We start from the raw sequence: 56,856 nt of genomic DNA on the forward strand, positions 1-56,856 counted from the left end.
CACATCTTGAATGTTTCCCAACAACTGCGCCGCGCTCACCACTAACTCTGCATTCTTGAAACCAGCCTCAATAGGCTCAATCCTCTCCGCACCGAGCAAGTCAATCTGCTGTGGTGCCACCGGCGCGAAAGACTTAGCTCCAGGGTCAACGCGATAGCTTACACCCGAGGATTTTGGCTGGCCAATAAAGCAGTCGGCTAAGGCGTCTACCGCATAAGTCTGGTAGGGCTGGACTTTAAACTTCAGTTTCATACGCATCAGCCCCTTATAGCGTCTTGATTTCGGTAGCTGGCGAAAGCAATTTAAACATCTGCCCGACATTAATTTTTACGCTATCACTGGCGAAGCCAGCGTCGCGGAAAACCACACGTAGCGGCTTATGCCCAACGAGCTGTTTGATGAAGTCTTCGTCGATACCGATATCGAAGCAGGCGACCAGTGCATTGCCGTCAACGAAGTACACGGTCTTACCAGCGATAATTTGCTGGGTGATAGGAAGGGCTAGATCTACCCCCCAGTCCAGCAACACCTGAAAAAGTAGGTCTTCAGCAGTGCGGTCTTCGCGGATATTATCAACTTGATCGGATAGCAAATCCTGGCGAACTGCATCCGGGATGTAGTAAACCTCGTTCATATTTGAGGTATCAATTTTGAAATACCTAAATCCGACATCGAGTTTTAAACCATCACTACTACCTTCTTGGGAATTTGAATCAGACTCAACCTTAGCAGAAAAATTTCTGAGCCTTGACTTAGCGAGATCAGCAATCGTTTCAAACCCGTCTTCTGGAGCAGGAAGCACCTCTGGAATTTGGACCAGAATATATCGGCGATTACCACCATCTTCCATATTTAGAGCAACAACCGCTTGCCCAGCGGGAGCACTACCAGCAAAAAAGTCCATAACTATATCGTCCGAGTTAGCGGACGTAGCTATTTTGATGGCCCTCTTTAACAATTTAGTAGGCTTAACCGAATTCAGCACATTCTCTGTATTTTTGAATGAAACATAATCGAGCAGTTCTCGCTTTGCCTCTTGGGTGTGCCCTACTTCTTTATAAGACCACAATGTCTGCGGAACCCGCCCCCCAGAGACCTCAGACAAGAAACGTTTCAAACGAGGCATGTTATTTCCGTCAGCCCCCCACCAAATTCGATTATCAGCAATAAGCTTTTCGAAGTTCGCCTTGGAATGCCGCCAGTATAGGCCCCTACCAGGAACAAATACCTTACCGGTGGGCCCCTCCACTTCATACTGGCCATCTGCATATGCATTTCGAGCGGTAAGATTGTCTGACATCCAGGGCCCACGCGTGTCTTGGTCCGGATTTTTATACAACGCATCCTGCTCAGCTGTTCGATCTAACAGTGTAGGAGTCCAAGAGGCTGCATTTTTTGCATAAATCACTATGTAATCATGGTCCTCTGAAAAGTGTTTCGCGCTATTCTTTGGGGCATATACTTTTTGCCAAATAACAGTCGCCACGAAATTTTGAGCACCAAAAATTTCGTCACAAATCTTCTTCAAGCTATCAACTTCATTATCGTCAATCGAAATAAATAGAGAGCCATCATCTTTGAGAAGATTCCAGGCAAGCTTTATTCTCGGATACATCATCGAAAGCCAATCAGAGTGAAACCTACCATTAGCCTCAGTATTTGCTACAAGTCGTCGACCAGTTGCATCTTGTTGATTTGATCGTTCAAAATAGGCTTCGCTATTTTCGGAAAAATCATCATCATAGATAAAATCGTTCCCCGTATTGTAGGGTGGATCTATGTAAATCATCTTTACTCGATTTAAATAAACCTCCTGCAAAAGCTTTAGGGCTTCAAGATTATCCCCTTCAATAAATAAATTTCTTGTCGAATCGAAATCAATACTTTCATCCCGGAAAGGTCGGAGAGTCTTCGCAATTGGTGCATTAGCCATCAACAACGCTTCGCGCTTACCCGGCCAATTCAGCTGATAGCGCTCCTGTGGTCCGTCAACGATAGAAGAAGACAATTCCTGACGCAGCAGGTCGAAGTCAATGGCCTTCTTCAGCTCACCCGCTGCATCCCGAGCCTCGGTAACGCAATTGGGAAACAACGCGGCCAGCTTATCGATATTGGCTTCGGTCAGGTTTTGAGAGTGCATCTTCAGCTTGTCCATGGGACGTCCTGTAATTCTTAAATTCTTGGGTGCGAACTGGCGCTTACGCGCTCAGCTGATCAATTTTGGTATTCAGTTCCCGCAATTGAGCGTTGAGCTCCACTTTGCGGTTGAACTGTATTTCTTTGTGCAAACGCGCCTCCAGCTTGCGTTGCTCGCCTTGCAAGCTGCGCAGTCGGGTCAGTCGCTGCAGCTGCTCTGAAAGACTTTCACCAAGCCTCGCTGGTTTGGGTAGCAAGCTACGCAGCAGTTGTTCGTAAAGGCCATACAGATCCAGCGCCACCGGCAGTAGCTGCCGCTCGGTATCAGCAGCTAACCAGGCTCCCGAGAAGTAGCCATCAATGACCCACTTGCTGGGATCGGCTTCGCTCGGGCGCTTAAAGGTCGCCACCATGCGGGTGCATTGCTCATGGTGCAACTGGAAGATGATCGGCAACGGGATAGCGCGGTCGATAGCGCGCAGCACATCTTCATCCAACTCAGCTGATTTCAGTACGATGTCGAAAATCTGAATTTCTACGACACCGCCCCGCGCCGGGAGGTTAATAGTTTCCGGGGCCAGTTTGTACTGCCAGGTGATTTGCTCGACCTGGGCAACAAACTTTTCGCGCAGCGTCGAGCCGACAGAGCCGCGCTCGTAGATTTTGTTCTTCGCCACCACGCGGCCAACCTTGGCCTGTGAAGGAAAACTAAACAGCGCGGGCGTGACTGGTGGTGTAACTGGGGCCTGGCTCATGCCGTGCCCTGAATGACGATGAAAGTAATAAGCTCGAAATCATCCAGCCCAGAGATGGTGTCGACCAACGCGGTGGTCTTACCGCCGCTGAACAGACTATCGATGTCCTTCTCTTCCTTCAAATCGATCATCGAGCGAATCGCTTGGTCGAGCAGATTGGAGTAGGCGCGCATGTTACGCCCGTCTTCAGTTGCTTGATTGAACAACTGATAGGCGTCACGAATCGGCTGACTGTGGCCCTTACAAGCGCTACGCGCCAGATCCAGCAGGCGCTTGGCTTCTGTCTGATCACTGATGATCTGCCCTTCAAGACTGATATAGATCAGGTAAAAGGGATGCAGTCGATTCTGTTGATTAAGGCTGAAACCGTGCTTGCGATTGCGCAAAGTGAAAATTACGCCGGGCACTAATCCAAGCTCTTGCTCAGCCGGCACGACGGTGTGCAAACCATTGGGAATGTTATCAAGGTCACCATTTGCCTTGATGTAATTGAGCAAGTCCATGCGAAAATCGTTGAGGCCGAGGTCGGTGATGGAGACGCCGGTCTTTATGTCTTCCATCTCAATCACTTCATCCTGCAAGCGTCGCAGCTGCTCTTTGCGATAGGCCACGTCGTTGGCCTGGGCGTTGAGCACGTTGTCGTCACCGGTGGCGGTAACGTCAGCAATCATCATGCGATTTTCAACCCGCTCTTTGAGGTTGATGTACTCGTCAAGGCTTATGTCTGGCCAGTAGTTGACCAACTGAATACTGGTATTCTGCGAACCAATACGATCTACCCGACCGAAGCGCTGGATGATGCGCACCGGATTCCAGTGAATGTCATAGTTGATCAAGTAGTCGCAGTCTTGCAGGTTCTGGCCTTCGGAGATGCAGTCGGTGCCGATGAGAATGTCGATTTCACGGGCCTCATCTGGATAAATCACTGCTTTTTCTTTCGAACGCGGCGAGAACAGCGTCAGCAAACCCTGGAAGTCGTAAGTCTGGCGACTGCCCGGCATAGTGCCAAGGGTGGACTTGGGCACATCGCTGCCGGTGACCTTGCCAGAATGTACCTTGTGAGTGCTCAGCAGGTACTCAGCCAGGTTGTCGTAAAGGTAATTGGCGGTATCGGCGAAGGCGGTAAAAATCAGCACCTTGCGATTTCCAGGATTGATCGGTGATGCCAGCTTGCTGGTGATCTGGGTTTTCAGGTGCTGCAGTTTGGCGTCGTCGGCTGGTGTGACTTTGGCCATTTCAGCCAACAACTCTTCAATGAAGATCAGGTCACCTTGCAGGTCTTGCTCCCAAGACGGCACGTCCATGTCTTCCAAGCTGATCTGAATCTTCTTACCGATGGTAATGTCGCCGGGCAAAGGTAAATTATCGTCGTCAAAATCGGTATCTTCAAAGGCCGCGGTAACGTCGGCGAAGTCACTGGCAAGGCCGGTTTTCTTGAAAGTGGCGATTTTATCCAGCGCGCTCCGATGCGTGTTTTGCAGATTTTTCAGGGTCAGACGGAAAGACTCGACCGAGCTCTCGAGCCGCTTTAGCAGGTTGGTAGTCATCAGCGCTTGCAGGCTTCTCTCACGGTCAACCTGTTTGAGCTTGCCTTTACCTCCCTCCACTTCGGTGTCGTACATCTCTTCGTATTTTTTCAACCGACTGGGCAGGATATAGCTAACCGGTGCGTACACGGCGAGCTTAAGCAGCGACAACCGGTTGAAGATTTCGTTGAAGCCGATGACGTCACCACGCGGAGTCAACGGGCAATGAAACGATAGGGGCTTGCGGCGCTCAGGAAAACTGCCGATGTCGGCGGTGTTGTAGAAGGTCTCGATATGCCGGCGCGATCGGGCAATGGTGACGCTGTCGAGCAGTTCGAAGAAGTCGAAATCAAGGGTATTGAGAATCGCAGCTGCAGTACGTTTTTCGGGTGGCAGACCGGTCCACACATTAAAGGCTGCCTGGGCGCGACGGAAAATACCGTCGATGTCCTTTTCAGTGCGAAGCTTCTTACTAAGGTTGTCGCTCTCGCCCTCGTAGGCCAAGGCCAACTGGTTTCGCAAGTCACTAAAACGGTTGTTGACCGGGGTGGCCGAAAGCATCAGCACTTTGGTTTTCACACCTTGACGAATGACCTGATTCATCAGCCGCTGGTAACGGGTCTCTTTGTCTTTATAGACGTCGTTGTTACGGAAATTGTGCGACTCATCGATCACAACTAGGTCGTAGTTACCCCAATTGACGCGATCCAGCGGAATGCCCAGTGACTCACCACGGGTACGAGTCAGATCGGTGTGACAGAGCACGTCGTAGTTGAAGCGATCCTTGGCAAAAATGTTGGTCTTAAGGTTCTGGTTGTAGTTGCGCCAGTTGTCGGAGAGCTTCTTAGGGCAGAGCACCAAAACCGACTTGTTGCGCAGCTCGTAATACTTGATCACCGCCAATGCGGTGAAGGTTTTACCCAGGCCCACGCTGTCCGCCAGGATGCAGCCGCTGTAGGTTTCCAGTTTATTGATCAGTCCGGTGGCCGCGTCGCGCTGAAAGTTGAACAGCTTTTGCCAAATCAGACTGTCCTGATAGCCGGTGCGGTCATTGGGTAGGACGTCCTCATTTACGTCTTCCAGAAACTCGCGGAAGATGTTGTAGAGCATTAGAAAATAGATTCGCTCTGGGGGGTTCTCCTGGTAGACCGATGCGATGTGGTCGCAGAGTCGACCAGTCACATCTTCAAGTTTTTCCGAGTCGCTCCAAATTTGCTCGAACAAGTTGAGGAACATGCCCGTGTGGGCTGGTTCATCGAAACGGGAAACGATGTTTGAGAGCGCATCACCTTTCTGGTAGCCCAGATCGACAGCTGTAAATCCCTGAACGGGCATAAATACGGCGTCGCCCGCCTCAGCCTGTGCACCGATAAAGGGCTGCATCGGAGCCTGAGCACGGTTGGAACGGAAGGTAGCCTTACGGCGTATCCAGTCTGCACACTCCCTGGCGATGGCTTTTTGAGTAAGTTGATTCTTCAACTGGATCTCAAACTCACTACCAGTCAGGCTGCGCTCGCGCTCCGCCTTGGGGATATAGAACTCGCGCTGCTCCTTCTTGATCTTGTCGCTGACCTCATTGGGGACGAAGGTCGGCGAGGTGAAGATGAACTCCAAGGAGTCTATGCTCTCCAGCTCCTTCTTCAGCGCCACGTAGGCGTAGATCGAAAAGCACGAAGCAGCGATCTTCAGCTTCGAACCCGGCTTAATCGTACCTTTTAGGCTTTCACCAAGCAGGGTATTGATGTTGTCGATCAGTTCCATATGAAGGATTCCCTTTATGCGAGCTGAGGGGATTATCATGGAGCTTGCAACGAATATCACGGATTACTAGCCGGCAGATTGCCACGTACACAAATTCCAGCCTAATGAGCGCCATAATGATCCCAACCTTGAGTCTGATGGTTGGGTGCACGAACGGACACAGTGGGGGGACAAATGGGGGGACAGAAATCTCTAAAGCCACAAACACCAACAAAACAAGGTAAATACCCAAAAATAACGCCGCCCACAAGCCGGCTTTTTAATGCCTGACAGAAAGCAGACCCGTCGTCTAAAACTCTGAACAAGAGGTTGTGAAGCAGGGAAGCAATTGCTACCGTAACGACAAACGTCATTACAGGTATCTCACCATGGCTTCTATCAACATTCGCATTGACGATGACCTGAAGCAGCGTTCATTTGCCGAGCTGGAAAAACTCGGCGTAACGCCCTCCGAGCTTCTGCGCCAAACACTCCAATACGTCGCCGAACGAGGCAAATTGCCTTTCAAGGCAGCATTACTTAGCGAAGAGGATGAAGCCCTCATTGCAGTGGTCACCGAGCGCCTTGCCGCCCCTCAGCGAGTCAAGGTTAGCCTGGATGACCTATAGCCTCGAATTTGATCGTCGCGCATTGAAAGAGTGGAACAAACTGGGCGGCACCTTGCGCCAGCAGTTCAAAAAGAAGCTTGTTGAGGTGTTGAAAAACCCTCGCGTTGAAGCCAACCGACTTCGTAATTTGCCAGATTGCTACAAGATAAAGCTACGCAGTGCCGGCTATCGGCTGATCTATCAAGTGATTGATCAAGAGGTTGTGGTGTTTGTGATCGCCATTGGAAAGCGAGAAGGTGAAGCCGCTTATCAAGATGCTCAGGACCGAATCAGTCAGCAACCTGCTGACTGATTCGAAGGGTTTTCCTTACGCAACCTCAAGTACATGCGCGCTTTTGCCGAAGCGTGGTCGGACGTGGAATTTGTGCAACAAGCTGCTGCACAATTGCTATAAACCCCTGTAATGGAATGGCAAGTAGCTCAAGCTGGTGAGTCCATGTAAGCAATGCTGCGTTCGCTGTAGCTGAGCCTCACGGATAACTAAACCCCTTAACCAACGTCAACTCCCCCACCGCCCGCATCGGCACCAGGAACGTCTCCATCTTCTCGTCCGGCGTCCCCTCCTCCGTAATCACCGTCACCTGCGCCGTCGTCAGCGGTTGAACCGCCTCCTCCTGCCCCTGTTCATCACTCCGGTACCCGCCCCCGAAATAGTTCACGTAAACGAGGTACTGACCTTTGATCGGCGCCGGCATGGCAAAGATTTCCGGGCCGTAGCCTGTCGTCACGTCGACATCGAGCGCCGCACCGTTGGGGACGACGCGATCGCCGTACCAGATGTGCGCGCCATCCGGGGTTATCAGGTGCAGATCCAGATCCGTGCCATCGCTGTCCCATGCCAGCAGCACCCGCAATTTGGCCGCGGTGGCGCCGCCGCTGGTGTTGAGGAACTGCGTGCGGTGGCGTTGCTGGCCATCGGCGCTGCGCACTTCGACGCTGTTGCTGCCGTTGGGGAATGAGAACGGTCGATCAAAGCGGCCAGCGGGATCGATTTTCAGCGGCATGCTGACGCCATTGACAATCAACCGGCCGGGCTCATCGGGCTTGGGCGTGGCCTTGATCTGGCCGGTGATGCGTGCGGTGTTGGCCTGCCCGACCGGGGTGTTCACCGAGGACGCGGGGTAGTTGACGACCTGGCGGAAATTTTCGCCTTCACCTTCAGGTGCTCCGGTACGCCAGCCACCCACCGGAGTGTCGAGTTTGACTGCGCTATCGGCGGCGATCGTCATCGGCAATACGCAACAGGCGAAAAGGAACAGCAAGCCCTGTGGATAACGGAGTTTCATGGTCTATTCCAGCAAGAGGTGGCGGGCGAGCCCTTCGATGTAGGCTTCATTCTGGCCGTTGGGGTGTGCTTCGAAGGCCAGGTGCAGGTACTCGTGGGTCAGGTCTAGACGGTCTTGCAGTGACAGCACGCCGCGCACGTAGATGCGCTGGCGTTCGCGGTCGACATGGGGCCGGCCGAAGGTGAGGCGACAGACGGCGAAGGTGCTGACTTCGTTGTAGCCGGTTTCGCTTTCCAGGCGTTGGCGCCAGCCGCGGCGCTGTTTTTGTAGCCAGTCCTGGGCGGCGGAGAGTGCTTCGCAGGAGGCCACGGGATTGTCCCAGCGACTGAGGCTGGCACGTGGATAGGCGTGCAGCAGGATGGCGTCGTAGCGTTGGCCGGTACTGGCTTGTTCGACGGCTTGTTGCCAGGAGAGTTGGTTCGGGCCGGGTTGGTCGGAGTGGTAGGTGACGGTGCTGCCGGCGAGGACCAGGTCGCTGGTCCAGGCGGCGATATTGCGCGACTCGGCGGTGGCCGGGCGCGGGGCGACACGCTGGCGATTGCTGCTGTCGTCGATGCTCAGGCAGTCGCCGTTGCGGCTGGCGTTTTGCAGGAGGTAGGTGCGGATGGCGACGGCCAGGGCTTTAGCGGCTTCGGCGGGTTCGGCCCTGGCTTCGCGCTGCAGGACGCGAGCGACGTATTCTTCGCGGTCCAGGCGGGCAACCAGCTTGTCGCCCGTTAAAAACAGTTCGCCGTCGCTGTGGATATCGAGTTGGTTGCCGTTGGCGAATTCGACCCGATAATCGCCCTGCATGTGACCGGGCGCAACAACACGATCCCCCGCCAGGACGCGTCCAACCGGATAGCGCGAAAACAGCCCGACTTCGACGCAACGCCCGGCGTCTGCTGGCCACTCAACCGGCAGCACGGTTGACAAGGCTGCACCATAATTTCGCAAGATCATCTGACTGGTCCCCCGGCCACCTGCCCAGACCGGCGTTCCATCCGCCAACCACCCGGCAAACCCACCCTGGCGCGACGCAGGGTCCTGGTCGTCCAGCCAACTCCAGGTTTTCACCCGCAGCCGGCCGCCAAGTTCACCCACGACATTGCCATCAGCGGCATTCAAGACCACGTCCAACAACACCCGGCGTGCCTGATCCTGTCCCGGTATCATGCTCAGCGCCCGCAACAATTCAGTCACTGGGACCCGAGTGGCAGGCTGCAACGACGGCAAGTCCAGCAACCACTCAGGCGCTTGGCGCGCCTGCCAATACTGGCGCCACTCAACGCCAGAAATGCCCAAGCGCCCAGGCTCGAAATACAACCCGCACGAGTTGACCAGTGCCTGATCGCGCTCGATCTTGCTGCCCGCCGTGCAGCAATAAACTTCCTCTTTCGACTGCCCGCGACATTCATAAGCCGGTTCACGCGCGCCGGTATCCACCAGCCAGCCGTAGACGAATAACTTCCACACACTGCCCAGCGGGGTCTCCAGCCCGGAAGACAATGGCTCGCGCGCGATCACCCGAGTCCGGCTCAAGGAGAGCAATTCACCTTTGAAGCCCAGGCGTAGCGGCTCGTCCTGCGCAGTCGCCAGTACAGGAATCAAGCACAGCAGCATCCAGACCAGGGACCGGGTCATGTCAGTGGACCGTGACCTGGCCCAGTGCCGGCTTTTGTTCCTGGGCCTGATGCTGCGGCGCATAGACCTGGGTGAAGCGAACCGGCGGCAGGTTGAACTGACCTTTTTGCGAGAAGCGCACCAAGTGACGCAGGCGCAATTCGCCGCTCAAGGCGTCGACTGGAATGGCGTAGGCCATTTGCCCCGGCTCGAAACGTGCTTTTTCCAACGCCGTCGGCTCGGTGCCGGCCTTGTCCATGAGTTTGATGCCCCAGGTGGTGCGCTCGACGTCCGCACCCGGTGGCAGCGGCACTTCGAGCATGCCATAGCGCAGCGGTTGCGCGGCTTTGCTGGTGATGATCACTTCGTCCAGGTAGAGGCTGTCGCTGGCCAACGGCTTGTTGCCGACCGCTTCCAGTTTGAAGGTAAAGGCTTCGTCACCCGGTACCAGACGGGACAGGCGACGGGTGATGGTCACGGCCATCGGCTCGACTGCAGGTTGCCGGGTCTGATAACTCAATGCGGCCCGCAGCGGACGCTCTTGCGCGCCAGCCAGGGACAGAGCCCCAGGCACGGCCGAAGCCCCCTGCCACGCCCAGTAAACTTCACCGGTCGCCCCCTGCGCCTGCTTCCAGCCTTCACCCGGCGTCAGTGCGACGGCGGGCGATGCCTGTTCGATGCTGCGTTGCAGCCAGACCAGCGCCAACGCACGCTCCAGTGTCGATTGCTGTGGCAGCAAACGCTGCAGCAGTGCTTGAGCGTGAGCCTGATCGAAGCCTTGCAGCGACAGATTCAACGCTTCAGCAAACGGCTGGGAACTGACTTCCACGCGCTGCTGCGCATCCGCCAGTTGCCGAGTGAAAGCCTCTGGCGCATCGACCTTCGCCTGGCGAGCCAAAGACGCGGTCAACACGCGAGCACTGGCCAACCCCAACGCAGAATCCGGATCGCTCATGACGATGCTGTCTTCGCCATCGTCCATCTGGTTTGCGGCATTACCCTCGCCGGCGTTCGCCAGGTCATCCATCAAGCCACTGAGCAAGGTGTTCACCGGCAATTGCATCTGTTTGGCGAACGACACAATCAGCGCCCGCTGCAACAGCGGCGTGTTCTTCGCCTGTTTCGCATAGACCTCCAGCACCCGCTGCCAATGCTCCGGTGGCAGGCTCAACCCCAACGCCTTGCTGGCGTGCCAGTCGGCGTAGTAGGCGTAAGCGGTAAGAAACGCATCCGGCTCACCCTCCATGCCCCACCAGGTGAAGCTCGCCGACGGCCCGGCCATTTGCACCAGGCGCAGGCGGCTGTTCTGCATGATCAGGCGCAAGCGATCGCGGATCCGCGGGTTAGACGACAGGGTCGGATAGGCGATGCTCAATGGCAGCAATCGGCTGGCGGTCTGTTCCACGCCGCCGTAGGGGTAACTCAGCAGATCATCCAGTGCCGAACGGAACAGCGCTTGCGCACTGTCATCCAGGCGCAGGCGAATATCCGTCGCGTCCGCCGGCAAGGTCAGCGGCGTATCACCGCTGGCTACGTCCAGGCTCTGGCTTTGAGTGACCTGCCAACCTTCACCGGTCGCGGTCAGGCGCACGCTCAAGGCATCAGCGGTTTTGCCGTCTTGCACCAACTCGGCGGTCCACTCACCGTTGGCCAATGCGAATGTGGGCAGCGGGATGTAATTGATGCCGTTATTCAACGTCACCGGAACACGCTGTTCAGTGCCGCCGTCATGGATCACCAGCTCAGCCGCTACCGGTTTCTTGGCCTGGCTGAAGGCGAACACACCGAGCTCCGGTTTGTCGCCACTGCGGAATCGAGTTGGCCCGCTCCACTTCAGGTACAGCGGTTTTTCCGAATGGACGAACTGTTTCTTCTGCCCGACCCGACCATCATCGGCGATGGCCCGGGCGGTGATGCGCCAGCGGGTCAAGGAGTCCGGCATCTTGAAGGTGAAGCGGGTCTTGCCATTGGCATCGGTCATCAATTCCGGCTGCCAGGCGGCGGTGTCGACGTCTTCGCGACGCGGTCGCTCCAGCACTTTCACCCCACGCTCGCTGCGGTTGGCTTTGCCCGGTGCTCCCGGGCTGCCCGGCAGTGCCACGTCATAGCTGATGAACGACAGACTGGCACTGGTTCGCACGTTATTGCGGCGCGGGTGATAGAAGAACTGGTCGATGCTCGGTGCAACTTCCGGTTGCAATGCGTAGACCATTTCATCCACCACGCTGACCGTCAGGTGCGCCGGGATCGGCTTGCCGGCGAATTGAGTCGTGAGGTCGATAGACACCGTGTCGCCAGGTTGATACGACTCTTTGTCGGTGGCGATCGCTACGTCGATTTGCGGCGCAACAACCTTGATGCCGGCGTTCTGAAAACTGTACTGACCGCCCTTGGTGTAGAGCACAGAGAAAGTCAGGTTTGGCGCGAAACTGTCTTTCACCGGGATCCGCGCGCGGTATTGCGTCTCGCTGAGTTTTTCCAACTGCAGCCAGTCGCCGCCCTTTGACAGCAGCGCGGTGGCCTCGACATTGTCCCGCTCCAGCGACAGCAATGCATCGCTGACCGGCTCGGGGAAAGTGATCAGAGCCAGCGCTCCATCGCCGGCCTTGTACTCCGGTTTATCGAGGACGATTTCTACGGTGCCCGGCACGGCCTTGACGCCATCGCCGGTGACCGAATGACCGGTCGCGCCAACGACACGGCCATGGTCATCCTTCAAGGTCAGGTTGTAAGTGCCCGGTCGCTCAAACGCCAGGGTGAAACCTTTATCGGCGGCGGCCAGTTTGCCCTCGCCGGCGCTCTGGTCTTCCAGCCGCACCCACCCATAACTGCTCGGTATGACGGCCTTGCTCTGTTCGCTGCCACCTTCATTCAGATAACTGAACGCAACCTTCTCGCCCACCGCGCTGAATCGCTGGGGAGCGCGCAAACTGAAATTCGCGGCGCCGCGGTCGATGAGGATTTCCTTGGTGGTCTTGACCCGGTACGCCGCGCCATCGCTGGCAAACACGGTGAGCATATAGCGGCTCGGCTTCTCGGCGGCCGGCAGGTCGAGGGTCGCGTTGCCTTTGGCATCGGTGGTCAGTTCGGTACTGGTCAACTCCACCGGGAATTGCCCGAGATACTGCAGCTCGTTGTCGACCATCGACAGTTGCTGGGCGCGCAGGCTCAGGCTCAATTTGGCATTGGCCACGGGTTTACCGTCCGGGTACAGCAACACCAGACTACCCTTGACCGGTTCGCCGGTGCGGTAATCCTGCTTGGCCAGATTCAAGGAAATTTCGAAGTGTGGCTTGATGTATTCGGCAACGCGGAAGGCGCTGCTGTAGGCCTGATCCTTGTAGCTGAAACGCAATTCATAACCGCCCGCCACGGCGTTGTCCGGCAACTGGAAGCGCCCTTGGGTCCCAGCCTTGGAATCGAGTTTCAGCGCCAGGTTTTGCAGTGCTGTACCGGTGGCATCGAGCACGGTGAGGTTGACGTCGGCGGCACTCGGCTGCACCGAGTCGCGAGCATTCTTGAATTCGCGACCGACGATTTTCAGCGACACCCAATCCCCCGGCCGATACAGCGGCCGGTCAGTGAACGCATAGAGTTTGGTGTCATAGATTTCGCTGTCGTAGTAGAAGTTTTCAGCGACGAACACCCCACCCTCCTCGTCCTCGCCAATCACGAACGAGCGTTCCGGGCTGACGTGTTTCAACCGCAGCAAACCATCGGCATCGGTGGCGCCACTGCTCATCACGCCCAGGCCATCGGTCCACAGCACATTGACCTTCGGTACTGAACTGCCTTGGTGTTTGTGCGCAGCCCAGACCACCAGTTCATCACCGGCTATCTTGCTCACCGCCACGGTGTTGGAGACGAAGACCATGGTGGTCGCGCGGTACTTGCCGATCAGGGCTTCCACCAGATACAGACCCGGCTTCAGGTTGCCCAACGGGATGTACACGTTTCCCGGTGCCACACTGACGAACTCGCTGGAAGAACCGGCCAGGTTCACCCCGGCAGGGGGCTGGATCGATTTGGCTTGCCACAGTGGATAACGAAATTGGCTAATCACCGGTAAACCCGGAATCAGCGCAAATTGCGGCTGCGCATCGTAGGGCGTTGGCGAGGCGATGGCAGTACCCATCTTCAATTCCGGCACTTCTTCGGTGACTTGTTTACGCGACTCGTAGGAAAACGCCCGTTGCATCACCCGACGGGATTTGCGGTACCAGTTGTCCCACAGGTACGCGAGGGTATTCGACAGGCCTTCGCCCTTGAACTGGCCGTCACTGACCACCCGGTGGAGGTTCTTCTGGCGCTTGAGGAAATCCAGCGGCTTGTCGATCCGATACACGCGAATGTCGGCGCCGCCGTAAGGCTCCATGCGGAACCGGCGATAGTCACGGCCCGGCGCTTCGAGGCGCACCATCACCTGTTCATCGCTGGCGAAGCTGCTGTCGGCCAGCAGGAAAAAACTTTCACCGGCCACTGGCGTATAGCCGCTCGGCTCGACGGTGTCTTCGGCATACACCGTCGAAAACGGCAGCACCAATACCAACAGCAGAGGCAAAAAACGCAGCATGCGGATACCGATCATTGGGAGAGAAAGTTCAGTCGATAGACGCCGATGAAGTTGGGGTTGGCTGCGTCGGGGATCCATCGGGTGTCCTTCCATGTCATGAGTTGCTGCAGGCTTGCGGAACGCATGCCGTTGTCTGTGGGGCTGGTGGTGCCGGTGTGATAGGCGATGTAGCGGCCCATCCAGATCATCAGGTGCTGGTCGTCGCCCTGATCGAAAAACATCAGGTCGCCGGGCCGGGCTTGCGCTATATCGCGGCCGACCAAATGGCTGTTGAACTGGATCAGCTTGATCGCGTTCACGTACGGCCCGACTTTGCCGCCGCCCTGCTGCCATTGCCGGGCGAGGCTTCGTTGCGTATCGCTCAGTTGCAGTTCCGGTGGCAGGTAGCGGTTGGACAGGCCATTGCTGCGCAGCCATTTATCGTCATGGACTTTCAACGCTTCGTTGGCGGCGAACCGCACCAGGCCGGCGCAGTCCTGTTGGTACCAGCGCGGGCTCGGGCCCTGGGTCAGCTGTTCCTGGGCGATGCGCACGAACCAGGCGCGGAATACCTGGGATTGCTGCGGGTCGAGCGCTGCGGCTTCGCTGGCAAAGACGCGACTGCCCAGCAGCAGCGCCAGCAGGCCAAGACCTCGGATGAGTGTGCTCACAGGGCTTTCCACTCTAGCGGCAACCATTGCCAGTGACCGTCGGGTTCGCTGCCTTCAGGCAAGGTCAGGGCATATTTCCCGTAGCCGCCGAGCTTGCGCAGTTTCGGGATCAGATAGGTTTGCGCGGCGTTGTAGAACACCGGTTCCATATCCTGCGGCAGGCTGTCGAGGGTTTCCTGCTGCATCAGTTGCGCCATGGAGTCCGGGCCGAAGTAGACCGGCATCAGCAGGTCTTTCGGCACGACGTCAGCCATCGGCGGGAAGCGTTTATCGAGGGTGCCGAGGGCTTTATCCACTAACTTGTCGTCGAGGGAAAACAGCAGCGTCGAACCGTGGCGCGCCAGACTCACGCGCATGAAGGCCTTGCCGGTGATCGCGTCCGGGTTCTCCGCATCCTTGGCCTTGTAGGGGCCGAAGTTGGTACTGACCTGGCGTTGCCATTGGTGAGTCATGCCTTCCTGCTTCTCGAGCACCGGGAACGCATGCTCTGCGACCTTGCCTTCGTAGGCACCGACCATCGCGCCGAACAGGTTGCCCAGATCGCCGTCGAGCTTAGCGCTGTCATCGTCGTTCAGGCTGGCCACCAACAATGGCGTATACAGCCGCGAGTCGGCATACCAGCACAGGCCGGCGGCACCCGCCATGTGTTCGGTCAGGGCCTGGGCAACCGTATCGTCAGCGCCGAGTTTCACCAGCAGCGGTTGCTGTTGTTCAGCGGCCAACGGCAAGGCCACGCAAGCGCTGGCCCCCATGGGCATGGCTTGCCAGATTGGTTTGAAATCGAATTCCGGCTGATTTTCCAGCTCATCCATGGCAAGGAAGCTGTGCCAGCCCTTGTCGTCCATGTCGAAGCGCAGGCCGGCGAAATTCGGGATGAAGCGCTGATACCCCATGGCCAGGACACTGGCATTGACCGACAACCGTTGTTTCACCTCTGCGGCACGGGGTTGCAGACCGAAGGCTTCGGGGAACAGTTTGTCGCCATTGAGCAACGCGGCAATGGCCTGGGTCGAGACGCTGCCCGGCGCTTCAGGCATGCCACTGTCCGGATCGTAGAGTTTGGCCGGATTGGACAGCACCACCAGTTTGTCGCCATGGGAGGCGAACACCAACGCCTTGCTGGCGTTGTAGTTGAGTTGATAAAGCGCCACCTCGTCGGCACCGACGTTCACCTCGCCGAGCCTCGTCAGCTGCGTATCGTCCAGCGCCACTTTGGCCAGCGGTTCCAGCACCTTGGCCAGGCCACCGCGATCCATCACCAACAGGAAATCCTTGAGCCGGCCATCCGCCCCGCGCCACAGCGCCACGTCCGCCGGCTGATCGAACAGCTGCTCGATCAGGCTGTCCTGCAGTTTCAGGTCATGCTCGTAAATGATCCGCCGCAGACTGCCGATCAGGCCGAGACGATCGGCATGGGTTTGGTAATAGAAGACGAAATCTTCGGTGAGGGTTTCCTTGAGAAACGGCACCGCCAGCAAGTCCTTGGGCAATTGGCTCAAGGAATGGGTTTCGAGCAGACCGTCCGGACGGCTCATGCCAAGTTTGTCGCTGGCCAATTGCGCCGGCGGTGCCTTGGGCTGATGCATGAACCAGCCAAAGCCGGCCGCCACACCTGCCACCAGGCACAATCCGCCCAGGAGCACCGGCCAGCGCCGGGAAGGTTTGGCGGCGGGCGCGGCGGCCGGAGTCACAGTGTTATCGCTCATTTAACAAAACCCAATCCGTGGTACGGGATGTTCAATAGTTGAAAGTCTTGACCAGCAGCAGGTCGCCGATCGCGCGCAGGGGCACGATGAAGGTCTCGCGTTTCTCGTCGACAGTGTTTTCGTTCAATACCAGGTTGATTTGCGAGGTGATCACCTCGTTCTGGTTGCCGCGCTCATCGAAGTTATAGCCGCCGCTGCCGAAGTTGCCCCAATAGTTCACGTAAACCAGATAGGTGCCCTGCATCGGCGCGGTCATGGTGAACATTTCCGGACCGGGGCCATCGACGCCATCCGGGTCCAGGCCGCCGCCGTTGCTCATCGCCGGGCGCGCCCAGAACGCATGCTGGCCGTCCGGGGTAACGATGTGCAGGTCGAGCTCGGCTTTCGGATCGTCCCAACCCAGCACCACGCGAATCCGCGCCGGCGTGCGCAGGTTGTTGGCTTCATAAAATTGAACTCGCTTGAGCGACTGGCCTTCGGCACTGCGCACTTCGACGCTGTTGGAGCCGGCGCCAAAGGCATACGGCCGGGCGAAACGTCCCTGGTCGTCGGTGTACAGATTGAGGGGATTACCGTTGACCGCCAGGGTATGGGGCCCGCGTTGGTTGCCGATGGCCTTGAGCTGGCCTTCGATCATGGTGCGATTGCGCTGCACGCCCCGGTCGATGGGCGGCGTGGGATAGGCGACTTGAGGCTGTTCACTGCGATCCAGCAGGCCGTTGTAGCGCCAGCCGCCTACCGGTTCCGACAGTTCGGCCGTGGGCTCGGCCCTGGCAGCGGTGGCGCAGACCAGCCCCATCAGCAACAGCAGCAATGAATGCATGTGACGCCTCCTGCCATGCCTCGACGAAACCTTGCGCCTGATCCTCGGCGCGTTACAGATCCAAACCCTGCGTTCCGTCTGAAAGCCCCGTGACTGTGGGGTTGTAGAAGACCCGAAGATTAGCCATTCAGCGGTTTTTTAACAATCAGGCAGATCTCTATTTGCTGTAGGAATCGTGAAATTTGCCGGGCATGAGCCGAATAGCGAGCTTATTCGGCTCACAAAATGAGCCGAATAACTCGGATCACGCTAAAAGAGACCGCAAATTGCAACGCCCAATACCCCGCTCATTTGCCCATACCCCCCATGTCTGCTAGTGTCGCGCCGGTTTAACGTCAACCGGAAATAGCCGCCATGGCCCGCAAAAAAGCTGCACTGGATTTCGAACAATCGCTCGCTGAACTGCAAACGCTGGTCGAGCGTCTGGAGAATGGCGAATTGTCCCTGGAAGACTCGCTGACGGCTTTCGAGCAAGGCATCGGCCTGACCCGCGATTGCCAGGCGGCGCTGGCCCAGGCCGAACAAAAGGTTCAGGTGCTGCTCGAACGTGATGGCGAGTTGGCCGAGGAACCCTTCGACGCGGATTTGCCAGAATGATTGCAGCGTATTCGGCCACCAGCCAGGCTCGTGTCAACGCGGCACTGGAAAGCCTGTTCATCGCGCCAGGCCCTGAGCTAGCACGCCTTTACGAAGCCATGCGCTACAGCGTGATGAATGGCGGTAAACGGGTGCGGCCGTTGCTGGCCTATGCCGCCTGCGAAGCGCTGGGCGGCGAGGCTGAACACGCCAACGGCGCGGCGTGTGCCGTGGAGCTGATCCACGCCTATTCCCTGGTGCACGACGATTTGCCGGCCATGGATGACGACGACCTGCGTCGTGGCCAGCCGACTACCCACAAGAAATTCGACGAAGCCTGCGCGATCCTGGCTGGCGACGGTTTGCAGAGCCTGGCCTTCAGCGCCCTGCTCGATCCGCGCCTGAACACTGCGGATGCCGACACCCGCCTGCAAATGGTCAGCGCCCTGGCGTTGGCGGCAGGCCCGGCCGGCATGGTCGGCGGCCAAGCCATCGACCTGGGTTCGGTCGGCCTGAAGCTCGATCAACAAGCCCTTGAATACATGCATCGGCACAAGACCGGTGCATTGATCGAGGCCAGCGTCAAACTCGGCGCCCTGGCCAGCGGCCGTGCCGAGAAAGACCAACTGTCGTCGCTGCAGGCTTATGCACAAGCCATCGGCCTGGCGTTTCAGGTGCAGGACGACATTCTCGACGTCGAAAGCGATACCGCAACCCTCGGCAAACGCCAGGGCGCGGACATTGCCCGGGACAAGCCGACCTACCCGTCCCTGCTCGGCCTCGACGCAGCCAAGGCCTACGCCCTGGAACTGCGCGATCAGGCCCTGCACGCCCTGCGACCGTTTGACGCGGCCGCCGAGCCGTTACGCGACCTGGCCCGCTATATCGTCGACCGGCGCAGCTGACGGCGTATCCGCCAACTTGAGACCTACGCGTGGGCAGGGGGCGATGCATCAGGTAAACTGCCGCATCTTTTATACCTATAACGATTCGCCTGATGCCCACGACGTTTCATGAGATTCCCCGCAAACGCCCGACCACGCCCCTGCTCGACCGTGCCAACACGCCGGACGGCCTGCGCCGGTTAGGCGAAGCCGAGCTGGAAACCCTGGCCGATGAGTTGCGCCTGGAATTGCTCTATACGGTCGGTCAGACCGGCGGGCATTTCGGTGCAGGCCTGGGCGTCATCGAGCTGACCATCGCGTTGCATTACGTCTTCGACACCCCGGATGACCGGCTGGTGTGGGACGTGGGTCATCAGGCCTATCCGCACAAAATCCTCACGGGCCGTCGCGAGCGCATGGGCACCCTGCGCCAGAAGGACGGCGTCGCCGCTTTCCCGCGTCGCTCCGAGAGCGAGTACGACACCTTTGGCGTCGGACACTCCAGCACCTCGATCAGCGCAGCGCTGGGCATGGCCATTGCCGCCCGCCTGCAGAACAGTGATCGCAAGGCGATTGCCGTGATCGGCGATGGTGCATTGACGGCCGGCATGGCGTTCGAGGCGCTGAACCACGCGCCTGAAGTGAACGCCAACATGCTGGTGATCCTCAACGACAACGACATGTCGATCTCGCGCAACGTTGGCGGGCTGTCGAATTACCTGGCAAAGATCCTTTCCAGCCGCACTTACGCGAGCATGCGCGAAGGCAGCAAAAAAGTCCTGTCGCGCCTGCCCGGCGCTTGGGAAATCGCTCGGCGCACCGAAGAATACGCCAAAGGCATGCTGGTGCCCGGCACGCTGTTCGAAGAGCTGGGCTGGAATTACATCGGCCCGATCGATGGCCACGACCTGCCGACCCTGATCGCCACCCTGCGCAACATGCGCGACCTGAAAGGGCCGCAATTCCTGCACGTGGTGACCAAGAAAGGCAAAGGCTTCGCCCCGGCGGAAGTCGACCCGATCGGCTACCACGCCATCACCAAGCTCGAACCGGTGGACGCGCCGGCCGCTGCGCCGAAGAAAGCCAGCGGACCGAAGTATTCCGGCGTATTCGGCGAATGGCTGTGCGACATGGCCGCCGCCGACTCGCGGTTGGTGGGCATCACTCCGGCGATGAAGGAAGGCTCCGACCTGGTGGCGTTCAGCGAGCGTTTCCCGCAGCGCTACTTCGACGTGGCGATTGCCGAGCAGCACGCCGTGACCTTCGCCGCCGGCATGGCGTGCGAAGGCGCGAAACCGGTGGTAGCGATCTATTCGACGTTCCTGCAACGGGGTTATGACCAGCTGGTGCATGACGTGGCGGTGCAAAATCTCGACGTACTGTTCGCCATCGACCGCGCAGGCCTGGTGGGCGAAGACGGCCCTACGCACGCGGGCAGCTTCGACCTGTCGTTCCTGCGCTGCATCCCCGGCATGCTGGTGATGACCCCGAGCGACGAAAACGAACTGCGGAAGATGCTCACCACTGGCCACCTGTTCGACGGCCCGGCGGCGGTGCGTTATCCGCGTGGCTCCGGCCCGAACGCGACGATCGAGAAAGACCTCGAACCGATCGAAATCGGCAAGGGCGTGATTCGCCGCCAGGGCAGCAAGGTCGCCCTGCTGGTGTTCGGCGTGCAACTGGCCGAGGCGCTGAAAGTTGCCCAGACGCTGGATGCGACCGTGGTCGACATGCGCTTCGTCAAGCCGTTGGATGAGGCCCTGGTGCGCGAGATCGCCGGCAGCCACGAGCTGTTGGTGACCGTCGAAGAGAACGCGATCATGGGCGGTGCCGGTGGCGCGGTCAGCGAGTTCCTCGCCCGGGAAAACATCCTCAAGTCGATGCTGCATCTGGGGTTGCCGGATAGCTATGTCGAACACGCCAAGCCTGCGCAGATGCTGGCGGAATGTGGGTTGGATGAGGCCGGAATCGAAGCATCGATTCGTCAGCGCCTGCAATTGCTCAATTTGTAAACCCAATCGCTCACTGTAGGAGCCGGCTTGCTGGCGAAGGCGTCCTCGAAGACGCCAGAAGCTTCGCTGGCAAGCCAGCTCCTACAGGGGACCGAGTTCTCTTCGCTTTCTACGAATAACCCATGAATCTCTCCCGCCTCGCCCTGACGCTGACCCTTCTGCCGTCCGGCCCACTCCTGGCCGACACCTTCGAACGCGATCAAGCCCTGAAACTGCCTGACGTGCTGATCAGCGCCAACCGCCAGGTGGAAGCCCGCAACGACAGCAGCGCCGCCAACACCGTGTTCACCCGCGAAGACATCGACCGCCTGCAACCGGGCAGTGTCACGGATCTGCTGCGTCGGGTACCGGGCGTACAGATCGGGCAAACCGGCGGGCGCGGCAGTCTGCCGGGGGTTTACATACGCGGCACCAAGTCGGCCCAGAGCCTGGTGCTGGTCGACGGCCAGCGAATCGGTAACTCGACCTCCGGCGACAGCAACCTGCAACACATCAACATCGAGCAGGTCGAGCGCGTGGAAGTGCTGCGCGGCTCCCGCTCGGTGATTTATGGCAGTGATGCAATTGGCGGGGTGATTCAGATATTTACCCGTCACGGCGGCGAACCAGGCCTGCAACCACGGATGCATGTGGGCTTTGGCAGCAACCAGACCTGGGAGCGCAGCCTCGGTTTGTCGGGTGGCGATGAGAAAACCCGCTTCGACCTCGGCGCCAGTCTCGATGAAACCGCCGGGATCAATCGCACCCGCGCGTCGTATCCCAGCGACGGCGATCACGATGAGTACCGCAACAAATCGGTCAGTTTGAGCCTGAGTCACGCTCTCACCGATGACATCGAAATCGGCGCCAACCTGCTCGATAACCGCGGCAAAAGCGCGTTCGACAATCCTTTTGGACGCTTCGACACGACCACCTTCGAGTCGGTCCAGCAGCAGCCTTACAGCGATTTCGCCGTCAGCAGCATCAGCAGCTACGTCGATGCCCGGGTTAACGAGATCTGGAAAACCCGCGTCGAAGTCGGCCACAGCGAAAACCGCGAGAAGACACTCGACAAGCTCAGCGAGGAGCGCAGCGTGTTCAACACCTATCGCGACTCGGTGAACTGGCAGAACGACCTGACCCTGAACGACCGCAACAGCCTGATCCTCGGCGGCGACTGGTACGAAGACCGCATCAACAGCAGCACCCCCTTCGACGAGGACAGCCGCTGGAACCGCGCGGCGTTTATCCAGCATCGCTATCAGGCGGACAGTTTTTCCACGGAACTGGGATTGCGCCGCGACCAGAACCAGCAGTTCGGCGGCCAGAACAGCTGGAGCGGCACCTTCACCCTGCCGCTGAACCCGGACAACGATCTGTTGCTGACCTACAGCGAAGGCTTCCGCGCGCCGACCTTCAATGACCTGTACTACCCGGACTTCAGCAACCCTGATCTCAAGCCCGAGACCTCGAAAAGCTATGAGCTGCAATGGCGCAGTCAGCTGACTGAAAGCAGCCGGCTGGAAGCTTCGCTATATCGCACGGACCTGGAAGACGCGATTATTTTCGGCAGCAACTCACGGCCGCAAAACGTTGCCTCGGCCCGGATCAACGGGTTTGAAGCGGCCTTGAAGCAGGAGCTGTTCGGCTGGCAGAGCAACCTCGGCATCGCCATCATCGACCCAAGGGATCGCGACAGCGGCCACACGCTGGCCCGACGCGCGCGGCGGACCTTGAGCCTGGATCTGGATCGGCAGTTCGACCGTCTGGGCCTCGGCGCCAGCTGGCAGGCGGTGAGCAGCAGCTATGACGACGAGAACAATCAGCAGCCATTGGGTGGGTATGCCTTGCTGGGGTTACGCAGCAGCTGGGCGCTGAATCGCGAGGTCAAGCTTGAGCTGAAGGTGGATAACCTGCTGGACAAGGGTTACAGCCGGGCGCTGTACAGCCATGACAGTAGTCAGTATGGGTATCGCGAGGAAGGTCGGGCGTGGATGTTCGGGGTGACCTGGACGCCGGAGATCTGATCAAGGATTTGCGGTGCCCAGGCCGGCCTCATCGCGGGCAAGCCCGCTCCCACACTGGATCTTTGTGCACCACAAATCCAATGTGGGACACTGGATCTCTGTGCACCACAAATCCCATTTGGGGACACTGGATCTCTGCGCACCACAAATCCAATGTGGGAGCGAGCTTGCTCGCGATGGCAGCACCTCGGTCTCAGCGGTCCGGCGCGATGACCTGGCACAACTTGGCCGTCGCCTCGATCATCTGCCCACTCGGCCGTTCCAGGCCTTTATCCGTCACCAGCAGCAACTGCCCCTGCGCCACCGCCGCCACCTGCGGCCACACCTTCCACGCATCGAGCTGCGCCTGATCACCGGCCAGAATCACCTCGGGATTGCGCTGCAACACTGCTTCGATACTGACCTGCGGCGCCGGCAATGTCAGGTCGGCGAACACATTGCGCGCGCCGCACACCTCAAGCGCATCACTGATGATCTGCCCGCCGCCCACGGTGTACAGCGGCCGATCCCAGACCTGGTAAAACACCTGCAACGGCTTGTCCCGTCGATAACGCAGGCGCAACGAATCCAGGTGCTGACGCAAGTTCCCAGCCAATAAAACACCACGCTCCGGCCTGCCGAGTTGCATGGCAATCGCCTCGATCTGCGCAGTGAGTTGTTCGAAGGTGTGGGGTTCGGCGACGTAGGTCGGTATGTTCAGTCGCTTGAGCTGCTCACGCTGGGCCGGGCCGACACTGCCGGGCCAGAGCAACAACAAGTCGGGTTTCAGGCTGAGCAGTTGCTCCATGTCCACCTGACCATAGCGGCCAACGGAAGGAACATCCTTGAGTTCCGCGGGACGCTCACCGGCATCCAGCACCCCCACCAGCAGATCGGCTGAGCCCAGTTCGACGACGATTTCGGACAGCGATGGCGCCAGGCTGACCACCCGCTCGAGCGCAGTCGCCGAGCCGCTGACGGCCAGCAGCAACACCGCCAGCCAGACGCTGCGCATCAACCGAGTTGACGCGGAATACGGTAGAGGTAGAACAGTACCAGGGTCGACAGCGCCAGCAGCATCAGTGGCACCGCTTCAAGGCCGACGAACACCGCCAACGCACCGATCCAGGCCGGCAGAGCGGCGACCAGGAATGCGGTACGACGCTTGGCGGCCAGGGCAATCCAGGCGGCAGGCTCTTCAGGGGTGTCGAGGGCTTTCTGGGTGGCGATCAGCCCGTGTTTGTAGCCACCAAAGAATTTCAGGCTGACAAACATCGAGGCCACACCGGCGATGAACAATGGCATCGCCAGCACCGGCAGGATCGCCTCGCCCTGGCCAAACACACCGTTGATCACGAACAGGGGCACCAGGGCCAGCGCCAGGTATTGCCACCAATTGACGGACAGTCGCCGCCGCACCTGACCGCGGGTCACGCCCGGTCCGCCTCACCCTGGTGCTCGTTGCCCATCATGTGGTCGAGCTTGCTGGCCTTGGTGGCCAGGTAGAGTTTGTTATGCGGATTGTGGCCGGTGTGCAGCGGTACGCGCTCGGTGACCACGATACCCATGTCGGTCAAGGCTTTGACCTTGCGCGGGTTGTTGGTCATCAAACGCAGGGATTCCACGCCCAGGTGCTGCAGCATCGGCAGGCACATGGCGTAATCGCGCTGGTCGGCGGCAAAGCCCAGGCGTTCGTTGGCTTCCACGGTGTCGGCACCGCCATCCTGCAATTCATAGGCGCGGATCTTGTTCAGCAAGCCAATGCCACGGCCTTCCTGACGCAAGTACAGCAACACGCCACGGCCTTCACGGGCGATGGCCTGCAAGGCTGCCTCGAGCTGCGAGCCGCAATCGCAGCGCTGGCTGAACAAGGCATCGCCCGTCAGGCACTCGGAATGCAACCGGCCGAGTACCGGGGCACCGTCGACGAACTCACCCAGACTCAGCACGACGTGCTCGCGCCCGTTTTCCTCATCGAGAAAGCCGTGCATGGTGAAATTCGCAAAAGGCGTTGGCAGCTTGGAAGCGGCGACAAAAACGACAGGCACCGGTGTGCTCCTGATCTATAGGTACTGGAGATTCGCAGACGCGGCATTGTAACAGCAGGTTCCAACTGACGCTTAGGCTGAATTATGGGGCATAACGATCAAAATGTTTGATCTCAACCACGCCCCGCCCCACTCCTGTGGGAGCGGGCTTGCTCGCGAAGACGGTGGCTCAGTCAATAATGATGTCGCCTGACACACCGCTTTCGCGAGCAAGCCCGCTCCCACAGGGTCGGAGGCACCCCAGGTAAGTTCTCGCCAGCCGCATGATCGGCTTCAATTCGGATCAAACGGATAAGGCTGCTTCCAACGCTCGAAAATCGGTTTCAGCCGGCCGCTTTTCACCAATTGTTCCATGCGTTGGTCGAACAGCGCCATCAATGCACGGGCCCTGGGTGTATCGGCGAAGCACAGGTACAGCGGCAACTCTGCTATGTGGGTGCGACGGAACTGCGAGGGATCCCTGGCCCGCTTGACGACGTAGTCGACCTCGGTCAGCGCATCGATGTAAAAGTCGGCGCGATTATGGACCAGCATCGACAGGATTCCGGTACGCCGCAGGACTTCGTTGTAACGACGCACGTTGGGCAGGTAGTCCTGATAATCGTAGCCGCGGACCCAGGCCAGTCGATAGTTGCCCAGGGTTTCCGGAGTCGGGGCCGGATTGCTGGCCAGCCCCAGGGCATAGATGTGATCGGTATCGAAGCTCCAGCGTGGATACAGCAGGTCGCTGGTCTCGTCACGATAGGAGCCGACGCAGGCGTCCACTTCACCCCGCTGGGCCAGCCCCATGGAACGCAAGTAGGGCTCGGTACGGATGTCCAGCTTGACCCCGGCCGGCTCGAACACCTCGCGCAACACGTCCCAGCCCAGACCGTGACCGTCCGCGGCGGTGTAGTCTTCCCAGTCCTCGCTGGCCAGATGAATCACGGACGGGGTCGCCGGTTCATCCGCCGCCTGGGCAAGCGCACTCAACATCGCCAAGACCATCACCAGCAACCAGCGTCGAGCCATCCCTAATCCCCTGTTCCGCCACTCAGGCGAAAATCCATACCAGCCCCTGCATCGCCAACCACGCAAACACCCCGGCCAATACGTCGTCGAGCATGATCCCGACGCCACCGTGCACATGCTTGTCTATCCAGTGAATAGGCCACGGCTTGAGGATATCGAAGAAGCGAAATACCAGAAAACCTGCCAGCAACCAATACCAACCTTCCGGTACCAGCCACAGCGTGATCCACATCCCGACCATTTCGTCCCAGACGATGCCTTCGTGGTCGTGCACCCGCAAATCGTCGGCCACCTTGCCGCACAGCCAGAAGCCGAACAGCATGGTGATGCCCAGCATCAGCCAGTAACCCCAGTCGGGCAGCATCTGCCACAGCGGAATAAAGGGTAGCGCAACTAACGAACCCCAGGTGCCCGGTGCTTTTGGCAGGGTGCCCGAACCGAAGCCGAACGCGATGAAATGCCAGGGATTGCGCCAGACCGAGGGCGGTACGAATTCCGCCGGGACTTGATTGGGATGATCTGTCACGGTGTCTCCCGAAAATGTTGATAGCCCCGGGTTTGCGGGGTGATGTCTTGGCCATCGGCATCCAGCAGCACGACGCCTTGCCCTGCCACCACACGCCCGACCACATGGATCGGCCAGCCATCTGCCATCATTTGTGGCAACTCGACAGACGGTAATGTGAAGGCCAGGACGTAATCGTCTCCGCCACTGAGGGCCGCGTTTACTGCACCCGACTGACCGAGCAAGGCCACTAAAGCCTTCGACAGCGGCAAACGGTCCCGTTCAACTTGAATGCCTACCTTCGATGCGAGAGCGATATGCCCACAGTCGGCGAGCAAGCCGTCGGAGATGTCCAGCGCTGAGGTCGCCTTGCCCCGCAAGGCCATGCCCAGCCCAAGCTGCGGTTGCGGCGACCAGTAATGCGCCAGCAGCGGGTCGGCAATGGCCGGTTCAGCCGTGCGCTGGCCGAGCACCAGCGGCAAGGCGCCAGCGGCATTGCCCAGTTCACCGCCAACGCACAACAAATCGCCTGGCTTCGCGCCGCTACGGGTCAACGCCAAACCACTGGGCACACGCCCGAACACAGTCATGGTCAGGCTCAAGGGCCCACGGGTGGTATCGCCGCCAACCAGTGCGACACCGCAGCTTTGCGCCATGAGGTTCAAACCACGGGCGTAGGCGTCCAGCCAATCGGCGGTCACCGTCGGCAGGGTCAGGGCAAGGGTAAAGGCGATGGGGGTGGCGCCCATGGCAGCCAGATCGCTGACGGCCACGGCCAGCGAGCGCTGACCGAGCAGAAACGGGTCGCAAGGGTCTGCGAAATGCACACCGGCCACGAGGGTGTCGGTGGAAATAGCCAACTGCTCCCCGGGGGGAACAGCCAGCAAGGCGCAGTCATCGCCGATCCCGAGGGCAACGCCTTCGCCGCCTTGCGCACAAGGCGCGGCGGCGAAGAAATTGCGGATCAGCTCAAACTCACCCATAGCGATATCAAGCGCCAATCAGCGCTTGAACGCCTTCACTTCAGCTTCACGCAGACGCGGGGCCAGCTTGTCGAGCACACCGTTGACGAACTTGTGGCCGTCGGTGGAGCCGAAGACTTTCGCCAGCTCGATACCTTCGTTGATCACCACGCGGTACGGCACGTCGACGCGCTCGAGCAGTTCCCAGGTCGACAGGCGCAGGACCGCCAGTTCAACCGGGTCCAGCTCTTCGATCGTGATGTCCAGGCATGGCGCCAGTGCGGCGTCGATACGGTCCTTCTGCGCCGGAACCCCGTGCAGGATTTCACGGAAGTAGGCGCCGTCGACATCGCTGAAATCGTTATCGACCCGGAACTGCGCTTCGATCTCGTTCAGCGACTGCTTGGCCATGTGCCATTGATACAGCGCCTGGGTCGCGAGCTGACGGGCTTCGCGACGCTTGACGCTTTTCGATGGCTTGCCGGCATCCGCAGGCTTTGGATCGCGCGGGTTGAAACGATCGCTTTCGTCGCTAATCACTTGGCCTCCAACTGCGCCAGCAGGCTGACCATTTCCAGGGCGGACAGGGCAGCTTCGGCACCTTTGTTACCGGCCTTGGTGCCGGAACGTTCGATGGCTTGCTCGATGGAATCAACGGTCAGCACGCCAAATGCGACTGGAACGCCGAACTCCATGGACACCTGGGCCAGGCCCTTGGTGCATTCGCCCGCCACGTATTCGAAGTGCGGAGTACCGCCACGAATGACCGCGCCCAGGGCGATGATTGCCGCGTATTCGCCCTTCTGAGCAACTTTCTGCGCAACCAGCGGGATTTCGAAGGCGCCAGGCGCACGGATGATGGTGATGTCGCTTTCGCTCACGCCATGGCGAACCAGGGCATCAACTGCACCGCTGACCAGGCTTTCAACCACGAAGCTGTTGAAACGGCCCACTACCAGAGCGTAGCGGCCTTTAGGGGCGATGAAGGTACCTTCGATGGTCTTCAGGGTCATTCGTTAGATCTCTTAAAGAGCCGGGACGCGTTTTCTACGCGTCCCTCAGTGATTTGTTAACCGCGAATACAGGCCCGCAAACTGCCGGTCATTATTCGGAGGGCACGTATTCTACAACTTCCAGATCGAAACCGGATATCGCATTAAATTTCATCGGTGCACTCATCAGGCGCATTTTGCGTACGCCCAGGTCCCGGAGGATCTGCGAACCGGCACCGACGATGCTGTAGGTGGTCGGTTTTTTCGCCGGTACGTGCTCCGCGGTTTCACGGATGTGTGCCAGCAACACGTCGCCATCGAGCGGGTGACCGAGCAACAGCACCACGCCGCTGCCAGCCTCGGCGACCGCGGCCATGGCGGCGCGCAGGCTCCAGCGGCCGGGCTGCTTGACCATCAACAAGTCGCGCAGCGGGTCCATGTTATGCACGCGAACCAGGGTCGGTTCTTCGCCGCACACGGTGCCCAGGGTCAATGCCATGTGCACGTCGCCTTCCACGGAATCACGATAGGTCACCAGGTTGAATTGGCCCAGTTCGCTGTCCAGTGGCTGCTCGGCAATCCGCTGAACGGTACGCTCGTGGATCATCCGGTAGTGAATCAGGTCGGCGATGGTGCCGATCTTGATGTTGTGTTCAGCGGCAAACGCTTCGAGCTCGGCGCGACGGGACATGGTGCCGTCGTCGTTCATCACTTCGCAAATCACCCCGCTCGGCTCGAAACCGGCCATGCGTGCCAGGTCGCACGCCGCTTCGGTGTGGCCGGCACGGGCCAGGGTGCCGCCGGCCTGGGCCATCAGCGGGAAGATATGGCCGGGGCTGACGATGTCTTCAGCCTTGGCGTCTTTCGCGGCGGCGGCCTGCACGGTGCGCGCACGGTCGGCGGCCGAGATGCCGGTGGTCACGCCGGTGGCGGCTTCGATGGACACGGTGAACTTGGTGCCGAAACCGGAACCGTTGCGCGGAGCCATCAGCGGCAGCTTCAGCAGTTCGCAGCGCTCGCGGCTCATCGGCATGCAGATCAGGCCACGGGCGTGCTTGGCCATGAAGTTGATGTGTTCAGGCTGGCAGCATTCGGCGGCCATGATCAGGTCGCCTTCATTCTCGCGGTCTTCGTCATCCATGAGGATGACCATCTTGCCTTGGCGGATATCTTCAACCAGTTCTTCGATGCTATTGAGCGCCACAAGGCACCCCCCTTCTTTCGAAATTTGAGCTTCAGGATTTGAGGTAGCCGTTTTGGGCCAGAAAGCTTTCAGTGATGTTACCGGAAGTCGGCTCTGCAGCTTTATCGCCTAAAAGCAGCCGCTCCAGATAACGTGCCAGCAAGTCAACTTCAAGATTCACCCGGCGACCTGGCTGGTAAGACGCCATGATGGTTTCGCTCAGGGTGTGCGGAATGATCGTCAGCAGGAACTCGGCGCCATCGACCGCGTTCACGGTCAGGCTGGTGCCATCGACGGTGATCGAGCCTTTATGGGCGATGTACTTGGCCAGGTCTTTCGGCGCACGGATGCGGAATTCCACCGCGCGGGCGTTCTCGGTGCGGGCAACCACTTCACCCACGCCATCGACGTGCCCGCTGACCAGATGCCCGCCAAGACGGGTAGTCGGGGTCAGGGCTTTTTCCAGGTTGACCGGGCTGCCGCTTTTCAAGTCATTCATGGCGGTGCAATCGAGGGTTTCACGGCTGACGTCCGCCGCAAAGCCATTGCCGGGCAACTCGACCGCGGTCAGGCACACGCCGTTTACCGCAATGCTGTCGCCCAGTTTGACGTCGCTCAAGTCGAGCTTGCCGGTTTCTACGTGTACCCGCACATCTCCGCCTTTTGGGGTCAATGCACGAATACTGCCGATGGATTCGATGATGCCGGTAAACATGGAGTCCTCCTCGAGAACAAAGCCGTCGCGTGGCGCAGGCCGGGAATTATACGCTCGCCGCCGGCACAGGAATGGCAATGACTCGCCAGTCTTCGCCAACCGCACGAATTTCAGTGATTTTTAGCTCGGGCGCGTCTTTCATCTGCGCCAGCGGCCAGTCCAGCAGCGGCCGTGCCGAGGAGCCAAGAAACTTGCCGGCGATGAAAATCTGGAACTCGTCCACCAGTCCCTGCCGGGCAAAGGCCCCGGCAAGACGCGGCCCCGCTTCGACCAACACTTCGTTGACGCCACGATGGGCGAGTTCGACCAGCAGTTTACGCAGGTCGACCAGGCCATCGGCGCCGGTCACGATCAGGCATTCCGGGCCGTTGGCGTATTGCTCTTCGATGGCCATGCAGGTGGCGACCAGCGCCGGGCCGGCCTTGAAGAACGGCGCATCCAGCGGCACCCGCAAACGGCCGTCGATCAGCACGCGCAGCGGTGGACGACTCATCGCCAACGCGGTTTGCTCGGGGTCCAGCCCCAATTCATCGGCACGCACCGTCAGCCGGGCGTTGTCCGCCAGCACCGTGTCGGCGCCGGTCAGCACCACGCTGGCCTGGGCGCGCAGGCGTTGTACCGCCGAACGCGCCGCTGTGCCGGTGATCCACTGGCTTTCGCCGCTTTCCATCGCCGTGCGACCGTCCAGGCTCATGGCCAACTTGACCCGTACGAACGGCAAGCCGTGCTCCATACGCTTGAGGAAGCCTTCGTTGAGCTTGCGCGCCTCGCCTTCGAGCACGCCGCTTTCGGTAGCGATGCCGGCCTGGGCCAGGCGCTGCAGGCCGCGACCGGCGACTTCCGGGTTCGGGTCCTGCATCGCCGCAACCACCCGCGCCAGCCCGGCGTTCACCAGTGCATCGGCGCAGGGCGGCGTGTGGCCGTGATGGCTGCAAGGTTCGAGGGTCACGTAAGCCGTGGCGCCCCGCGCCTTGTCGCCGGCGGCGCGCAGGGCGTGGACTTCTGCATGGGGTTCGCCGGTGCGCACGTGCCAGCCTTCGCCGACGATTTGCCCGTCACGCACGATCACGCAGCCCACCCGCGGGTTGGGGTGCGTGGTGTAGTGACCTCTGCGCGCCAGTTCCAGGGCACGGGCCATGTAATGGGCGTCGAGGACGGCTTGTTCTGGGGATTGGGTCATTCTTTCACCGGCTCACGGGCCAGGCGATCGATCTCTTCGCGGAACTCGTTGAGGTCCTGGAAGCGCCGATACACGGAGGCGAAACGAATGTAGGCGACTTCGTCGAGCTTTTGCAGCTCGGCCATCACCAGTTCACCGACCACGAGGGATTTGACCTCGCGCTCGCCGGTGGCGCGCAGTTTATGTTTGATGTGCACCAGCGACGATTCGAGACGCTCGACACTCACCGGGCGCTTCTCCAGCGCACGCTGCATGCCGGCGCGCAGTTTTTCTTCGTCGAACGGCTGGCGGCTGCCGTCGGTTTTGATAAGGCGCGGCAACACCAGTTCAGCCGTCTCGAACGTCGTGAAACGTTCGCCGCAGGCCAGGCATTCGCGCCGGCGGCGCACCTGTTCGCCCTCGGCGACCAGACGCGAGTCGATGACCTTGGTGTCGTTGGCACCGCAGAAGGGACAGTGCATGGTGGCAGGCAACAAAAAAAGGGAGGGCCATGGTAGCGCATCCGGGTGGCAAGACAAGCCATAGGCTTTGCGGTATACAGACGGGCTAGTGTCCTGTCTCGTAAATACGTTCCTGTTTTGACGAGTGGCTGTTGTCGTCAGGCAAGGCGCCGCGACGAGTCATAGCCCGCTATGGCGAGGAGCGGCAACGCAGCATGACGGCAACAGACGCCGTCAAAACGGAACAGTATTTGCGAGACAGGACACCCTACCCTTTGACTCATGGATTTCACCCAGCTGGAGCCACCAATGTCCATACGACCGCTCATTTTGCTCAGTCTTTTCAGCCTCCTGGTGGCCTGTAGCAGCGATGCGCCCAAGCCACCGGAGCCCGGCCCTGCGCCGCAACAGGCGCAGAAAAAAGCCAGGGAGTCTGCCGACCTGGGCCCGCTGCCCGCGCATCAACGTGAATTGAGCGGCACCTTGCAAGGCGTACCGTCCGGTGCAGAGGTCGAACTGGCGCTGCTGGTGGTCGACAACCAGGACCGCCCGCAACAATTGCTCGCCAGTTCCAGCCTGATCGGCACCAATCAGATATTGCCGTTTCGTCTGCGTTTCAACCCGGCATCCTTTCCGGCAGGTGCCCGCGTTGAACTGCGTGGCCGCGCCAGCCAGTCCGGCCAGTTGATTCTGCACCTGCCGTCGCAAGTCATCAGCCAGCCAACGACCCAGGCGATGGGTCAACTGCAGTTCGTCAAAGCACCATGATTGCACCGCTCGACCTGCAACAGGCGTTGGCCGGACTGCTCGGTGATGCACAGTTGGTGGCTTGTGCCTTGCCGGATACCGAACTGAAGCTTTGGCTGATCGACGGCGACAAGATGGACCGCGCCTTCAGCCCGGAAGAAACCCGGCGGATCCTGCACGAGCCGCCGTACTGGAGCTTCTGCTGGGCCAGCGGGCTGGCGGTGGCGCGCTATCTCGACCGATTCCCTGAATGGGTCAAAGGCAAGCGGGTGCTGGATTTCGGCGCCGGATCCGGGGTGGCGGGGATTGCAGCGGTCAAGTCCGGGGCGCTGGAAGTGGTGGCTTGTGACCTGGACCCGCTGGCGATCGCCGCGTGTCGGGCGAATGCCGAACTCAATGGGGTACGGCTCAGCTATTCGACGGATTTTTTTGCCGAGGCGGATCGGTTCGATCTGATTCTGGTGGCCGATGTGCTGTATGACCGGGCGAACCTGCCGTTGCTCGATGAATTCCTGAGTCGCGGCCGGGAAGCATTGGTGGCGGATTCGCGGGTGAGGGATTTTCGTCATCCGTTGTATCGACGGATAGAAACGCTCGAAGCGATGACTTTGCCCGATCTGGCCGAGCCCGAAGAGTTTCGGCATGTGAGCCTGTATCACGCGCGGCGCGGCTAAAAGCATCGCGAGCAAGCTCGCTCCCACAAGTTCAGCGGTGTTCTCAAGACCGACGCTGAACCTGTGGAGCGTGGCTTGCCCGCGAAGGCGCCCTATCAGGCAACACACCTCCCGATGCCCCACCCTTCCGGCCAGCCCCCACCAAGCCTTATAGTGGCGCCATCCACGCTTTTACGAGATCCCCCATGAGTCAGGAAACGCCGTACATCTTCGACGCCACGACTGCCGACTTCGAGCAATCGGTGATCGAGAACTCTTTCCACAAACCGGTGCTGGTGGATTTCTGGGCCGAATGGTGTGCACCGTGCAAGGCGCTGATGCCGATGCTGCAAACCATCGCCGAGAGTTATCAGGGCGAGTTGCTGCTGGCCAAGGTCAATTGCGACGTCGAGCCGGACATCGTCTCGCGCTTCGGCATTCGCAGCCTGCCGACGGTCGTGCTGTTCAAGGACGGTCAGCCGGTGGACGGTTTTGCCGGTGCGCAACCGGAATCCGCCGTCCGCGCCCTGCTTGAACCTCATGTGCAGATGCCGCCGCCCGCGGCTGCCGATCCATTCGAACAGGCTCAGGCACTGTTCGATGACAACCGCTTCGCCGACGCCGAAGCCGCCCTCAAGGTGCTGCTGGGCGAAGACAACACCAACGCCGGGGCGCTGATTCTCTATGCTCGCTGCCTCACCGAGCGGGGCGAACTGGGCGAAGCGCAAACCGTGCTCGACGCGGTCAAGAGCGATGAGCACAAGGCGGCCCTGGCCGGAGCCAAGGCACAGATCCAGTTCCTCGGCCAGGCCAGGGACTTGCCGGATGCGGCGGACCTGAAAGCGCGCCTGGCGAAGAACCCGCAGGACGATGAAGCGGTGTACCAACTGGCGGTCCAGCAGCTTGCCCGCCAGCAGTACGATGCGGCGCTGGATGCCTTGCTCAAGCTGTTCATCCGCAATCGCAGCTACAGCGAAGGCTTGCCACACAAGACATTGCTGCAGGTGTTCGAACTGCTGGGCAACGATCACCCGCTGGTGACCACGTATCGGCGCAAGTTGTTTGCTGCGCTGTACTGAGAATCACTGACGAATCGCGTCATCGTTCATCGCCGGCAAGCCGGCTCCTGTGGGAGCTGCGGTGCGGCGATCCGACTTGCCGGCGAAGAGGCCGTCACACCCAGCATTAATGTTGCCTGACACGCCGCTTTCGCCGGCAAGCCGGCTCCTACAGCCAGCGGTACAGCGGCGTATCCCCGCCGCTCTCTACCTTCACATCCGCGCAATGGCGCAACCGCACCAGCAGCCGCTTGCCCGACGCCGCGCTGCCGGTCAATCCTTCAAGCTGCTCCAGCAAATCCGGCCCGCTCATTTGCCCCGCCTTGCGCAGCAAATCCTTTGCGATCTGCCACTGCGTATCATCCTGATTCACCGGTCTGGCCGGCGCAGCACTGGCCTCGGCCTCGGGTGTGCTCACCTGCAACTGCGCACCCAGCCGCGCCCAGTCGGCGTCATCGAGTTCCAGGGTCAAATCTACCGGCCAGTCGCCAATGCTTCCGCGTATACGCAACATAAGTCTTCTCCTGCACATTTCTGACTCACATGCTCCCATGGGACTTGTGCAACGCCAAGCGGGCGGTCAAACTCTGCGCATAAATGTTATAAGATCACATAACAAAATAGTCATTTGACTTCGGAGACTCGTCATGCGCCGTCTGCTTCTCGCTTTGCCGTTTGCCCTGCTGCCGCTGGCCGTCGCCCATGCCGCCGATGAACATGACCATGAGCACGGCAGCCTGGGCGCCCACGAACATGGCGTCGGTCGCTTGAATGCGGCGCTGGACGGCCAGACCCTGGAACTGGAGCTGGAAAGCCCGGCGATGAACCTGGTGGGTTTCGAACACGCTGCCACCACCGACGCCGACAAGGCCAAGGTCGCCGCCGTCCGTGCGCAGCTGGAGAAACCCCTGATACTGTTCAACCTGCCACCAGCCGCGGGTTGCGTGATCGCGAAGCAGGAATTGGAAAGCCCCTTGTTTGGCGACAAGCCGGATGCCGATGATGATCACGACCATGACGCCAAGGAAGACCATCGCGATCACAGCGACATCCACGCGCATTACCAATTCAGTTGCTCGTCACCGGGTGCACTGAAGACGCTGGACCTGGCGAATATGTTCAACACCTTCCCGGCGACCCGGAAGATTCAGGTACAACTGATCGGCCCGAGCGGGCAGCAAGGGATTGAAGTGACGGCCAAGACGGCTGCCCTGAAATTCTAAGTTCACCGAAGCCCCCCTGTGGGAGCGAGCTTGCTCGCGATAGCGGCGTAACAGTCGACGTAGATGCTGAATGTTATGGCCTCATCGCGAGCAAGCTCGCTCCCACAGGAAGGTGTGTTGGATGTGAAATTGAGATAACCCCATGAAACCGGCGCTATGACCCAAGCACTCATCGAACTGACCGACCTGGGCTTCAGCTGGCCCGGTCACCCGCCACTGCTGGATATCCCGGCGTTTCGCCTGGAGCCGGGTGAAACCCTGTTCCTCAAAGGCCCCAGCGGCAGCGGCAAAACCACCCTGCTCGGCCTGCTTGGCGGCGTGCAGAAGCCGGATCGCGGCAGCATTCGCCTGCTCGGCCAGGAACTGACCGAACTCGGCGCCGGCGCGCGCGATCGTTTTCGTGTCGATCACACCGGCTACCTCTTCCAACAGTTCAACCTGCTGCCGTTTCTCTCGGTGCGCGAGAACGTCGAGCTGCCCTGCCGCTTTTCCAGGCTGCGCGCCGAACGGGCGATCCAGCGCCACGGCAGCGTCGATCAGGCCGCGGCCACCCTGCTCGCGCATTTGGGCCTGAAAGATGAAAACATCCTCGGTCGCCGCGCCGATTCGCTGTCCATCGGCCAACAGCAACGGGTCGCCGCCGCACGGGCGTTGATCGGCCAGCCGGAACTGGTGATCGCCGACGAACCGACTTCGGCCCTGGATTACGACGCCCGGGAGAATTTCATCCGCTTGCTGTTCGCCGAATGCCGCGAAGCCGGATCGAGCCTGTTGTTCGTCAGCCATGACCAGAGCCTGGCGCCGTTGTTCGATCGCAATCTGTCGCTGGCCGATCTCAATCGCGCCGCCACCCCGTTCGAGGTTTGAGATGTATTTGTTCCGCCTAGCCATGGCCAGCCTGGCTAACCGCCGCTTTACCGCGATCCTTACCGCGTTCGCCATCGCCCTGTCGGTCTGCCTGCTGCTGGCGGTGGAACGGGTGCGCACCGAGGCCAAGGCCAGTTTCGCCAGCACCATCAGCGGCACCGACCTGATCGTCGGCGCCCGCTCCGGCTCGGTGAATCTGCTGCTGTACTCGGTGTTCCGCATCGGCAACGCCACCAACAACATCCGCTGGGACAGCTTCGAGCACTTCGCCAACAACCCGAAGGTGAAGTGGGCGATCCCGATGTCCCTCGGTGACTCCCATCGCGGATATCGGGTGATGGGCACCACCCAGGCCTACTTCGAGCATTACCAGTACGGCCGTCAACAGCACTTGGAGCTGGCCTATGGTCGTGCCTTCGCCACTGACCCGTTCGAAGTGGTGCTCGGTGCCGAAGTCGCCGACGCATTGCACTACAAGCTGGGTGACAAACTGGTACTGGCCCACGGCGTGGCCGTGATCAGCCTGGTCAAGCACGACGACAAGCCGTTCACCGTGGTGGGCATTCTCAAACGCACCGGCACCCCGGTAGACCGCACGCTACACATCAGCCTCGGCGGCATGGAGGCGATCCATGTCGATTGGCACAACGGTGTGCCGGCCCGCGGCAACGGTCGGATCAGTGCCGATCAGGCACGCAACCTGGACCTGACGCCGCAGGCGATCACCGCGTTCATGCTCGGCCTCAACAGCAAGATTTCGACCTTTGCCCTGCAGCGCGAAATCAATGAATTCCGTGGCGAACCGATGTTGGCGATCCTGCCGGGGGTGGCCTTGCAGGAACTGTGGAGTTTGATGAGCACGGCGGAAAAGGCCTTGTTCGTGGTGTCGCTGTTCGTGGTGCTGACCGGGTTGATCGGCATGCTCACCGCCATTCTCACGAGCCTCAACGAACGGCGGCGCGAGATGGCGATTCTGCGTTCGGTGGGCGCGCGGCCGTGGCATATCGCGACCCTGCTGGTGCTGGAAGCGTTCGCGTTGGCGCTGTCGGGGGTGATAGCCGGCGTGGCCTTGCTCTACATCGGCATCGCCGCCGCCCAGGGGTATGTCCAGGCTAATTACGGTTTATATCTGCCACTGGCCTGGCCAAGCGAATATGAATGGACGCTGCTCGGTGGCATCCTGAGCGCCGCGTTGCTGATGGGCAGCGTGCCGGCCTGGCGTGCGTATCGCCAATCCGTGGCCGATGGCCTGTCGATCCGACTATGAGGACGTTGAAGATGCCCCGCGCTGTGCTTGCGCTGTTGATGCTGGTCGCCCTGCCGCTGTGGGCGGCCGCGCCGAAAGACCTGACCTGGTCGGAAATGATCCCGCCGGACGCCGCACCGGAAGTGCCGAACATGACGCCGCTGCACGACCTGTCGCAGATGGGTGACGCGCTGGCTGCAGAATCGGCACCCGCGGCCAGGCAAGACATGCCGAATGCGCCAGTGGTGAACACCCTCGATGGCCAGAACATTCGCTTGCCTGGCTACATCGTGCCACTGGAAGTCAGTGAAGCGGGTCGCACTACGGAATTTTTGCTGGTGCCCTATTTCGGCGCCTGCATTCATGTGCCGCCACCGCCGTCGAACCAGATCGTGCATGTGAAAAGCGAAGTCGGTGTGAAGCTCGATGAGCTGTATCAGCCGTACTGGATCGAGGGGGCGCTGCAGGTCAAGGCATCGAGCAGTGAGTTGGCTGATGCGGGGTATCAGATGGAGGCGGATAAGATCTATGCGTATGAATTGCCGGAGTGAATCCGACAATTTTGTGTTCAAGGAAGGCCCCTTCGCGGGCAAGCCTAGCTCTACAAGGACACCACCAATCCCGTAGGAGCGAGCGGTGCGGCGATCCGACTTGCCCGCGAAGAGGCCATCAGCCATCCCACAAAAACCAAGGCCATCACCGTTTCATTGAGCTGAGTCAAAAGACCGTATCAGACGCTTCCGTACCATTGGACATCGAACATTTTCAACGTCCTCTGGAGCCTCCATGCACAAGTCCTTGCTCAGCGCTTCGCTGTTTGCCCTCGCGCTCGCAGCCCCGCTCGCCCATGCCCATGACGCCGGCGACATCATCGTTCGTGCCGGTGCGATCACCGTCAACCCGGATGCCGACAGCTCCAGCGTCAAGGTCGATCAGGGCCCGCTGGCGGGTGCCGACCTGGGCGGCAAGGCCACCATGAGCAGCGACACGCAACTGGGCCTGAACTTCGCCTACATGCTCGACAGTCATTGGGGGATCGAGTTGCTCGCGGCCTCGCCGTTCGAACATGACGTGAAGCTCAAGGGCACCGCCTTGGGGGCGGCCAACGGCAAACTCGGCAGCCTGAAACACCTGCCGCCAACCCTGAGCGTCGTGTACTACCCGCTCGACCCGAAGTCCGCGTTCCAGCCGTATGTCGGTGCCGGTATCAACTACACCTGGATCTATGACGAACACGTCGGCAGCGAAGCCAGCGCCAACGGCTTCAGCAACTTCAAGGCGGAGAATTCCTGGGGCATGGCGTTTCAGGTCGGCGCTGACTACATGCTGACCGACAGCGTGATGATCAACGCCCAGGTGCGCTACATCGACATCGATACCACGGCGACGGTGGAAAATAACGCCGTGGCACCGGGCACCCGGGCCAAGGTCGATGTGGATGTGGATCCGTTCATCTACATGGTCGGCCTGGGCTACAAGTTCTAAAAACCCGCCACGCACCCTTTGTAGGAGCGAGCTTGCTCGCGATGGACGTCAACGATAACGCGTACTTTCTGAGTAAACGCGTCAGCCTTAAGACCATCGCGAGCAAGCTCGCTCCTACAAGGGCCTGGCGTTCAATTAGTTGGGCAGCGACCCAGCAACCGCGCCAGCCCCTCACGCAACGGGGTCTGCTGCGGGTAGGTAAAGCGCTCCAGCAGACGCCGATTGTCCGCCCGTGAATGGCGGATGTCGCCGGCGCGCGCCGGGCCGTAGTTCACGGGCGGCAACTGACCGACCACCGCCTCCAGCGCTTCCAGCATTTGCTTGAGGGTGGTGGCCTGGTTCCAGCCGACATTCACCGGGCCCACCTCGACCTGTGGTTTCTCGATGGCTTGCACCAGCAAGTCGACCAGGTCTTCGACGTAGACAAAATCACGCGTCTGCTCGCCATCACCAAACACGGTGATCGGCAGGCCTTTCTGCGCACGCTCGCTGAAAATGCTGATCACGCCGGAGTACGGCGAGGACGGATCCTGACGTGGGCCGAAGATGTTGAAAAAGCGAAAGATCACCGGTTCCAGGTCATGCTGGCGACGGTAGAAATCGAAGTAATGCTCGCTCGCCAACTTGTCCGATGCGTACGGCGTCAACGGGGCCTTGGGCGTGTCTTCGTCGATCGACTCCCCTTCGCCGTTATTGCCGTAGACCGCCGCGCTGGACGCAAACAGCACCCGCTTGACGCCGGCCTGGCGCATGGCTTCGCAGACATTCAGCGAGCCGATGAAGTTGCTCTGGTGAGTCTTCACCGGATCGTCCACCGACGCTTGCACCGAAGCCACCGCCGCAAGGTGCGCGACCGCGCTGCAACCGCGCATCGCCTGTGCCACCAGTGCCGCATCGGCAACATCACCCACAATCAGTTCGACCTTGGGGTTGTCCAGCGGCAAATTGCTGCGCTTGCCAGTCGACAGGTCATCGAGAATCCGCACCGAATGGCCCTTGGCGAGCAAGGCATCGGTCAGGTGCGAGCCGATGAAACCGGCACCGCCGGTGATAAAAACAGGGCCGTCAGCCATGGCGATAAAACCTGTCGAGTAAGCCCGGGAGTGCCGCGCGCCAGGCGCGGGGCTTGATGCCGAACGTGTGCAGAATTTTCTTGCAGGCCAGCACCGCGTGTTGCGGCTCCTCCGCGGCATCCGGGCGCGCGGCGTGAGCCTGGGCGGTCGGTGCTTCGATGGCCAGCGGATGCAACGCACGGGCTTCGGTCAGGATCGCCTGCCCCAGCGCCAGCGGCGTGGTCGCCTCATGCCCGGCGTAATGGTAGGTGCCCCACAGCGGCGCGGCACAATCGAGTTGCTTGAGCACCGAAATGATCACCCGGGCGGCGTCATCCACTGGTGTCGGATTGCCCCGACGGTCATCGGCCATCAGCAGTTCTTCTGGCGTTTCTGCCCGGGCGAGGAAACGTCCGAGGCTGCCGTCGGGGCTGTCATCGAGCAGCCAGCCGAAACGCAGCAGCACGTGCTGCGGGCAGGTGGCGCGCACACTTTGTTCGATCCGCCACAAGGCCTGACCGCGCAGGCCCAGGGGCACCGGTTCGTCTTTTTCGCTGTAGGCCGTGGCCCTGGAGCCATCGAACACGCGATAGCTCGAGGGTTGCATCAGAACGATGTTGTGATGCTGGCACAGCTCGGCCAGACGCTCGATCGCCCGCTCCTGGGCGGCCAGACGCTGCTCGCTGACCACCTCCGCCTGGAACCAGTCGAAGTAGTAGGCGAGGTTGATCAGCGCGTCCGGGCGGGTGTCGTCGAGCAGTTGCGTCAGGCTCGCGGCATCCCAGCCGTCTTGCGGTGGGCGGGGGGCGAGGAAGCCGATGTCTTCCTCCGCACCAAGGCGAATCAGCGCCTGCCCAAGGGCATTTCCGCCGCCCAGTAACATAAGGCGCATTCGCATAGAGTCAGCAGGCCCAGTCTGATTGGAACAATGGCTTATCGACATTACGCGAGGGCAATGTCGTCGATAGATACCGGAATCGTTGCATTTTGCGGGTTTAGAGCGCAACCGTCATCCGTAAAGTGTACATCTCCCGCAATTGTGGTGCTGCCACAGGCCTCATCGCGAGCAAGCCCGCTCCCACAGGGATCTGTGTTGAATGCAAAATCTGTAAACAATAGAGACCCTGTGGGAGCGGGCTTGCCCGCGATTGGGCCTACAGGCCAATGGAGATCTTGAGCGGTACTTGCATCTTAAGCACCCCACCCCCATAAATTACCCCATGAACCTGCCCATCCCCGCAGACAGCGCCCTGACAGGCTTCCACCCTGCCGTCAGCGCCTGGTTCGGCAACACGTTTGCGACGGTCACCGCCGCCCAGGCCCGGGCGTGGCCGTTGATTCGCCAGCACCGTTCCACATTGATCGCAGCACCCACCGGGTCCGGCAAGACCCTCACCGCGTTTCTCGCGGTCATCGATGATCTGGTCCACCGCGGCCTGGAAACTGCCGATGGCCTGCCCGACGAAACCCTGGTGGTCTACGTCTCGCCGCTCAAAGCCCTGTCCAACGACATCCAGATCAACCTGCAAACCCCCTTGGCCGGCATTACCGGACAATTGCGCGTGATGGGCCTGCCCGAACTGCAGATCACAACCGCCGTGCGCACCGGCGATACACCGCAAAAAGACCGCTCGGCCATGCGCAGGACGGCGCCGCACATTCTGGTGACCACGCCCGAATCCCTGTACGTGCTACTCGGCTCCGACTCCGGTCGGCAAATGCTCAAGACCACTCGCACGGTCATCGTCGACGAAATCCACGCCATCGCCGCCAGCAAACGCGGCAGCCACCTGGCCCTGAGCCTGGAACGCTTGCAGGCACTGTGCACGCATCCCTTGATGCGCATCGGCCTGTCTGCGACGCAAAAGCCGATCGACGTGGTCTCGCGTTTTCTGGTCGGTCGCGACCGCCCGTGCGAAATCATCGATATCGGCCACGCCCGGCCGCGGGATCTGGACATCGAAGTGCCGCCCGTGCCGTTGTCGGCGGTCATGGCCAACGACGTTTGGGAACTGGTGTACGACCGCCTCGCCGCCCTCGCCCGCGAGCACCGGACCACGCTGATTTTCGTTAATACCCGGCGCCTGGCCGAGCGCCTGAGCCGGCACTTGAGCGAGCGTCTGGGCAAGGACGCGGTCGCCGCCCACCACGGCAGCCTGGCCAAAGAGTTCCGCCTCGACGCCGAGCAACGGCTCAAGCGCGGCGACCTGCAAGTGCTGATCGCGACGGCCTCGCTGGAACTGGGGATCGACATCGGCGACGTCGACCTGGTCTGCCAGATCGCCTCGCCACGCTCGATTGCCGGATTCCTGCAACGGGTCGGCCGCTCCGGGCACCAGGTCGGCGGTACGCCCAAGGGGCGATTGTTTGCCATCACCCGCGACGACCTGATCGAATGCATCGCCCTGCTCGACTGCGTGCGTCGCGGCGAACTCGATACCTTGCAGATTCCCCGGGCACCGCTGGACGTACTCGCGCAACAGATCATCGCTGAAGTCAGCTGTCAGGAATGGCAGGAGCAGGCATTGCTGGCGATGTTCCGCCGGGCTTCGCCTTATGCCGAACTCGACGACCAGCATTATCAGGCGCTGCTGCACATGCTCGCCGACGGCTACAACGGGCGTCAGGGCATTCGCAGCGCTTACCTGCACCGCGACGCCGTGACCCGCACGCTGCGCGGTCGCCGGGGCAGCAAACTGACCGCCGTGACCAGCGGCGGGACCATCCCGGACAACGCCGACTACAGCGTGCTGCTGGAGCCTCAAGGGCTGAACATCGGCAGCGTCAACGAAGATTTCGCGGTGGAAAGCATCGCCGGCGATGTCTTCCAGCTAGGCAACACCTCTTACCGGATCCTGCGGGTCGAAACCGGCAAGGTCCGGGTCGAAGACGCTCAGGGTCAACCGCCGACCATCCCGTTCTGGCTCGGCGAAGCGCCCGGTCGCAGTGATGAGCTGTCGTTCGCCGTGGCTCGCTTGCAAGGGCAACTCGATGATCTTTTGGGCGCCACACCCGGTGACTTGCAGCCCGCGCTCGACTGGCTGACCGACACCCTCGGCCTCAATCTCGCCAGTGCCGAGCAATTGGTGGAGTACCTGGCCCGCGCGCGCCTGACCCTCGGCGCGTTGCCATCGCAAGACACACTGCTGATGGAGCGGTTTTTCGACGAGTCCGGCGGCACCCAGCTGATCATCCACACCCCGTTTGGCAGCCGCATCAACCGCGCCTGGGGCCTGGCCCTGCGCAAGCGCTTCTGCCGCACCTTCAACTTCGAACTGCAGGCGGCCGCCAGCGAAGATGCCATCGTACTGTCGCTGTCCAGCAGCCACAGCTTTGAGCTCGATGACGTCTGGCGTTATCTGCACAGCACCAGCGCCGAACACATCCTGACTCAAGCGGTGCTCGAAGCGCCGCTGTTCGGCGTACGTTGGCGCTGGAATGCCGGGGTGGCGCTGGCGCTGCCGCGTTACACCGGTGGACGCAAAGTCGCGCCGCAGATCCAGCGGATGAAAAGCGAAGACCTGATCGCCAGCGTGTTCCCCGACCAGATTGCCTGCGTGGAAAATCTCGCCGGCGAACGGGAGATTCCCGAACATCCCCTGGTGGAACAGACCCTCGACGATTGCCTCCACGACGCCATGGATTGTGAAGGCTGGCTGGCCTTGTTGCGCCGCATGGAGCATGGCGACGTGCGCCTGATCAGTCGCGACCTGCCTGCCCCCTCGCCGCTGGCGGCAGAAATCCTCAGCGCCCGGCCCTACACCTTTCTCGACGATGCGCCGCTGGAAGAACGGCGCACGCAAGCCGTGCTCAATCGTCGCTGGACCGATCCACAATCCACCGACGACCTCGGGGCGCTGGATGCCGAAGCGATTCAAGCCGTGCGCGACGAAGCCTGGCCCGCCCCCACGGGCTTCGATGAAATGCATGAGGCGCTGATGAGCCTGGCGTGCCTCAGCGACGCCGAGGCGCAAGCCACCCCTCATTGGCACGAATGGCTGAACGCTTTGGCCGACAGCGGCCGCGCCAGCCGTTTGCAGATCAACCCGGCGCAATCGCTATGGCTGGCGCTGGAGCGCCTGACCTGCCTGCAGGCGATTTTCCCGTACGCCCCATTGCTGCCGCCGCTGTTGGCGCTGCCGGGTTTCGATGAAGCCTGGGAGGCGGACGCTGCGGTACTTGAAGTGGTTCGCGCGCGGCTCAGCGCCTTTGGTCCGTTGCCACTGCAAGCGATTGCCGAACCTTTGGGCTTACCCGCGACTCAGGTCACCCAGGCGCTGGCTCGACTGGAGCGCGAAGGTTATGTGCTGCGCGGCCAGTTCACCCCGGGTGCCGCGCAGGAAGAATGGTGCGAGCGGCATCTGCTGGCGCGCATTCATCGCTACACGGTCAAGCGTCTGCGGCGGGAAATCGAGCCGGTGGCGCTGCAGGATTTCATGCGTTTCCTGTTTGACTGGCAGCATCTGTCCGCGACGACCCAAGGCCAGGGCAGCGCGGTGTTGCCGGCGATTGTCGGTCAGTTCGAAGGCTACCCGGCCGCCGCTTCAGCCTGGGACAGCGACATTCTGCCGGCACGGATCAAAGGCTATTCGGCGAGCTGGCTGGATGACCTGTGCCGCAGCGGCAAACTGGTCTGGACCCGCCTGACCGCGCGCAGCAAGAGCGCCAGCACCGCGCTGCGCAGCACGCCGATTCTGCTGTTGCCGCGCAGTCAGGTCGGGTTGTGGAGCAGTTTGACCGAGCAAACCTCGGTCGACGAACTGTCGCCAAAAACCCAAAAGGTTCACCAAGCCCTCAGCCAGCATGGCGCACTGTTTTTCGATGAGCTGATGCACGAGGCGCACCTGCTGCGCTCGGAGCTGGAAATCGCCTTGCAGGAACTGGTAGGCGCCGGCCTGGTGAACGCCGACAGTTTCGCCGGCCTGCGTGCGTTGATCACCCCCGCCAGTAAACGCCAGGCCCGCAGCAGCCGACGCGGGCGCGGGGCGTTCGTTGGCGGGATGGACGATGCCGGGCGCTGGGCCTTGCTGCGCCGCGGTGCTGCCGCGCCGGTGGTGGAGAACAAACGTCCGGCGCCGACGCCGGGCGAGACCCTTGAACATATCGCCATGACCTTGCTGCGCCGCTACGGCGTGGTGTTCTGGCGTCTGCTGGAGCGCGAGGCGGACTGGCTGCCGAGCTGGCGGGAATTGCTGCGCACCTTCCACCGACTGGAGGCAAGGGGTGAGATTCGTGGCGGGCGGTTTGTCAGTGGTCTGGCGGGCGAGCAGTTCGCATTGCCTGAAGCGATTCCGTTGCTGCGCGAAGTTCGGCGCCGGCCCCATGACGGGAGTTTGATCGCAGTGTGCGGGGTCGATCCGCTGAACCTTGCGGGCACGCTGTTACCCGGTGCGAAAGTGCCGGCGTTGGCGAGTAATCGGTTGGTGTATCGCGATGGGTTGCCGGTGGCTGCGGAGATTGCCGGCAAGCAGGTTTTCTGGTCGGAGCTGGATCAACAAGCCAGTGCTGAGGTGCGTAGCAAGCTGATCCGGCATTGATGTTGTCTGGCCCGGCCTCTTCGCGTGTAGGAGCGAGCTTGCTCGCGATGGACGTCAACGATAACGCGTGTTTGCTGCGTAAACGCGTTGTCCTGACGTTTTTCGCGAGCAAGCTCGCTCCTACACGCGATGAGACCCTCAGCTCCACCACAAATCATTGAGTCCGCGGCTGATCCGGCAACAACACCGACGAATGCTCCACCATCGCCCCCTCATCCTCCGGCTCATGCACCTGCCGCCCAGGCATCAACACCTGCTGTGGATAAGTCTGCGCAAAATGCACCCAAGGGCTGTTATCCACCAGCTTCTTCAAGCGCTGGTTGAACGCCCGGCTCACTGCATATTGCCCACCCGACACGGTGCGGAACTGCGCCGTCAGCACCACGCCGTTGAGGTCCATCTTGTCGACTCCAAACACATCCAGCGGTCCTTGCAGGTTGTACTTGAGGAACGCATCTTCACGGATCGAATCACCCGCCTCGCGGATCAGTTCGATGGCCTTGTCGACGTCAGTGTCGTAGGTGAACTGCACCGAGAAAAACGCATAGGCAAATTGCCGCGATTGGTTGGTCACCGCCTTGATCTGACCGAACGGCACCGAATGCACGAACCCCTTGCCGTCACGCAGGCGCAAGGTGCGGATGGTCAACCCTTCGACCGTACCGGCGTGGCCGGAATCGAGCACCACCCAGTCGCCGATCGACAAGGTGTCTTCAATGATGATGAACAGCCCGGTGATGACATCCTGCACCAGTTGCTGCGAGCCGAAACCGATGGCCAGGCCGACCACCCCGGCACCGGCCAGCAGTGGCGCGACGTTGATGCCCAGGTTGGCCATGGTGGTGATCGCACAGATCACCACCAGGATGATTTTGATCGCGTTGCGCAGCAGCGGCAGGATGGTTTTGACGCGGGTACTGGGCTGCGCCGCGCGTTTGTTGACCGGCGGTTTCAACGCTTCCTGGATCGCCGTATCGAGCACCACCCAGAGCAGCCAGGTGACCAGAAAGATCAGACCGATACTGCTCAATGAATCGCTGATCGCCCGGCCCACAGAATTGCGTTCGGCAAATTCGAACAGCGACACCCCCCAGATCCGACCGAGGATTTCAATGAAAGCCAGGGCCATGACGATCCGCGACAAAGCATGCAGCAGGCTGAGAAAACGTTCCTTGTAGGCGCTGCTGCGCTTGAGCGCTTCGGCCTGGCTCGACTTGAACATGTGCTGGAAAATCGTGCTGAGAAATACCGAAGCAATCAGCAAAATGGTGGTGAACAGCGCACAGCGCAGTGCCTTTTGGTTGTCCTCGCCGACGCCGATCAGGTTGATCGCCGAGACCATGACCATCAGCAGGATCGGCCAGTACCAGAGCGCGGAAAAAATACGCAGCGATTCCTGTAGCGAAGGCTGTTTGATACGTTGAGCCAGCGGTCGGTTGCGGATCAGATGCGCCACCGGACGTCGCAGGTGGATCACCAGCAAACCGAAGATGATCGAGGCGAACAGGCCGGTAAACACCGCAATGCTGCTGGTGATGTTGCCGCCCAGTTGCCGGGCGATTTGCGGGCTGGTCAAGGCGTCGCTGAGCGCGGCGAGGAAGCCGATCAGGAACAGTGGGCGGGGGCAGTAATCACGAATGAGCTGCACCGCCGTGCGCTTGTGCCCGGTGTTGAACATGACAATCACGCAAAGCAGCATCGAGGTGGAGAAAATGCCGCTGCTGGTGGCATAGGCGAAACACAACGCCAGGGCGCGACCCACCGAGGCTGGCAGGAAGTGGCTGACATAGAGCGTCAAGGGCAGGCAGATTACGGCAGGCAAGGTGTAAGGCAGCAGATAAGTGAGCAAATCCTGGCTGCGCTGGCGGGTCCGCAGCCAGCGCCCCTGGTTCAGGCGTTTGGCGAGAATGCCACCGAGTACGGTGAGCAAGGCGAAGACGCCGAGCCAGACACCGGACAACATCAGAAAATCACCCGCCACGCTCCAGCCTGAACGACTTGAGGGCCGATTGACCAGTTTGTCCACTTCATCCACCGCCCGATCGGCCCGCAGGCGCCAGGCGTCGACCAGGTTTTCGTTGAGGTCGAGCGTGTCCTGAACGTCGTCGATGCTGGAGCTGATCGCCCCGAGCAGACCGCCCTGCACCAGTGGCTCGGGCTTTGCGGCTTCCTCAGTGGCGTCAGGAACACCCGGCAGTGGGGCGGCTTCCAGCTCGTTGCTGCCTAAGAACAGCAACGCCCCCAGTAGTATCGCGGCCTTGAATTTGAGCAAAACGCGGAGCTCCTTGAAAAGGGTCTGTTAGGAACTGATTGATAAAAGATGGTCAAGTTCACACACCGCCTTGTAGGAGCCGGCTTGCTGGCGAAGGGGCCCTTGAGTGGTGTGGTGTTGTTGAGACCGCCTTCGCTGCGGTGCGGCGATCCGACAAGCCAGCTCCTACAAGGGACCGGATGATCCCGCCGGAGCTATCTTTGCGCTCAGATCAAATATCAAATGCCCATCCCTCTATTTTTCCGCACAACCGAAACCCCGACACTGCGCTCCATCAATCAAATCCACCGGAGTTGCAGCCATGCCCATTGCCTTGCTCGCGCTGACCCTCAGCGCCTTCGCCATCGGGACGACCGAGTTCGTCATCGTAGGCTTGTTACCCACTATAGGCGCCGACCTCGGTGTCAGCCTGCCCTCTGCCGGGCTGCTGGTCAGTCTTTACGCCTTGGGCGTTGCCGTGGGAGCCCCGGTATTGACCGCCCTCACCGGTAAAGTCCCGCGCAAATTGCTGTTGTTGTCGCTGATGGTGCTGTTCACCCTCGGCAACCTGCTGGCGTGGCAAGCACCCAGCTACGAATCGCTGATCATTGCACGGATCGTCACCGGCCTGGCCCATGGGGTGTTTTTCTCGATCGGTTCGACCATCGCCACCAGCCTGGTGCCGAAGGAAAAAGCTGCCAGCGCGATCGCCATCATGTTCACCGGCCTGACCGTGGCGCTGGTCACTGGCGTGCCGTTGGGAACCTTCATCGGCCAGCATTTCGGCTGGCGTGAAACCTTCCTCGCCGTGTCCGCGCTGGGTGTGATCGCCTTTATCGGCAGCCTGCTCTATGTGCCGAAGAACATCACCCACAGCAAACCGGCCTCGCTGCTGGAACAACTGCAGGTGCTCAAGCAGCCCCGCTTGCTGCTGGTGTATGCCATGACCGCGGTCGGCTACGGCGGCTCATTCATTGCGTTTACTTTCCTGGCACCGATTCTCCAGGACATTTCAGGCTTCAGCGCCGGCACGGTCAGCCTGGTGTTGCTGGTTTACGGGATCTCGGTGGCGGTCGGTAATATCTGGGGCGGCAAGCTGGCGGACAAACGTGGCCCGATCAGCGCCCTGAAAATCATTTTCGCCCTGCTCGCCGCGGTGCTGTTCGTGTTGACCTTTACCGCTACCAACCCATGGCTGGCCCTGGCGACCGTGCTGGTCTGGGGAGCAGTCGCCTTCGGCAATGTACCGGGCCTGCAGGTTTATGTGGTGCGTCAGGCCGAACATCACACCCCGAATGCGGTGGATGTGGCCTCCGGCCTGAACATCGCAGCCTTCAACCTCGGCATTGCCGGTGGCGCCTGGGGCGGTGGATTGATCGTCGCCCACATGGGGTTGATCCATACCGCGTGGATTGGCGGGCTGGTGGTGTTGGTGGCGCTGGCGCTGACTGCGTGGAGTGGTCGTCTTGATAGGTTGGGCCCGGTGCATGCCGAACCGGCTGAAGGCTCGGCCCGAGTCATCGCTGGCCACTGACAGACCCTGTGGGAGCGAGCTTGCTCGCGATGATGGTGGCACATTCAACAGGGATGTGACTGATGGACCGCTATCGCGAGCAAGCTCGCTCCCACAATAGAGCTTTGGTGTTCTTCAGCGTCTGTACCGTCTGTACTTCCGTCGAAACTTTATCGCTCGTCCCGCAGTCATCAGAAGACGTGGGCAGTCCGAAGACCATTAGACGGGAGGCGATATGGCGGCGATTCACATTGGCATTTCAGGTTGGCGGTACACGCCCTGGCGGGGGGATTTCTACCCGAAGGGGCTGGCCCGGAAGCGCGAATTGCAATTCGCGTCGAGGGCCGTCAACAGTATCGAAATCAATGGATCGTTTTACGCCCTGCAACGGCCCGAACGTTACCCCCAGTGGTACGCCGAAACGCCGACGGGCTTCGTGTTCAGTGTCAAAGCGCCACGTTTCATCCCCCACATCAAGCGCCTGCGCAGCCTTCTGCAGCGCTTCCATCTCGATAAAACCCTCACCACTGCCCCCGGCGAGCCTGCTGCCGAAGGAGTGCTGCCATGAACAGTTCCGAGCAGCTCAGCGTAGCGGATGATCAGGCACAAACCATTGAGCCGGTCAGTCGGTTCACCGTACTGACCGTCAACACCCACAAGGGCTTCACCGCCTTGAACCGCCGCTTCATCCTGCCCGAATTGCGCGAAGCGGTGCGTAGCGTGTCGGCCGACGTCGTGTTCTTGCAGGAGGTTCACGGCACCCACGAACATCATCCGGCGCGATACAGCAACTGGCCGCAGATGCCGCAGTATGAATTCCTCGCCGACACCCTGTGGCCGCAGTTCGCCTATGGGCGCAATGCGGTCTACCCGGCGGGCGATCACGGCAATGCGCTGCTGTCGAAGTTCCAGATCATTCGCCATGACAATCTCGACGTGTCCATCAGCGGTCATGAAAACCGGGGCATCCTGCATTGCGTGCTGCGCCTGCCTGGCGACGGTCAGGAAGTGCACGCCATTTGCGTCCACCTGGGCCTGCGCGAAAGCCACCGCAATGAACAGCTCAAGCTATTGGCCAGTCGTCTTGCAGAGCTGCCGGCCGAGGCCCCGGTTATTGTCGCCGGCGACTTTAACGACTGGCGCCAGCGTGCTGATGCGCTGCTAAGACCCTGTGGTCTGCGAGAAGTGTTCGCCGAACTGCACGGCAAACCGGCGCGCAGTTTCCCCGCACGCCTGCCTGCATTGCGCCTGGACCGCATCTACGTGCGCAACCTCAAGGCCAGCCGTCCGCAAGTGTTGGCGTCGCGCCCCTGGTCCCACCTTTCCGATCACGCACCGTTGTCGGTGGAGATCGAGCTATGAGTAGCCCGTCGATGGAAAAGACCAGTGTGGATCACTTATCCACGACCCCGCCTGTCCATGCACCCGGCGCGGTCGACGTCGAGTACGGCTGGCAGGGCAACAATCTGGTGGCGCTGCTGGAAAACGGCGAAGCGTATTTCCCTCGAGTGTTCGAGGTCATGCGCCAGGCCAAGAGTGAGATCCTGCTGGAAACCTTCATCGTGTTCGAGGACAAGGTGGGCAATGAACTGCAACAGGTGCTGATAGATGCCGCCAAACGCGGCGTGCGGGTCACCGCCAGTCTCGACGGTTTTGGCTGCGGTGAACTGAGCACCGCCTTTCTCGCGGCGCTGAGCGAGGCCGGCGTGCGTATCCAGATATTCGATCCCGCTCCCAAGCACTTCGGCATTCGCACCAACTGGTTCCGTCGCCTGCACCGCAAGATAGTGGTCGTAGATGGCACGATCGCGTTCATTGGCGGGATCAATTTTTCCGCCGACCACCTGGCCGACTTCGGTCCCGAGGCCAAACAGGATTATTCGGTGGAAGTACAAGGCCCGGCAGTGGCCGACATCCATCACTTCGCACTGCTGCAAAGCGGCCGGCCGGCCCGGGCCAAATACTGGTGGCAACGTCGGCGGCAACGGCGCCAGGAACTGGCCTTCACCGATCACGACGGCCAGGTGCGACTTGTCTATCGCGACAATGGCGAACACACGACCGATATCGAGGAGGTATACCGCCAGGTGCTGCGCAGCGCCCAACGGCGGGTGGTGATCGCCAACGCCTACTTCTTTCCGGGGTATCGCCTGCTGCGCGAAATCCGCAACGCGGCCCGGCGTGGCGTCGATGTGCGCCTGATCCTCCAAGGCCAGCCCGACATGATGGTGGCGAAACTCGCGGCGCGCATGACCTATGACTACCTGCTCAAATCCGGCGTGCAGATTTATGAATACTGCGAACGCCCGCTGCACGGCAAAGTCGCGCTGGTGGATGAGGACTGGAGCACGGTGGGTTCGAGCAACCTGGACCCGTTGAGCCTGTCCATGAACCTGGAAGCCAACGTGTTGATCCGCGATCGCGCCTTCAACCGGATACTGTCCGAACGCCTCGAGGACCTGAGTGACAATCACTGCAAGGCCATGTCCGTGGACAAATCACCCCGCGGACGGGTCTGGCACATGACCGTCGGCTTCCTGGTGTTTCACTTCCTGCGCCACTTCCCGGCCTGGGCCGGTTGGCTGCCGGCGCACAAGCCGCGCTTGAAACCTTTTTCCCACACCGCCCGGAGTGACACCTGATGAGCCACTCTGAAACACAACCGGCCACCCACGCCGACCACCCGCACAAGTCGCGCTGGAGCCGCTGGAAAAAACCGTTGACGATGCTGTTTTTCCTGGCGCTGATCGTACTGTTCACGATGCTCGCCCAGCGCATCGAATGGGATGAAGTGTTCAGCAACCTCGCTGATTTCAAGGTTCGCACGCTGATCATCGCGTCCGGGGTGACGTTGGTCAGTTTTCTGGTCTACGCCTGCTTCGACCTGATCGGCCGTACCTACATTCGCCAGGACCTGACATGGAAGCAAATCCTGCCGGTGGGGATCATCAGCTACGCCTTCAACCTCAACCTGAGCGCCTGGGTCGGTGGCGTTGCCATGCGTTATCGCCTGTACTCGCGTCTCGGGGTGAGCAAAGGCAACATCGCGAAGATCCTCGGCCTGAGCCTGGCGACCAACTGGTTCGGCTACATGGTCATTGCCGGTGCAGTGTTCACCAGCGGGCTGGTGCGGATGCCGCCAGGCTGGAAGCTGAGCACTGGCGCGTTGCAAGGTGTGGGCGTGTTGTTGCTATTGGTGAGCGCGGGATACCTGGTGGCCTGTCAGTTTTCCCGGCGCCGGGAATGGTCGATCCGCGGGGTGGAAATCAATCTGCCGTCCCTGCGCATGGCGATCCTGCAACTGGCTCTTGGCGCGCTGAACTGGTCGCTGATGGCTGCCGTGATCTTCACTCTGTTGCCGAGCAAACTGGATTATCCGCTGGTGCTTGGGGTGCTGTTGATCAGCGCGATCGCTGGAGTGATCACGCATATTCCTGCCGGGCTCGGGGTGTTGGAAGCGGTATTCGTGGCGCTGCTGCAACATGAGGCTTCACGGGGGAGTCTGGTGGCGGGGCTGCTGGCGTATCGGGCGATCTATTTCATCTTGCCGCTGTTGATTACGGTGGTGATGTATCTGGTTGTCGAGGCCAAGGCCAAGTCGTTGCGGATTGCGAAGAAACCCAAGTGATCGCCAGGGTCTGTCATGGCACCTTCGCGGGCAAGCCTCGCTCCTACGGATTTGGGTCTTTGTAGGAGCGAGGCTTGTCCGCGAAGAACCCACCGCCGATCTCAAGTCGATTGAATAATGCTCAACCGCTCCCCCACTACCATCTCTGTAATCCAGTCCACCAGGATCGAGGTATACGCCTGCTGCGAAACCGGGTCGCTCAAGGCGTGATCCGATCCGTCGATAATCCGGTGTGTCAGGGAATGCGTCTGCTGACACGCCGCCCGGTAGCTCATGATGGTGGCGTGCGGCACATAGTCATCGGTTTCGGACTCGACCAGCAGCACATCCCCGGTAAATTGCGAACAGGCATGCAGCGCACGATTGCTGTCGGCGCGAACCAGCGTGCTGCGATAGTCACGCAAGTCGAGCTTGTCCAGGTCTCGCTTGGGGGTGTTCCATTGGTCGTCGCGATACAGTGCGGGCACCCGCAGCGCCAACCAGCGAACGGGGCGCAACGAGGTCAGGATCGTCGCCAGGTAACCGCCATAGCTGGTGCCGACCACGGCAATCGCCGAGGTATCGAGCGCCGGATGGGCGAGCAACCGGTCATAGGCCGCCAGCAGGTCGCGCAGGTTGTCTTCACGCGTCACCCGCGTCAGTGGAATCCCGGTGCCCCCGGTGTGGCCGCGCAAGTCGAACGTCAGGCACACACACCCAAGGCCGGCGATGCCCTTTGCCCGTTCCAGATCCCGCTCCTGGCTGCCGCCCCAACCGTGCACGAACAATACGCCCGGGACTTTTGACTTGGGGCTGAGGAAGGTCCCGGTCATCTGTTCATCGTCGATGTCGATCTGAATGGTTTCGCTTCTAGCCGTCATAGGATTTAACCGTTACGTACTTGAGTAGAAAGTCACTGTTCTGCGCCGGCCCGCGATAGACCTCGATGGCGTCCGCGGGCAGGGGCTGATCGATGTACCTTTCCACCGAAGACACGCGAATTGCACGCATCCCCGGATCGTTGATGAAGCTCTGCAAAGCGGCCACCTCGGCGCTGCTGGCACCGCCCATGCGCCAGGATTGTTCCAGCACGCCGCTGCGCCGCTTGCCGTTACTGTCCAGTCCCTGGGCGATGTCGTAGTTGCGCCGCGAGGCGTAGAAACCGGGATAAGATTCATCCGCGGCGCTGTCGAAAACCTGCGCTTGCTGGATCGCCAGTCGCACATCGTCAGGCAGTGTCAACTCAAGCAAGTCGTCATAATAACCCTGTACCACGAGCAGATTGGAGCCTCCATAAACCTGCTCGCCTTGACCGTCCGTGGTCAAGTATTGATCGCCGCAGTAACTCAATACTCTGTCGCCGATAAAGCTCTGGCCGACGCTGTGGGTAATGACATCGTCCAGATCCTGTTCCAGCACCACGCCTTCGGTGAACAGCGCCTTTGCATCGGGCCTGGCAAGAACCGCATCAAACTGGTCGAGGCTTTTGATCACTTCCTGACCGCGTCCGGCGCAGGCATGGATGGGCTTGAGGCGAATGGGGCCGGTGTAGAGCAGGTGTTCTGCCGCGGGACGCGCATCGTCCAGCGAAAACACACTGAGGCCATCAAGCACCACATTACGCACGCGCTCGGAAAACAGCGGCGACCAGCCTTGCGGGGCGTGAGCGTTTTTATTGCGCAACCCATGGCTGATCGCTTTGGTGCAGATGAAGTCATGGTCGACGTAACCGCCCCACAAATCATCCGGCCCTTTCACACCCAACTCCAGGGCGGCCGCGGCGCCTACCAGGGTCTGGGTCGGTAATAGATAAAGGTCATGGCCGCAGTGTAATTCAGGGTCGTAACTGCCACCGAATTTGAGCCCGAGGATGTGCGCCAGCCAACGGGCCAGCGTGCGATTGGTTTCGACTTCGTGCAGTGGAGCGTCGGGGCGCACCGAATGGGCGACCACCATTTTTTTGCGGTTTGCTGGGGTCATGCATCCCCCTTCAATTGGCACGTGATGAATGTGGTTTCAGGAGGTGCAGAGATCAGGCCAAGGGTGGCTTGGGCGAAACCGTTTTCAAATCAATCAGTTGTGGAAAGCTTGATGGCATTTGGCCCGTTTGATTCTGCACGACTCTCACTTCAGCTCTGGTATTTTGCACGACATTAGCCTTGCACAGATCGAATTGTGGGAGCGGGCTTGCTCGCGAAAGCAGTCGAACATTCAGCATTAATGATGACTGACACAACGCATTCGCGAGCAAGCCCGCACACACTTTTGATTGGCCGTGATTTCGCCTATCGCGCCGAAGCCGCAGTCGGAGACACCCCAAACCGCGCCCGATAATCACTCGGGGCCAACCCGGTAACCTTCTTGAATATCGCCCGAAACGCCCCGGGATCCTGATACCCGACCGTCCAGGCGATGTGATCGATTGTACCGTTGGTGAACTCAAGCATTTCCCGAGCCTTGCCCACCCGCAGATGCTGGCAGTACTCGGTGGGTTTCAAGCCCGTCGCCGCGCGGAATCGGCGCAGGAAGGTACGCTCTTCCAGCCCTGCCCGCTCGGCCATCGCCGTCAGCGACACATCGGTCGCGCCCGTGCCTTGCAGCCAATGCTGAACCTTGAGAATAGACGCATCGCCATGGCTGAGTATTGGTGAAAAATTGCTGCCGCATTCGCTGGCGCTATCGCTGTGTTCCACCACCAGGAAGCGTGCGGTGCTGGTGGCGATGCTCGGCCCGAGCAGACGGTCCACAAGACGCAGCCCCAGCTCGGACCAGGCCATCAAGCCGGCCGTCGTGATCAAGTCGCCGTCATCGACGATGGGCGTGTCGGCCTTGAGCCTGATCGCCGGATAACGCTCGGCGAACGTCTGGGCCGAGGTCCAGTGCGTGGTGGCGCTACGACCGTCGAGCAAGCCACTTTCGGCCAACAGAATCGAGCCCACGCAGATGCCGCCCAGGATCGCGCCATTGGCATGTTGCTGACGAAGCCAGCGGATCAACGCTTGCGGCGCCTGGCCTTCGGAAAAACCGGCGATCGACGGGGGTATCAACACGGCAACCAAAGGGCTGTCCAGGACGGGATGACTGTCGTAGACCCGCTCGGGCACCTGTTCGCCATCGACCTGCCAATGGCTGATCCGCAATTGCGGCAACTGCGCACTCTGGTGCTCGGCGGCAATCCGGTTCGCCACGGCGAACAAGTCCGTCAGCCCATGCACCGCCGCCAACTGCGCGCCGGGATAGATCAGCACAGCCAGTTCGACGATTGCCCTTTCTGCGTCCATTGTCAGTTTTCCCCCTGCTATTGTCGGTGCGGCCAATCCTCGGGCGGCCTGCCAGACCCGATGCTCCATTCCACACCAACCTGCACTTCAAGGAAACAGTCATGACCAGGCAAGCACTCATCGTAGTCGATATCCAGAACGACTACTTCCCCCAAGGCAAGTGGCCGCTGGTAGGCGCCGATGCGGCGGCGGACAACGCTGTACGTTTGATCAAAGCCTTCCGTGACGCCGGTGATTCGGTGGTCCACATCCGCCACGAGTTCACCTCCAACGACGCGCCGTTCTTCACGCCAGGCTCCGAAGGCGCGAAGCTGCACCCCAAAGTCCTCAACCGCGCCGACGAGCCGGTCGTGCTCAAGCACTTCGTCAATTCGTTTCGCGAAACCGAACTGAAATCGATCCTCGACGAGCAAGGCA

The 56,856-nt window shown here is 60.4% G+C and carries 49 protein-coding genes and 1 pseudogene (2 of these 50 only partly in view); 21 read left to right on the forward strand and 29 right to left on the reverse strand.

Features of this window, described 5'->3' with window-relative positions:
* The 4 genes in view from PMA3_RS26830 to PMA3_RS26845 are tightly spaced (at most 43 nt apart) and all read right to left on the reverse strand, a layout consistent with a single transcriptional unit that may run on beyond the window.
* A protein-coding gene (locus PMA3_RS26830; protein ID WP_064680001.1) for a type III restriction-modification system endonuclease crosses the window boundary here: on the reverse strand, positions 1-252 show its beginning. The gene continues 2,802 nt to the left of window position 1, outside the view; the window shows 252 of its 3,054 coding nt (coding positions 1-252); the start codon lies at positions 250-252; the stop codon falls past the left edge of the window.
* Between the two features lie 13 nt (positions 253-265).
* A complete protein-coding gene (locus PMA3_RS26835) occupies positions 266-2,155 on the reverse strand; it encodes a site-specific DNA-methyltransferase (protein WP_064680002.1) in 1,890 nt (629 codons plus the stop codon).
* A gap of 43 nt (positions 2,156-2,198) precedes the next feature.
* Positions 2,199-2,891, reverse strand: coding sequence for a DUF4391 domain-containing protein (locus PMA3_RS26840; protein ID WP_064680003.1), 693 nt, complete (start codon positions 2,889-2,891; stop codon positions 2,199-2,201).
* A complete protein-coding gene (locus PMA3_RS26845; RefSeq protein ID WP_064680004.1) occupies positions 2,888-6,178 on the reverse strand; it encodes a helicase-related protein in 3,291 nt (1,096 codons plus the stop codon). Before PMA3_RS26845 ends, PMA3_RS26840 begins: the two co-directional genes overlap by 4 nt.
* A gap of 368 nt (positions 6,179-6,546) precedes the next feature.
* Between PMA3_RS26845 and PMA3_RS26850 the strand changes: the two genes are divergently transcribed.
* Both PMA3_RS26850 and PMA3_RS26855 read left to right on the forward strand, forming a co-directional pair.
* Positions 6,547-6,786 (forward strand): type II toxin-antitoxin system RelB/DinJ family antitoxin, encoded by a 240-nt coding sequence (locus tag PMA3_RS26850; RefSeq protein ID WP_054616768.1) that lies wholly within the window; start codon positions 6,547-6,549, stop codon positions 6,784-6,786.
* The gene (locus PMA3_RS26855; protein WP_064680005.1) at positions 6,776-7,078 is read left to right on the forward strand and encodes a type II toxin-antitoxin system RelE family toxin; all 303 of its coding nucleotides are present in this window, start codon (positions 6,776-6,778) and stop codon (positions 7,076-7,078) included. Before PMA3_RS26850 ends, PMA3_RS26855 begins: the two co-directional genes overlap by 11 nt.
* A gap of 178 nt (positions 7,079-7,256) precedes the next feature.
* Here the strand turns inward: PMA3_RS26855 and PMA3_RS26860 are convergent, their stop codons facing one another.
* From PMA3_RS26860 to PMA3_RS26885, 6 genes are read right to left on the reverse strand one after another with little or no spacing between them, the layout of a single operon-like run.
* A complete protein-coding gene (locus PMA3_RS26860) occupies positions 7,257-8,072 on the reverse strand; it encodes a YfaP family protein (RefSeq protein WP_064680006.1) in 816 nt (271 codons plus the stop codon).
* A gap of 3 nt (positions 8,073-8,075) precedes the next feature.
* Positions 8,076-9,695 carry a DUF2300 domain-containing protein gene (locus PMA3_RS26865; RefSeq protein WP_064680007.1) on the reverse strand — a complete coding sequence of 540 codons (1,620 nt, stop codon included), beginning with the start codon at positions 9,693-9,695 and terminating at the stop codon, positions 8,076-8,078.
* A gap of 1 nt (position 9,696) precedes the next feature.
* Positions 9,697-14,262 (reverse strand): alpha-2-macroglobulin family protein, encoded by a 4,566-nt coding sequence (locus PMA3_RS26870; RefSeq protein WP_082930436.1) that lies wholly within the window; start codon positions 14,260-14,262, stop codon positions 9,697-9,699.
* Positions 14,259-14,924 (reverse strand): DUF1175 domain-containing protein, encoded by a 666-nt coding sequence (locus PMA3_RS26875; protein WP_064680008.1) that lies wholly within the window; start codon positions 14,922-14,924, stop codon positions 14,259-14,261. The genes PMA3_RS26870 and PMA3_RS26875 overlap by 4 nt, the downstream gene beginning before the upstream one ends.
* Positions 14,894-16,603 carry a DUF2138 domain-containing protein gene (locus PMA3_RS26880; protein WP_064680009.1) on the reverse strand — a complete coding sequence of 570 codons (1,710 nt, stop codon included), beginning with the start codon at positions 16,601-16,603 and terminating at the stop codon, positions 14,894-14,896. Before PMA3_RS26880 ends, PMA3_RS26875 begins: the two co-directional genes overlap by 31 nt.
* Before the next feature lie 31 nt (positions 16,604-16,634).
* Entirely contained in the window at positions 16,635-17,426 is a 792-nt protein-coding gene (locus PMA3_RS26885; RefSeq protein WP_064680010.1) for a YfaP family protein, read from the reverse strand.
* Between the two features lie 354 nt (positions 17,427-17,780).
* On the opposite strand from PMA3_RS26885, the gene PMA3_RS26890 reads away from it, so the two are divergent.
* The 4 genes from PMA3_RS26890 to PMA3_RS26905 all read left to right on the forward strand — a co-directional run bounded on the left by PMA3_RS26890 (position 17,781) and on the right by PMA3_RS26905 (position 22,904).
* Positions 17,781-18,023, forward strand: coding sequence for an exodeoxyribonuclease VII small subunit (locus tag PMA3_RS26890; protein ID WP_064680011.1), 243 nt, complete (start codon positions 17,781-17,783; stop codon positions 18,021-18,023).
* Entirely contained in the window at positions 18,020-18,907 is an 888-nt protein-coding gene (gene ispA, locus PMA3_RS26895) for a (2E,6E)-farnesyl diphosphate synthase (RefSeq protein WP_064680012.1), read from the forward strand. Before PMA3_RS26890 ends, ispA begins: the two co-directional genes overlap by 4 nt.
* Positions 18,908-18,999: 92 nt before the next feature.
* Positions 19,000-20,898, forward strand: a complete 1,899-nt coding sequence (gene dxs, locus PMA3_RS26900) for a 1-deoxy-D-xylulose-5-phosphate synthase (protein WP_064680013.1) — start codon at positions 19,000-19,002, stop codon at positions 20,896-20,898.
* 122 nt (positions 20,899-21,020) lie between these two features.
* Entirely contained in the window at positions 21,021-22,904 is a 1,884-nt protein-coding gene (locus tag PMA3_RS26905; RefSeq protein WP_064680014.1) for a TonB-dependent receptor domain-containing protein, read from the forward strand.
* Between the two features lie 193 nt (positions 22,905-23,097).
* On the opposite strand, the gene PMA3_RS26910 is transcribed toward PMA3_RS26905, so the two are convergent.
* The 12 genes from PMA3_RS26910 to nrdR form a co-directional block, all read right to left on the reverse strand.
* Positions 23,098-23,898, reverse strand: a complete 801-nt coding sequence (locus PMA3_RS26910) for a cobalamin-binding protein (RefSeq protein WP_064680015.1) — start codon at positions 23,896-23,898, stop codon at positions 23,098-23,100.
* Positions 23,898-24,317: a hypothetical protein gene (locus PMA3_RS26915; RefSeq protein ID WP_064680016.1), complete on the reverse strand. Its 420-nt coding sequence runs from the start codon at positions 24,315-24,317 to the stop codon at positions 23,898-23,900. Before PMA3_RS26915 ends, PMA3_RS26910 begins: the two co-directional genes overlap by 1 nt.
* Positions 24,314-24,931: a GTP cyclohydrolase II gene (gene ribA, locus PMA3_RS26920; RefSeq protein ID WP_064680017.1), complete on the reverse strand. Its 618-nt coding sequence runs from the start codon at positions 24,929-24,931 to the stop codon at positions 24,314-24,316. The genes PMA3_RS26915 and ribA overlap by 4 nt, the downstream gene beginning before the upstream one ends.
* Positions 24,932-25,204: 273 nt before the next feature.
* Positions 25,205-25,942, reverse strand: a complete 738-nt coding sequence (locus tag PMA3_RS26925; protein ID WP_064680018.1) for a substrate-binding periplasmic protein — start codon at positions 25,940-25,942, stop codon at positions 25,205-25,207.
* 22 nt (positions 25,943-25,964) lie between these two features.
* Entirely contained in the window at positions 25,965-26,468 is a 504-nt protein-coding gene (locus tag PMA3_RS26930) for a phosphatidylglycerophosphatase A family protein (protein WP_064680019.1), read from the reverse strand.
* On the reverse strand, positions 26,465-27,430 hold the full coding sequence (gene thiL / locus PMA3_RS26935; protein WP_064680020.1) for a thiamine-phosphate kinase: 966 nt from the start codon (positions 27,428-27,430) through the stop codon (positions 26,465-26,467). The genes PMA3_RS26930 and thiL overlap by 4 nt, the downstream gene beginning before the upstream one ends.
* A gap of 18 nt (positions 27,431-27,448) precedes the next feature.
* The gene (nusB, locus tag PMA3_RS26940; RefSeq protein ID WP_007906833.1) at positions 27,449-27,949 is read right to left on the reverse strand and encodes a transcription antitermination factor NusB; all 501 of its coding nucleotides are present in this window, start codon (positions 27,947-27,949) and stop codon (positions 27,449-27,451) included.
* Positions 27,946-28,422, reverse strand: coding sequence for a 6,7-dimethyl-8-ribityllumazine synthase (gene ribH / locus PMA3_RS26945; protein WP_003185938.1), 477 nt, complete (start codon positions 28,420-28,422; stop codon positions 27,946-27,948). The genes nusB and ribH overlap by 4 nt, the downstream gene beginning before the upstream one ends.
* A gap of 91 nt (positions 28,423-28,513) precedes the next feature.
* On the reverse strand, positions 28,514-29,605 hold the full coding sequence (ribBA, locus tag PMA3_RS26950; protein ID WP_064680021.1) for a bifunctional 3,4-dihydroxy-2-butanone-4-phosphate synthase/GTP cyclohydrolase II: 1,092 nt from the start codon (positions 29,603-29,605) through the stop codon (positions 28,514-28,516).
* Positions 29,606-29,636: 31 nt separating this feature from the next.
* Positions 29,637-30,299, reverse strand: a complete 663-nt coding sequence (locus tag PMA3_RS26955; RefSeq protein WP_064680022.1) for a riboflavin synthase — start codon at positions 30,297-30,299, stop codon at positions 29,637-29,639.
* Between the two features lie 46 nt (positions 30,300-30,345).
* Positions 30,346-31,479 (reverse strand): bifunctional diaminohydroxyphosphoribosylaminopyrimidine deaminase/5-amino-6-(5-phosphoribosylamino)uracil reductase RibD, encoded by a 1,134-nt coding sequence (gene ribD, locus PMA3_RS26960; RefSeq protein ID WP_064680023.1) that lies wholly within the window; start codon positions 31,477-31,479, stop codon positions 30,346-30,348.
* Positions 31,476-31,940 carry a transcriptional regulator NrdR gene (nrdR, locus tag PMA3_RS26965; protein ID WP_003228656.1) on the reverse strand — a complete coding sequence of 155 codons (465 nt, stop codon included), beginning with the start codon at positions 31,938-31,940 and terminating at the stop codon, positions 31,476-31,478. Before nrdR ends, ribD begins: the two co-directional genes overlap by 4 nt.
* Before the next feature lie 288 nt (positions 31,941-32,228).
* On the opposite strand from nrdR, the gene PMA3_RS26970 reads away from it, so the two are divergent.
* The 3 genes from PMA3_RS26970 (at position 32,229) to trxA (ending at position 34,398) form a co-directional block, all read left to right on the forward strand.
* Positions 32,229-32,687 (forward strand): YbaY family lipoprotein, encoded by a 459-nt coding sequence (locus PMA3_RS26970; protein ID WP_064680024.1) that lies wholly within the window; start codon positions 32,229-32,231, stop codon positions 32,685-32,687.
* Positions 32,684-33,340, forward strand: a complete 657-nt coding sequence (locus PMA3_RS26975) for a class I SAM-dependent methyltransferase (protein WP_064680025.1) — start codon at positions 32,684-32,686, stop codon at positions 33,338-33,340. Before PMA3_RS26970 ends, PMA3_RS26975 begins: the two co-directional genes overlap by 4 nt.
* A 185-nt stretch (positions 33,341-33,525) precedes the next feature.
* A complete protein-coding gene (gene trxA / locus PMA3_RS26980) occupies positions 33,526-34,398 on the forward strand; it encodes a thioredoxin (RefSeq protein WP_064680026.1) in 873 nt (290 codons plus the stop codon).
* Positions 34,399-34,546: 148 nt separating this feature from the next.
* Here trxA and PMA3_RS26985 read toward each other — a convergent pair whose 3' ends face one another.
* Positions 34,547-34,891 (reverse strand): hypothetical protein, encoded by a 345-nt coding sequence (locus tag PMA3_RS26985; RefSeq protein ID WP_064680027.1) that lies wholly within the window; start codon positions 34,889-34,891, stop codon positions 34,547-34,549.
* Between the two features lie 133 nt (positions 34,892-35,024).
* On the opposite strand from PMA3_RS26985, the gene PMA3_RS26990 reads away from it, so the two are divergent.
* From PMA3_RS26990 to PMA3_RS27010, 5 genes are all read left to right on the forward strand, one after another.
* The gene (locus PMA3_RS26990; protein ID WP_064680028.1) at positions 35,025-35,600 is read left to right on the forward strand and encodes a DUF2796 domain-containing protein; all 576 of its coding nucleotides are present in this window, start codon (positions 35,025-35,027) and stop codon (positions 35,598-35,600) included.
* A gap of 156 nt (positions 35,601-35,756) precedes the next feature.
* Entirely contained in the window at positions 35,757-36,467 is a 711-nt protein-coding gene (locus tag PMA3_RS26995; protein ID WP_064680029.1) for an ABC transporter ATP-binding protein, read from the forward strand.
* Between the two features lies 1 nt (position 36,468).
* Positions 36,469-37,734: an ABC transporter permease gene (locus PMA3_RS27000; protein WP_064680030.1), complete on the forward strand. Its 1,266-nt coding sequence runs from the start codon at positions 36,469-36,471 to the stop codon at positions 37,732-37,734.
* 11 nt (positions 37,735-37,745) lie between these two features.
* Entirely contained in the window at positions 37,746-38,264 is a 519-nt protein-coding gene (locus PMA3_RS27005) for a DUF3299 domain-containing protein (protein WP_064680031.1), read from the forward strand.
* 235 nt (positions 38,265-38,499) lie between these two features.
* Positions 38,500-39,198 carry an OmpW/AlkL family protein gene (locus tag PMA3_RS27010; RefSeq protein WP_064680032.1) on the forward strand — a complete coding sequence of 233 codons (699 nt, stop codon included), beginning with the start codon at positions 38,500-38,502 and terminating at the stop codon, positions 39,196-39,198.
* A 131-nt stretch (positions 39,199-39,329) separates the two neighbouring features.
* Here the strand turns inward: PMA3_RS27010 and PMA3_RS27015 are convergent, their stop codons facing one another.
* On the reverse strand, positions 39,330-40,271 hold the full coding sequence (locus PMA3_RS27015) for an NAD-dependent epimerase/dehydratase family protein (protein ID WP_064680033.1): 942 nt from the start codon (positions 40,269-40,271) through the stop codon (positions 39,330-39,332).
* Positions 40,264-41,148: a sugar nucleotide-binding protein gene (locus PMA3_RS27020; protein ID WP_064680034.1), complete on the reverse strand. Its 885-nt coding sequence runs from the start codon at positions 41,146-41,148 to the stop codon at positions 40,264-40,266. Before PMA3_RS27020 ends, PMA3_RS27015 begins: the two co-directional genes overlap by 8 nt.
* Before the next feature lie 322 nt (positions 41,149-41,470).
* Here PMA3_RS27020 and PMA3_RS27025 point away from each other — a divergent pair, with 322 nt between their 5' ends.
* Positions 41,471-45,787 (forward strand): DEAD/DEAH box helicase, encoded by a 4,317-nt coding sequence (locus tag PMA3_RS27025; RefSeq protein ID WP_064680035.1) that lies wholly within the window; start codon positions 41,471-41,473, stop codon positions 45,785-45,787.
* Positions 45,788-45,941: 154 nt separating this feature from the next.
* On the opposite strand, the gene PMA3_RS27030 is transcribed toward PMA3_RS27025, so the two are convergent.
* Positions 45,942-48,059, reverse strand: a complete 2,118-nt coding sequence (locus PMA3_RS27030; protein ID WP_064680036.1) for a mechanosensitive ion channel family protein — start codon at positions 48,057-48,059, stop codon at positions 45,942-45,944.
* A 301-nt stretch (positions 48,060-48,360) separates the two neighbouring features.
* Here PMA3_RS27030 and PMA3_RS27035 point away from each other — a divergent pair, with 301 nt between their 5' ends.
* The 5 genes and pseudogenes from PMA3_RS27035 (at position 48,361) to PMA3_RS27055 (ending at position 53,179) form a co-directional block, all read left to right on the forward strand.
* On the forward strand, positions 48,361-49,572 hold the full coding sequence (locus PMA3_RS27035) for an MFS transporter (RefSeq protein WP_064680037.1): 1,212 nt from the start codon (positions 48,361-48,363) through the stop codon (positions 49,570-49,572).
* Positions 49,573-49,786: 214 nt separating this feature from the next.
* A pseudogene (locus tag PMA3_RS27040) lies at positions 49,787-50,044 on the forward strand (DUF72 domain-containing protein); the annotation flags it as partial.
* A gap of 71 nt (positions 50,045-50,115) precedes the next feature.
* Positions 50,116-50,913 (forward strand): endonuclease/exonuclease/phosphatase family protein, encoded by a 798-nt coding sequence (locus tag PMA3_RS27045; RefSeq protein WP_064680039.1) that lies wholly within the window; start codon positions 50,116-50,118, stop codon positions 50,911-50,913.
* Complete coding sequence (gene clsB / locus PMA3_RS27050; RefSeq protein WP_064680040.1) at positions 50,910-52,193, forward strand: cardiolipin synthase ClsB; 1,284 nt, start codon at positions 50,910-50,912, stop codon at positions 52,191-52,193. Before PMA3_RS27045 ends, clsB begins: the two co-directional genes overlap by 4 nt.
* Complete coding sequence (locus tag PMA3_RS27055; RefSeq protein WP_064680041.1) at positions 52,193-53,179, forward strand: lysylphosphatidylglycerol synthase domain-containing protein; 987 nt, start codon at positions 52,193-52,195, stop codon at positions 53,177-53,179. Before clsB ends, PMA3_RS27055 begins: the two co-directional genes overlap by 1 nt.
* 101 nt (positions 53,180-53,280) lie before the next feature.
* On the opposite strand, the gene PMA3_RS27060 is transcribed toward PMA3_RS27055, so the two are convergent.
* The 3 genes from PMA3_RS27060 to PMA3_RS27070 all read right to left on the reverse strand — a co-directional run bounded on the left by PMA3_RS27060 (position 53,281) and on the right by PMA3_RS27070 (position 56,439).
* A complete protein-coding gene (locus tag PMA3_RS27060) occupies positions 53,281-54,039 on the reverse strand; it encodes an alpha/beta hydrolase family protein (RefSeq protein WP_064680042.1) in 759 nt (252 codons plus the stop codon).
* Entirely contained in the window at positions 54,029-55,138 is a 1,110-nt protein-coding gene (locus PMA3_RS27065; RefSeq protein ID WP_064680043.1) for a DUF3182 family protein, read from the reverse strand. The genes PMA3_RS27060 and PMA3_RS27065 overlap by 11 nt, the downstream gene beginning before the upstream one ends.
* Positions 55,139-55,443: 305 nt before the next feature.
* Positions 55,444-56,439, reverse strand: a complete 996-nt coding sequence (locus tag PMA3_RS27070; protein WP_064680044.1) for a GlxA family transcriptional regulator — start codon at positions 56,437-56,439, stop codon at positions 55,444-55,446.
* A gap of 101 nt (positions 56,440-56,540) precedes the next feature.
* Between PMA3_RS27070 and PMA3_RS27075 the strand changes: the two genes are divergently transcribed.
* Positions 56,541-56,856, forward strand: partial view of a cysteine hydrolase family protein gene (locus tag PMA3_RS27075; RefSeq protein ID WP_064680045.1) — the 5' portion only. Its footprint extends 239 nt past the window's final position; only the first 316 of its 555 coding nucleotides appear in the window; its start codon is at positions 56,541-56,543; its stop codon lies beyond the right edge, outside the window.

Source organism: Pseudomonas silesiensis, assembly GCF_001661075.1.
Classification (GTDB): domain Bacteria; phylum Pseudomonadota; class Gammaproteobacteria; order Pseudomonadales; family Pseudomonadaceae; genus Aquipseudomonas; species Aquipseudomonas silesiensis.

What these genes read in the sequence shown, in the direction of transcription:
- PMA3_RS26875 (WP_064680008.1), bottom strand. Translation starts at nt 14,924, where the DNA reads ATGGTTGCCGCTAGAGTGGAAAGCCCTGTGAGCACACTCATCCGAGGT.
- PMA3_RS26910 (WP_064680015.1), bottom strand. Translation starts at nt 23,898, where the DNA reads ATGCGCAGCGTCTGGCTGGCGGTGTTGCTGCTGGCCGTCAGCGGCTCG.
- PMA3_RS27000 (WP_064680030.1), top strand. Translation starts at nt 36,469, where the DNA reads ATGTATTTGTTCCGCCTAGCCATGGCCAGCCTGGCTAACCGCCGCTTT.
- PMA3_RS26840 (WP_064680003.1), bottom strand. Translation starts at nt 2,891, where the DNA reads ATGAGCCAGGCCCCAGTTACACCACCAGTCACGCCCGCGCTGTTTAGT.
- PMA3_RS26925 (WP_064680018.1), bottom strand. Translation starts at nt 25,942, where the DNA reads ATGGCTCGACGCTGGTTGCTGGTGATGGTCTTGGCGATGTTGAGTGCG.
- thiL (WP_064680020.1), bottom strand. Translation starts at nt 27,430, where the DNA reads ATGGGTGAGTTTGAGCTGATCCGCAATTTCTTCGCCGCCGCGCCTTGT.
- PMA3_RS26905 (WP_064680014.1), top strand. Translation starts at nt 21,021, where the DNA reads ATGAATCTCTCCCGCCTCGCCCTGACGCTGACCCTTCTGCCGTCCGGC.
- PMA3_RS27020 (WP_064680034.1), bottom strand. Translation starts at nt 41,148, where the DNA reads ATGCGAATGCGCCTTATGTTACTGGGCGGCGGAAATGCCCTTGGGCAG.
- PMA3_RS26880 (WP_064680009.1), bottom strand. Translation starts at nt 16,603, where the DNA reads ATGAGCGATAACACTGTGACTCCGGCCGCCGCGCCCGCCGCCAAACCT.
- PMA3_RS27015 (WP_064680033.1), bottom strand. Translation starts at nt 40,271, where the DNA reads ATGGCTGACGGCCCTGTTTTTATCACCGGCGGTGCCGGTTTCATCGGC.
- PMA3_RS27025 (WP_064680035.1), top strand. Translation starts at nt 41,471, where the DNA reads ATGAACCTGCCCATCCCCGCAGACAGCGCCCTGACAGGCTTCCACCCT.
- dxs (WP_064680013.1), top strand. Translation starts at nt 19,000, where the DNA reads ATGCCCACGACGTTTCATGAGATTCCCCGCAAACGCCCGACCACGCCC.
- clsB (WP_064680040.1), top strand. Translation starts at nt 50,910, where the DNA reads ATGAGTAGCCCGTCGATGGAAAAGACCAGTGTGGATCACTTATCCACG.
- ispA (WP_064680012.1), top strand. Translation starts at nt 18,020, where the DNA reads ATGATTGCAGCGTATTCGGCCACCAGCCAGGCTCGTGTCAACGCGGCA.
- trxA (WP_064680026.1), top strand. Translation starts at nt 33,526, where the DNA reads ATGAGTCAGGAAACGCCGTACATCTTCGACGCCACGACTGCCGACTTC.
- PMA3_RS26975 (WP_064680025.1), top strand. Translation starts at nt 32,684, where the DNA reads ATGATTGCACCGCTCGACCTGCAACAGGCGTTGGCCGGACTGCTCGGT.
- PMA3_RS26865 (WP_064680007.1), bottom strand. Translation starts at nt 9,695, where the DNA reads ATGACCCGGTCCCTGGTCTGGATGCTGCTGTGCTTGATTCCTGTACTG.
- PMA3_RS27005 (WP_064680031.1), top strand. Translation starts at nt 37,746, where the DNA reads ATGCCCCGCGCTGTGCTTGCGCTGTTGATGCTGGTCGCCCTGCCGCTG.
- PMA3_RS26870 (WP_082930436.1), bottom strand. Translation starts at nt 14,262, where the DNA reads ATGATCGGTATCCGCATGCTGCGTTTTTTGCCTCTGCTGTTGGTATTG.
- PMA3_RS26970 (WP_064680024.1), top strand. Translation starts at nt 32,229, where the DNA reads ATGTCCATACGACCGCTCATTTTGCTCAGTCTTTTCAGCCTCCTGGTG.
- PMA3_RS26955 (WP_064680022.1), bottom strand. Translation starts at nt 30,299, where the DNA reads ATGTTTACCGGCATCATCGAATCCATCGGCAGTATTCGTGCATTGACC.
- PMA3_RS26850 (WP_054616768.1), top strand. Translation starts at nt 6,547, where the DNA reads ATGGCTTCTATCAACATTCGCATTGACGATGACCTGAAGCAGCGTTCA.
- PMA3_RS26845 (WP_064680004.1), bottom strand. Translation starts at nt 6,178, where the DNA reads ATGGAACTGATCGACAACATCAATACCCTGCTTGGTGAAAGCCTAAAA.
- ribH (WP_003185938.1), bottom strand. Translation starts at nt 28,422, where the DNA reads ATGACCCTGAAGACCATCGAAGGTACCTTCATCGCCCCTAAAGGCCGC.
- PMA3_RS27045 (WP_064680039.1), top strand. Translation starts at nt 50,116, where the DNA reads ATGAACAGTTCCGAGCAGCTCAGCGTAGCGGATGATCAGGCACAAACC.
- PMA3_RS26835 (WP_064680002.1), bottom strand. Translation starts at nt 2,155, where the DNA reads ATGGACAAGCTGAAGATGCACTCTCAAAACCTGACCGAAGCCAATATC.
- PMA3_RS26985 (WP_064680027.1), bottom strand. Translation starts at nt 34,891, where the DNA reads ATGTTGCGTATACGCGGAAGCATTGGCGACTGGCCGGTAGATTTGACC.
- PMA3_RS27070 (WP_064680044.1), bottom strand. Translation starts at nt 56,439, where the DNA reads ATGGACGCAGAAAGGGCAATCGTCGAACTGGCTGTGCTGATCTATCCC.
- PMA3_RS27035 (WP_064680037.1), top strand. Translation starts at nt 48,361, where the DNA reads ATGCCCATTGCCTTGCTCGCGCTGACCCTCAGCGCCTTCGCCATCGGG.
- PMA3_RS26990 (WP_064680028.1), top strand. Translation starts at nt 35,025, where the DNA reads ATGCGCCGTCTGCTTCTCGCTTTGCCGTTTGCCCTGCTGCCGCTGGCC.
- PMA3_RS26890 (WP_064680011.1), top strand. Translation starts at nt 17,781, where the DNA reads ATGGCCCGCAAAAAAGCTGCACTGGATTTCGAACAATCGCTCGCTGAA.
- PMA3_RS26995 (WP_064680029.1), top strand. Translation starts at nt 35,757, where the DNA reads ATGACCCAAGCACTCATCGAACTGACCGACCTGGGCTTCAGCTGGCCC.
- PMA3_RS26885 (WP_064680010.1), bottom strand. Translation starts at nt 17,426, where the DNA reads ATGCATTCATTGCTGCTGTTGCTGATGGGGCTGGTCTGCGCCACCGCT.
- PMA3_RS27055 (WP_064680041.1), top strand. Translation starts at nt 52,193, where the DNA reads ATGAGCCACTCTGAAACACAACCGGCCACCCACGCCGACCACCCGCAC.
- PMA3_RS27065 (WP_064680043.1), bottom strand. Translation starts at nt 55,138, where the DNA reads ATGACCCCAGCAAACCGCAAAAAAATGGTGGTCGCCCATTCGGTGCGC.
- ribD (WP_064680023.1), bottom strand. Translation starts at nt 31,479, where the DNA reads ATGACCCAATCCCCAGAACAAGCCGTCCTCGACGCCCATTACATGGCC.
- nrdR (WP_003228656.1), bottom strand. Translation starts at nt 31,940, where the DNA reads ATGCACTGTCCCTTCTGCGGTGCCAACGACACCAAGGTCATCGACTCG.
- PMA3_RS27060 (WP_064680042.1), bottom strand. Translation starts at nt 54,039, where the DNA reads ATGACGGCTAGAAGCGAAACCATTCAGATCGACATCGACGATGAACAG.
- PMA3_RS27010 (WP_064680032.1), top strand. Translation starts at nt 38,500, where the DNA reads ATGCACAAGTCCTTGCTCAGCGCTTCGCTGTTTGCCCTCGCGCTCGCA.
- PMA3_RS26860 (WP_064680006.1), bottom strand. Translation starts at nt 8,072, where the DNA reads ATGAAACTCCGTTATCCACAGGGCTTGCTGTTCCTTTTCGCCTGTTGC.
- PMA3_RS26855 (WP_064680005.1), top strand. Translation starts at nt 6,776, where the DNA reads ATGACCTATAGCCTCGAATTTGATCGTCGCGCATTGAAAGAGTGGAAC.